The 57,671-nt window shown below is 40.4% G+C and carries 41 protein-coding genes, 4 tRNA genes and 2 rRNA genes (1 of these 47 only partly in view); 29 read left to right on the top strand and 18 right to left on the bottom strand.

Features of this window, described 5'->3' with window-relative positions; translation table 11 throughout:
• Positions 1-324 precede the first annotated feature (324 nt).
• A complete protein-coding gene (locus tag VYJ22_RS09265) occupies positions 325-2,703 on the top strand; it encodes a patatin-like phospholipase family protein (protein WP_329903718.1) in 2,379 nt (792 codons plus the stop codon).
• 237 nt (positions 2,704-2,940) lie between these two features.
• Positions 2,941-3,011, top strand: a tRNA-Gln gene (locus VYJ22_RS09260).
• Between the two features lie 294 nt (positions 3,012-3,305).
• On the opposite strand, the gene VYJ22_RS09255 is transcribed toward VYJ22_RS09260, so the two are convergent.
• From VYJ22_RS09255 to VYJ22_RS09210, 10 genes are all read right to left on the bottom strand, one after another.
• A complete protein-coding gene (locus tag VYJ22_RS09255) occupies positions 3,306-3,863 on the bottom strand; it encodes a Fe-S-containing hydro-lyase (RefSeq protein WP_329903717.1) in 558 nt (185 codons plus the stop codon).
• Between the two features lie 19 nt (positions 3,864-3,882).
• On the bottom strand, positions 3,883-4,725 hold the full coding sequence (locus tag VYJ22_RS09250; RefSeq protein ID WP_329903716.1) for a fumarate hydratase: 843 nt from the start codon (positions 4,723-4,725) through the stop codon (positions 3,883-3,885).
• A gap of 8 nt (positions 4,726-4,733) precedes the next feature.
• The gene (locus tag VYJ22_RS09245; protein WP_329905609.1) at positions 4,734-5,672 is read right to left on the bottom strand and encodes an alanine-tRNA synthetase second additional domain-containing protein; all 939 of its coding nucleotides are present in this window, start codon (positions 5,670-5,672) and stop codon (positions 4,734-4,736) included.
• 52 nt (positions 5,673-5,724) lie between these two features.
• Positions 5,725-6,042 (bottom strand): DUF4387 domain-containing protein, encoded by a 318-nt coding sequence (locus VYJ22_RS09240; RefSeq protein WP_329903715.1) that lies wholly within the window; start codon positions 6,040-6,042, stop codon positions 5,725-5,727.
• Positions 6,043-6,053: 11 nt separating this feature from the next.
• Entirely contained in the window at positions 6,054-7,412 is a 1,359-nt protein-coding gene (locus tag VYJ22_RS09235; protein WP_329905608.1) for an acyclic terpene utilization AtuA family protein, read from the bottom strand.
• A gap of 19 nt (positions 7,413-7,431) precedes the next feature.
• Positions 7,432-8,676: a methylaspartate ammonia-lyase gene (locus VYJ22_RS09230; RefSeq protein WP_329903713.1), complete on the bottom strand. Its 1,245-nt coding sequence runs from the start codon at positions 8,674-8,676 to the stop codon at positions 7,432-7,434.
• Positions 8,677-8,845: 169 nt separating this feature from the next.
• Positions 8,846-10,300, bottom strand: coding sequence for a methylaspartate mutase subunit E (locus VYJ22_RS09225; RefSeq protein ID WP_329903712.1), 1,455 nt, complete (start codon positions 10,298-10,300; stop codon positions 8,846-8,848).
• A gap of 39 nt (positions 10,301-10,339) precedes the next feature.
• Positions 10,340-11,725 carry a methylaspartate mutase accessory protein GlmL gene (glmL, locus tag VYJ22_RS09220; protein WP_329903711.1) on the bottom strand — a complete coding sequence of 462 codons (1,386 nt, stop codon included), beginning with the start codon at positions 11,723-11,725 and terminating at the stop codon, positions 10,340-10,342.
• Between the two features lie 3 nt (positions 11,726-11,728).
• Positions 11,729-12,142, bottom strand: coding sequence for a methylaspartate mutase subunit S (gene glmS, locus VYJ22_RS09215; protein ID WP_329903709.1), 414 nt, complete (start codon positions 12,140-12,142; stop codon positions 11,729-11,731).
• 1,343 nt (positions 12,143-13,485) lie between these two features.
• A complete protein-coding gene (locus tag VYJ22_RS09210) occupies positions 13,486-15,375 on the bottom strand; it encodes a glycoside hydrolase family 35 protein (protein WP_329903707.1) in 1,890 nt (629 codons plus the stop codon).
• 261 nt (positions 15,376-15,636) lie between these two features.
• On the opposite strand from VYJ22_RS09210, the gene lpdA reads away from it, so the two are divergent.
• The 8 genes from lpdA to VYJ22_RS09170 all read left to right on the top strand — a co-directional run bounded on the left by lpdA (position 15,637) and on the right by VYJ22_RS09170 (position 25,663).
• Complete coding sequence (lpdA, locus tag VYJ22_RS09205) at positions 15,637-16,998, top strand: dihydrolipoyl dehydrogenase (protein ID WP_329903705.1); 1,362 nt, start codon at positions 15,637-15,639, stop codon at positions 16,996-16,998.
• 223 nt (positions 16,999-17,221) lie between these two features.
• Entirely contained in the window at positions 17,222-18,130 is a 909-nt protein-coding gene (locus VYJ22_RS09200) for an IS982 family transposase (protein WP_329903704.1), read from the top strand.
• 194 nt (positions 18,131-18,324) lie between these two features.
• Positions 18,325-18,468: a hypothetical protein gene (locus VYJ22_RS09195; RefSeq protein ID WP_329903702.1), complete on the top strand. Its 144-nt coding sequence runs from the start codon at positions 18,325-18,327 to the stop codon at positions 18,466-18,468.
• 107 nt (positions 18,469-18,575) lie between these two features.
• Positions 18,576-19,001, top strand: coding sequence for a Holliday junction resolvase RuvX (ruvX, locus tag VYJ22_RS09190; RefSeq protein ID WP_329905607.1), 426 nt, complete (start codon positions 18,576-18,578; stop codon positions 18,999-19,001).
• A gap of 21 nt (positions 19,002-19,022) precedes the next feature.
• The gene (def, locus tag VYJ22_RS09185) at positions 19,023-19,592 is read left to right on the top strand and encodes a peptide deformylase (protein ID WP_329903701.1); all 570 of its coding nucleotides are present in this window, start codon (positions 19,023-19,025) and stop codon (positions 19,590-19,592) included.
• Between the two features lie 3 nt (positions 19,593-19,595).
• On the top strand, positions 19,596-21,677 hold the full coding sequence (locus VYJ22_RS09180) for a tetratricopeptide repeat protein (RefSeq protein WP_329903699.1): 2,082 nt from the start codon (positions 19,596-19,598) through the stop codon (positions 21,675-21,677).
• Positions 21,674-23,587, top strand: a complete 1,914-nt coding sequence (locus tag VYJ22_RS09175; RefSeq protein WP_329903698.1) for an ABC-F family ATP-binding cassette domain-containing protein — start codon at positions 21,674-21,676, stop codon at positions 23,585-23,587. The genes VYJ22_RS09180 and VYJ22_RS09175 overlap by 4 nt, the downstream gene beginning before the upstream one ends.
• Before the next feature lie 84 nt (positions 23,588-23,671).
• Positions 23,672-25,663 (top strand): glucosamine-6-phosphate deaminase, encoded by a 1,992-nt coding sequence (locus VYJ22_RS09170; protein ID WP_329903697.1) that lies wholly within the window; start codon positions 23,672-23,674, stop codon positions 25,661-25,663.
• Between the two features lie 406 nt (positions 25,664-26,069).
• Here VYJ22_RS09170 and VYJ22_RS09165 read toward each other — a convergent pair whose 3' ends face one another.
• From VYJ22_RS09165 to rpsF, 4 genes are all read right to left on the bottom strand, one after another.
• Positions 26,070-28,259 carry a TonB-dependent receptor gene (locus tag VYJ22_RS09165; protein ID WP_329903696.1) on the bottom strand — a complete coding sequence of 730 codons (2,190 nt, stop codon included), beginning with the start codon at positions 28,257-28,259 and terminating at the stop codon, positions 26,070-26,072.
• Positions 28,260-28,618: 359 nt separating this feature from the next.
• Complete coding sequence (rplI, locus tag VYJ22_RS09160) at positions 28,619-29,146, bottom strand: 50S ribosomal protein L9 (protein ID WP_329903695.1); 528 nt, start codon at positions 29,144-29,146, stop codon at positions 28,619-28,621.
• A 27-nt stretch (positions 29,147-29,173) separates the two neighbouring features.
• Positions 29,174-29,443, bottom strand: coding sequence for a 30S ribosomal protein S18 (gene rpsR / locus VYJ22_RS09155; protein WP_329903693.1), 270 nt, complete (start codon positions 29,441-29,443; stop codon positions 29,174-29,176).
• Positions 29,444-29,445: 2 nt separating this feature from the next.
• The gene (gene rpsF / locus VYJ22_RS09150) at positions 29,446-29,796 is read right to left on the bottom strand and encodes a 30S ribosomal protein S6 (RefSeq protein ID WP_329903692.1); all 351 of its coding nucleotides are present in this window, start codon (positions 29,794-29,796) and stop codon (positions 29,446-29,448) included.
• A 302-nt stretch (positions 29,797-30,098) separates the two neighbouring features.
• Between rpsF and VYJ22_RS09145 the strand changes: the two genes are divergently transcribed.
• Complete coding sequence (locus VYJ22_RS09145) at positions 30,099-31,007, top strand: IS982 family transposase (RefSeq protein WP_159036305.1); 909 nt, start codon at positions 30,099-30,101, stop codon at positions 31,005-31,007.
• 236 nt (positions 31,008-31,243) lie between these two features.
• On the opposite strand, the gene VYJ22_RS09140 is transcribed toward VYJ22_RS09145, so the two are convergent.
• Positions 31,244-31,978 (bottom strand): GLPGLI family protein, encoded by a 735-nt coding sequence (locus VYJ22_RS09140; protein ID WP_329903691.1) that lies wholly within the window; start codon positions 31,976-31,978, stop codon positions 31,244-31,246.
• A 26-nt stretch (positions 31,979-32,004) separates the two neighbouring features.
• Complete coding sequence (locus tag VYJ22_RS09135) at positions 32,005-34,503, bottom strand: hypothetical protein (protein WP_329903690.1); 2,499 nt, start codon at positions 34,501-34,503, stop codon at positions 32,005-32,007.
• A 1,838-nt stretch (positions 34,504-36,341) separates the two neighbouring features.
• Here VYJ22_RS09135 and lon point away from each other — a divergent pair.
• The 8 genes from lon to VYJ22_RS09095 all read left to right on the top strand — a co-directional run bounded on the left by lon (position 36,342) and on the right by VYJ22_RS09095 (position 44,207).
• A complete protein-coding gene (gene lon / locus VYJ22_RS09130) occupies positions 36,342-38,789 on the top strand; it encodes an endopeptidase La (protein WP_329903688.1) in 2,448 nt (815 codons plus the stop codon).
• A gap of 12 nt (positions 38,790-38,801) precedes the next feature.
• Positions 38,802-39,347: a DUF1599 domain-containing protein gene (locus VYJ22_RS09125; protein WP_329903687.1), complete on the top strand. Its 546-nt coding sequence runs from the start codon at positions 38,802-38,804 to the stop codon at positions 39,345-39,347.
• Positions 39,341-40,594: a BT_3928 family protein gene (locus VYJ22_RS09120; RefSeq protein ID WP_329903685.1), complete on the top strand. Its 1,254-nt coding sequence runs from the start codon at positions 39,341-39,343 to the stop codon at positions 40,592-40,594. Before VYJ22_RS09125 ends, VYJ22_RS09120 begins: the two co-directional genes overlap by 7 nt.
• Positions 40,595-40,624: 30 nt before the next feature.
• A complete protein-coding gene (gene tpiA, locus VYJ22_RS09115; protein ID WP_329903684.1) occupies positions 40,625-41,380 on the top strand; it encodes a triose-phosphate isomerase in 756 nt (251 codons plus the stop codon).
• A 103-nt stretch (positions 41,381-41,483) separates the two neighbouring features.
• Positions 41,484-42,023, top strand: coding sequence for an SPOR domain-containing protein (locus tag VYJ22_RS09110; RefSeq protein WP_329903683.1), 540 nt, complete (start codon positions 41,484-41,486; stop codon positions 42,021-42,023).
• Positions 42,010-42,597, top strand: a complete 588-nt coding sequence (gene folE / locus VYJ22_RS09105; protein WP_329903682.1) for a GTP cyclohydrolase I FolE — start codon at positions 42,010-42,012, stop codon at positions 42,595-42,597. The genes VYJ22_RS09110 and folE overlap by 14 nt, the downstream gene beginning before the upstream one ends.
• A gap of 241 nt (positions 42,598-42,838) precedes the next feature.
• A complete protein-coding gene (locus VYJ22_RS09100; protein ID WP_329903680.1) occupies positions 42,839-43,747 on the top strand; it encodes a transporter in 909 nt (302 codons plus the stop codon).
• Between the two features lie 13 nt (positions 43,748-43,760).
• A complete protein-coding gene (locus VYJ22_RS09095; protein ID WP_329903679.1) occupies positions 43,761-44,207 on the top strand; it encodes a DUF695 domain-containing protein in 447 nt (148 codons plus the stop codon).
• A gap of 45 nt (positions 44,208-44,252) precedes the next feature.
• Here VYJ22_RS09095 and VYJ22_RS09090 read toward each other — a convergent pair whose 3' ends face one another.
• Positions 44,253-44,888 (bottom strand): MarC family protein, encoded by a 636-nt coding sequence (locus VYJ22_RS09090; RefSeq protein WP_329903678.1) that lies wholly within the window; start codon positions 44,886-44,888, stop codon positions 44,253-44,255.
• 34 nt (positions 44,889-44,922) lie between these two features.
• A tRNA-Gly gene (locus tag VYJ22_RS09085) sits at positions 44,923-44,995 on the bottom strand.
• A 386-nt stretch (positions 44,996-45,381) separates the two neighbouring features.
• Here VYJ22_RS09085 and VYJ22_RS09080 point away from each other — a divergent pair.
• From VYJ22_RS09080 to VYJ22_RS09035, 10 genes are all read left to right on the top strand, one after another.
• Positions 45,382-46,059, top strand: coding sequence for a cell division ATP-binding protein FtsE (locus VYJ22_RS09080; RefSeq protein WP_329903676.1), 678 nt, complete (start codon positions 45,382-45,384; stop codon positions 46,057-46,059).
• 50 nt (positions 46,060-46,109) lie between these two features.
• Positions 46,110-47,429, top strand: a complete 1,320-nt coding sequence (locus VYJ22_RS09075; RefSeq protein WP_329903675.1) for an aspartate kinase — start codon at positions 46,110-46,112, stop codon at positions 47,427-47,429.
• The gene (lysA, locus tag VYJ22_RS09070) at positions 47,430-48,617 is read left to right on the top strand and encodes a diaminopimelate decarboxylase (protein ID WP_329903674.1); all 1,188 of its coding nucleotides are present in this window, start codon (positions 47,430-47,432) and stop codon (positions 48,615-48,617) included.
• Positions 48,618-48,631: 14 nt separating this feature from the next.
• Positions 48,632-49,540, top strand: coding sequence for a 1,4-dihydroxy-2-naphthoate octaprenyltransferase (gene menA, locus VYJ22_RS09065; RefSeq protein ID WP_329903673.1), 909 nt, complete (start codon positions 48,632-48,634; stop codon positions 49,538-49,540).
• A gap of 181 nt (positions 49,541-49,721) precedes the next feature.
• Entirely contained in the window at positions 49,722-52,808 is a 3,087-nt protein-coding gene (locus VYJ22_RS09060; protein ID WP_407988869.1) for a glycoside hydrolase family 2 TIM barrel-domain containing protein, read from the top strand.
• A 2,114-nt stretch (positions 52,809-54,922) separates the two neighbouring features.
• On the top strand, positions 54,923-55,123 hold the full coding sequence (locus tag VYJ22_RS09055) for a hypothetical protein (RefSeq protein ID WP_329903671.1): 201 nt from the start codon (positions 54,923-54,925) through the stop codon (positions 55,121-55,123).
• A 205-nt stretch (positions 55,124-55,328) separates the two neighbouring features.
• Positions 55,329-56,856 (top strand): 16S ribosomal RNA (locus VYJ22_RS09050).
• Positions 56,857-57,246: 390 nt separating this feature from the next.
• A tRNA-Ile gene (locus tag VYJ22_RS09045) sits at positions 57,247-57,320 on the top strand.
• Between the two features lie 37 nt (positions 57,321-57,357).
• Positions 57,358-57,431: transfer RNA gene (locus tag VYJ22_RS09040), tRNA-Ala, on the top strand.
• Between the two features lie 163 nt (positions 57,432-57,594).
• Positions 57,595-57,671, top strand: a 23S ribosomal RNA gene (locus VYJ22_RS09035); it runs 2,821 nt beyond the window's last position.
• Together the 16S and 23S rRNA genes with 2 tRNA genes alongside form the textbook arrangement of a ribosomal RNA operon.

The raw sequence follows: 57,671 nt of genomic DNA, 5'->3' as shown, positions 1-57,671 counted from the left end.
TTTCTTTCTTCTCTCCGACTACCAATTCTTTATTAGTTGCTGTATTTTCTCTATTGTTATGAGTCCTATACTTCAGGAGACATAGGGGGACCAAAATATAGTTATATTTGCAGTAAAATATAAGAACCTGTTTTGCCCCATTTTATGCAAATTTTTAGCCTTTTTTGATGGCTTTGGAACTTCTTCTGCACCGTGTTAGCGGGCTATACGGGAGAAATGAACTTTCATAGACGGGAGAAAGGTGAATAAACAGCATAAAAGATGTAAACAAATGCATCATTCCTAAAACCCAAAACAGTTTCTAAAATAAGATTCATATAGAGTATGAAAAAAATCTTTACTGTAATTTTACTCATATACATGGCATTCTCGTTCAATCTGGAAGGCCAGAAGCAGCACGATTCAGTTCCTGTTAAATACGGATTAGTCCTGAGCGGGGGGGGAGCACGTGGTTTGGCCCATATTGGGCTCTTGCGCATGATTGATTCATTACAGATTCATGTAGACTATATCACAGGCACTTCCATGGGGGCTGTAATGGGGGGATTATACTCAATTGGATATTCAGGGGATAGTATTAAGGCTATTGTAAATACTGTAGATTGGTCTCGTATTATAAGCAACACCCACCCGTACAATCTCATTCATATGATTGAGAGAGACGACTATGAAGCTTATGCTTTTGAGTTTCCCATCAAGAGAGGTTTGCCCACTTTGCCAAATTCATTGATCGAAGGTCAGTTTTTGATGGAAACACTTCAGAACTATACTTTTTCTTCAAGATGCGTCCACGATTTCAACAAGCTACCTATACCTTTAGCATTGGTTGCTTCCGATATTGTCAATGGTGGGGCTGTGGTGCTCGATCATGGATACTTGCCCTTGGCTATAAGAGCCAGCCTATCCATCCCCGGAGCTTTTTCGCCTACAATAATAGATGGCAAGACGCTCGTTGATGGGGGGCTAGATCGGAACTTCCCCGTGGAAGATGCTATGCATATGGGAGCACAATATATTATTGGGAGTTATACAGGTTCACGACTCAGGACAGCTGATGAAATAAAGAATCCCATAAGTCTGCTCAACCAAGCTTATGCCCTAAGTGCCAGAAAAGATGTGGAGAAACAGAAAGGGCATGTAAATTTAATGCTCGATTTTTCTGATAGTCTCAAGGAGTATACCAGTGCTGACTTTGATAAGCATGCTCAGATTGTAGCTATTGGAGAGCGCGAAGCTCGTAAACTATTGCCCAATCTTCTCAAAATAAAAGCTATGCAAAATGCTCAAGGTATTAAATATGAGCATAAAAAGATAGAAAAAATATCTTTGACTATTGATAGCATAAATGTTGTAGATGAGATGAATGAGCCATTGTGTACACAAGATACCCGATTTATCCAGAAGATAATAGGCAAAGATTTAAAAGACATAGATAATTCGGAAGCACTACAACGGATAACCGAAAAGATCATCGGATACAACAGCTGTGACAAAGTTTTTTATACTTATACCCAAGATTCCATATCGCAACGCAACATCCTCAATATTGTACTCAAAAAGAAACCTCAAGGGACATTTCATGCCGCTTTTCACTATGACAATCAAGAGTCGGCTGGAGTTATTCTCAATTACACATATAGAGATCTTCTTTTGAGTCAATCCAGACTTTCTGCAAAACTCAACGTGGCAGAACGAATAAAAGCCCGTTTGAATTATTACAAACTTTTGGGGCCGGGAGGTAAATTTTGGATAAAAGGGCAGGTCGGGTATAGCGTACAGAAAAGTAATGACCTTTTCCTGAAGTTTATTACACAATATTATAACAATGCTGAGATCAGTTTTCGTAATAGTAATTTCAATGCATCGATATTTACGGGTGTAAGCATCAATCATAACAATGAACTACGACTGGGAATTGACTTCACTTCCAATAAATTGTGGCAACCGGGAAGCTCCTTTTCAAGTAAACTTATTGTAGAAGATCCATTTGTAAAGTCTATTTATAGACAGAATCATATTGCAGCAAATTTGATATATGACCAAAATACGCTGGACAAAAAATATTATGCCACAAAGGGTAATAATTTTGTTTTCAGTAGCAAGCTTTATTTATACAGTCACTTTCATATGCCATCTGCTGTTTCATCATGGGGACCGGTGCAGAAAGCAATTTACCAATGGTTATCTCCTGATAGTACTCTTTATCCAATCAAGGGTAAGGTATTGCATTTGTCATTGTACGACCATTATGTGCGCTCTTTTTCCAAAAAGTTTTCTTTGCATGCCAGAGCTTTTTACGGCATTAACATCGATTTGAAAAAAAGCTTCAAGGATAATTTCCATTTTGATAGCTATGTTTACTTGAACCAAAAGTTCTATATGGGAGGTTATGCCAATTTTAACCCGGATAATCATCAGATTTTTACCGGACTTCGTTCCAATGAATACCCCGTCAATAATATTGCTTCCCTTTATCTGGGGGCTCAATATAACCCGCTAGGACGTCTCTATGTAACCCCCTCAATAAGTCTGGGTAGTGAGCTGGGCAGTTTCAATCCGTTTACCGCTAAATCTGATTTTATTTACGGCTACGGGCTTGATATAGATTATATGTCATTACTCGGACCCATAAAACTATCTTTCAATAAAAATAACCTCTTTACCAAAAGTAGATTATTCTTTAGTTTTGGATATGCATTTTAGAGCTTTCTTTATATGAAAATATAATCTATTTACGGATAACTTTAATTCATTAGTTTATAAGGTAATAGTTTTTTATCAGCTTTAGATTGCTTTTCTATTGCTTGTATTACAACCATACATATCCCCGATATATACAGCATTTATTCAATATTTTTGTCTTCAAGTATTGCATAATTCAAATAACATACCTACCTTTGCATCGCAATCAGGAAAGATGGTTTCCCGGATGCTAAGGATTGTCTCATGGTGTAATGGTAGCACAACAGATTTTGGTTCTGTTTGTCAAGGTTCGAATCCTTGTGAGACAACAATAATAAAGGATACTCTTATGAGTATCCTTTATTGCTTTATCTCTATTTTTATTCTCCTCAATTTGTGACTTGCTACTCTCTGTTTCATACTCAAGGCATAGTAGGATAATCTTTTTATATTTCTTATTTTGGGGGTATATAAAACTTCATATCGTCACATTCCGGAATTACTGTTATACTCTCATACAATAAGATATTATCTAAAAGGATGTCTATTATCGCCCCCTCTTAGAAATATAAGTACGAAAGGTTGGTAGTCCTCAGGACCAAAGGGAGTGGGTAATATCCGTTTTATAGGGTTTCATACTTTTTTCGTCCCTCTTCATACATATTGTTGCCCATACTATCTATTGCTACGATCACGGGCAGTTTGTTTACTTTGAGTTTGCGCACGGCCTCGGTCCCCAATTCGTCGAAGGCAATCACTTCAGCAGTCTCTACACACTTAGCCATGAGTGCGGCAGCACCGCCGATAGCCGCAAAGTAAACACCGCCATGCTTGATCATGGCATTGACAACCTCTTTGCTTCTGAGCCCTTTGCCTATCATTATTTTGAGTCCTTTTTCCATAAGCTTTGGAGAGTAAAGATCCATCCGATAACTTGTGGTTGGGCCTACGGAGCCTATAGGTTTGCCCGGTTTTGCAGGGCATGGACCGGCATAGTAAACGGTAGCTCCGTCAAAGTCGAAAGGCATAGGTTCACCTTTTTCCAACATTTCGCACATTTTTTTATGCGCAGCATCTCGGGCTGTATAAATAGTTCCTGAAATATATACCATGTCTCCGGCGTGAAGTTTTGACAATGCATCGTCACTGAGCGGAGTAATCAGTTCTATCCTTTGTTCCATCTTAGATATAATATTAGTGTTAGAGCTCGCCTTCGGCATGACGCGTGGCATGACATCCTATGTTTACGGATACGGGGAGTCCTGCAATATGTGTAGCTTCTGTAAGTATATTTACACTCAATGCCGTAGTACTACCACCAAACCCTGCCGGACCGATACCGAGTTTGTTGATCTTTTGCAGGAGTTCCTCTTCGATTTCTGCTAATTGAGGATTATCGTTTTCCATGCCTACAGGGCGGAGTAGCGCTTTTTTACTAAGAAAAGCACATCTTTCCATAGTCCCACCTATACCTACACCTACGATAATGGGAGGACAAGGATTTGCTCCTGCTTTGGATACCGTTTCTATTACAAAATCCTTTACTCCTTCAATTCCCTGACTGGGCTTGAGCATCACAAGGCGGCTCATATTCTCACTGCCAAACCCTTTAGGAGCAACAGTGATATGGAACCTATCTCCAGGTATAATTTCGGAATGAATCACAGCGGGAGTATTGTCTCCGGTATTTATTCTCTCGAAGGGATCTTTTACTACAGACTTTCTCAAGTAACCCTCTTGATAACCTCTGCGTACACCTTCATTAATAGCATCATAGAGATAGCCGTTGGTGATATGTACATCTTGTCCCAGGTGAACAAATACTACTGTCATACCTGTATCTTGACAGATAGGACTTGATTCGGTTTTGGCAATTTCTGCGTTTTCCAAAAGGGTATGCAGGATATTCTTGCCCAATTCAGATGCTTCACATCGCGAGCATCTTTCAAAACTTTCTTTAATATCAGGTGTGAGTATTGTATTGGCACGGATACAGAGATCCCTTACCAAGGTTGTGATATCCTGAGCTTTTATTTCTCTCATTGCTTTTTTCAATCTCTTTTAAGGAAGTAGGTGGTATTTCTGTTTTCGATGTCTGTATTGTTATTCCCTATAAGGCCTACCAGGCAGTAGCTATTACTTTTGGGATCAGGTACTAATCTGTTTATGAGTTCGAAATCCTCGATTTGCCCCGTTGAGGTCATATGTAAGCGGGGACCTGTACATTTTACTGTAATATCACCTATTCTGATATGTTTTTCATCTACATAAGAAACATCCAGATCAGCCTTGATCAATTCTTTGACCTTATTGGATACTTTTTCAAAATCAATATCAACGTTTTCATAGAATCGCAATACAAAACCATAGCGAATGTCGGAGCTGTAGAACTGGTTCAATGTTATCCCACATTCGCTGATCAGAGCCAAAGCTGTAAGTTCTTCGGCAGTATGTGACATTTTTCTATATTTCAATGACGTATGTACAATATCATAAATGCACGAAGGCGAAGGCCCGAAAACGCTGGGACGCGTGACAATGATTTCCTCTCCTATCCCTATAATAATATCAGCGTTTTCACCCAGGTAGGGATATATCAAGTTGAAATGCTCAATGACAGCCCTTCTTCCTTGATTGAGTATTTCCCTTACATAGTCAACGATTTCTGACATTTGGGTAAAAGCCATCTGAAATCTGATATCCAGGTGATAGGTATATGCATCGCCTATACCATCGGTGATGAAGTCTCTTGCCTGCATTATTTTGCGAGGATTGATTACATCATCGTCATTCGATAGTTCCAGACCGGGAAACATCCCTTTGATAAGTGATGATTTCCCGGATCCGGCATCTCCTACGATACCTATGAGTCTATCAGAATACATCAAGTGCTTCTGTGCGATCTGCTCGCCCAAGAATATCAATCTATCTTTACCCCTTGGAGCAAAGTACTGAGCCGATACCGAATACTCTTGCAGTAGATTTTGCATATTATGACACCTCATAGTAGTCATCTTTTATTGTATTTATAGTTATTCTATTCTAATATTCCACCGTCATACCCATAAGGGGAGCATGTTGTTGAGCTCCGTAAACGTCTGTTTCGCCCAACGCCCCGGAAGGTATAGGCCTTACTATGGTTATTTTTACAGCTTTGGCCGGGTCGAAATAGATCAGGTTTATTATATCTGTTTCGGGTATGCCGTAGAGGGCGCAAAAGTTTTGTTCGTTGATGGCTTTTGCCGATTTCACTTCATTGTACGTGTCAAAGTCTTTGAATATAACATCAAATGTCAATTCATAAGGCCCTGAGTTTTTACTTCTGATGACAGAAGCTATATCAATAAGCTTGTGTTCCATAACTTTCATTGTTAAATATCCATATAAGTCACAGGGAATAGTGATACGGGGTCATCCACTTTCATGAGATGATAGATGTTGAATTCATATACTTCTCCCACTTTGCAATCTGACGGAGAGAATGGGAATGCCAGATTTCCTGCAGTGGATATGCGTCCTTCATATCCGTAGTGGAGCATAGTGCTACGTGCGAAGCTACAGATTGTATTGGCTTGTTCTTGAGTGGGAGCTACCGCCTCTATGATAATCATAAGTTCATCACTATGCGACTCAGGTGTATTGGGAAACATGTGCATAACTCCTTTCTTACCGTAGATCTTAAAGTCGAGGAAGAAGTCTATGAGACCGAAATTCTCAAAATTATTGACAACTCTTTCTTTTACCTTCTCTACTATTGTATCGATATTGGCGATCATCACAGGATCCTTAGCAGCGGCGGGTGATATTGTTCTGTAACCTACTTTGCGTACGCCTTCGAGTTTTACATAGTAATCTTCTGTAGGCACGAATTTACTTCCTTTTACTTCTACCATGTTATCCGTGATTTGGGTAAAAGTGGAGTTGTGTAAGTCAATGGCTCCCCCGGGGCCGGGCAATAAGTACGGATTTGTTTTTTCATACAAAGTATGTGCTGCTACAGACAATGTTGTACACTTACGCAAGGTCGATAGAGGCTCGAGTACAAAACTGTCTTTGCGCAGATATCCAAACATACAGTCACTGCCGCTTCCCGGCATACAAGTAATGGCAGCGCATTCCAGTATCTTACCCATGTGTATAGCAAGCCCCTTGTCAAATCCCTCTCTAATAGCCAACGCCGAGAATACCGACGGGTCATAAGACCTACCTGCCAAAATAACCTGAGCACCCTCATTCAGAGCATTTATATAAGGCTCGTCACCCATTTGAGCCACTATTCTTACAGCCTGCTCTACATCTGTTTCGTCTATTTCTTTTGCCGGATGGAGTGGGGTGATATCCCCTTTTCTCAATTTTTCTTTGATATACTCCTTGTCAAATTCAGACTCTAACACAGCCATTTTGAATTTGATATTCTTCTCGGCTGCTATCTCCTTGATTATATCCACTGTGATCGCTACATGAGGGTGACCTCCGCATCCGCCCGCCGTACCTATGATTACAGGTATTTTGGCTTCCAATGCTGCCGGTATCATAATAGACAAGTCTCTCTTCACAGCATTGCGATCCGTAAAAGATATACCCGCACCCAGGTAATAAGGCCCGGGATCTGTAGATCCTGCGTCTACTGCTATCACATGCGGATTACGCTTCATTCCCTCTCTAAAAGACTCTTCAGGGAACCCATACCCCAAAATGGCGGTAGGTGACAATACTCTTATTTCATCCATCATAGTACTTTTATTTGATTTATAGTTGATCCTTGAGAGCAAGTATTCTGCTCATTTCATTGAATACAATCATGTATCCTTCATCCACTCCCATACCGGGCTTGGCAAGATATTGAATTGGAGAGGTAGCCATAGCTATGTGCGCGCATACCTCTGCAGACCTATTCGTTTCATTACAGGTTCCTCCGAGATAAGCCCCCATATCGTTTTGTTTACAATAGATCACGGCTTCGATCGAGTTGTTGATACCACCCAAATCAGGAGTTTTGATTTGTGCCATATGTCCTGCCTTGGCAGTAGTGAAATCTTGGATATCTTCCAGTGTATTGCACCATTCGTCGGCTACAATTTGTGCATCAGTACCCTGAGCATCCATAAGCCTGCGTATTTCAGCTAAGGCTTCGATTTGTTTTTGTTTCTCGCCCATATCTACCGGCCCCTCCACACGCAATTTGAAGGGACAAGCCACCTCTGCAAGTTCGCAGATATAATCCGCTATTTTTTTGAAATCATTATCGAAAACAATCCCCAGTGTACCATATACATCTATATGTAGTGTGGGATTATAGTCTTCATAAGGTTTCAGGCTTAGTATTCTGTTTCTCAGCCACTCTATGTAGTCCCTGATTTTTTCGCCTTTCCATCCTACTTTATCTTCCACGTGATTGAACAGGGCATGAGGTAATACTGCTGCTCCTTTCATGATCATTTTATCTGCGTTGAGATAACGATCGTCACCGGACTGCGTAAAGATGGGGATCATCACCTCGGAAACCTCTGTGCCGTATTCCTCAGCTACCACTTGTGCCATGAGTTTGTTTTTGCTTTTTGCTACAGCATCAAGGCAAGCCTGCGTAATACCATATCTGATAGCCGTATGGTATATTTTACCGGTGGAAGGGCTTTTCATCTTATCTACGATATCAGCCATTTCTCGGAAAGTAGTGATCTCTTTACCTTCATATATAGGAGCTATTTCTTTTTCTATGATAGGAATAAAGTTTTCTGCAAGGAACAGCGGATCACGCCCACCTGCTCCCGAGTATTGTACTGCTGCACAGTCGCCGAAAGCAATAGACCCGTTTTCAAGAATAAACATAACGGAGATTGATTCTCCCATTTGTCGCACAGCGCTAAATCCCGGTGTCATTACCTCTCCTCTGTAGAAGTTCCCATCGTTTTTTGCGCCTGCTTTGATAGATTTTTGATCGTCAAAAAAGAATCCGGTTTTTCCCGGTGAACAAATTACTTTTTTAATCTTCATGATATATGTTGTTTTGTTTGACTCTCTTACCTATAGAGATGTCTTATTGTTTTTATTATGCTTCGGGGATATCCGCTTTCGGAGCTCCGCTTTTCTCAAGATTTCATCGAAAAGGACAAAGCTCCTCGGCGGACAACACTTAATATAGAAATTAACAGGTATGCTTTTATCAGCTATTGGGACGACCTACAAGAAAACCTTTGCCTATAGCATAGACATCATCGATGACCATCTGGAAACTCACTTCTCTCTTTTCCTGTGCAGCCCTTTGCTCCAGTTTCATTCTGTGAAAATCTTTGAGTGATTTTGAAAGCGGCAGATTACCCATTTCCAAAATCCTTATTGCTCCGGAATTATCCCTTGCCGGCATCACTTTACCGGCGTTGAATCGGCTTGGAGCAAAAGGTATATCCAATACCCCCGCCTCAAATGCTGCTATGGTTCCCAAGGCAAAGTCTCCTTTGCCCAGCTCTTCCACTTTGTCCAGGATACACTTGACTTCCTCTTCGATAATCTTGCTTTCTTTGATTACTTCGGGTATCTCTCTCAAGTCCTGATCCCTGAGCATTGATATAACTTGTTTTGTGGCTCTCAGTCCTGAAGCGTTGGCTTCTTTGGTGGGAACACCCATAGCTTCATGCGGAGTCTTTACAATTACTTTAGTAGCCTTTGCCAATGCGGCGGCGGCAGCTCCCCAAGATATTACCCCGAAGGCCTTGGATTCGTCTTGCGGGAAACCACCCATCCATTGATGGAATACGGTTGTAATCCTTACATCCTTGAATCCGTATTTGGAAAGGTAGCTTTCTGTAAGAAGCTTGAGCGATCTTACTGCAGCAATATCCTGAATAAGGTTACCACATTGTCCATAGCCTACCGTAATATCTTTGACTCCTTGGGTCGCTGCTAATAAAGATTCTATGATAGCTACAGCATTGGATATGCAAGGGGGTATTAGGGTGCCGGTGAGAGGCCCGAAGGGCTCACGATTGATGGATACTCCTGCCTCCTCATACAGCCCTACCAATCTATCAGCATACTGCCAGTGGGCAATGGTTTTCTCTAAGGAGTGATTTTTGGAATAAGGAATATTGTAAGAAATACCTCCACCTTCATAAGAAGTAAAACCTCCGGCTATAGAAATCTCCGTAAGTAAGCGGGCATCGGGAGTACCATGCCTTACCTGTACAGGACTTGACAAAGCAGAGGTTACTGTTCTACAGATATCCACCCCATAGTTGACAATCGGAAAGCCATTGAGCATGGAACGTCCGGTTTCCTTGCTTTTTTCGATACCGGTTTCTGCTTCGTTGTATCTATTGAGTCGGGTATAGCTATCTACAGTCGAGGGTAAAAGATCTGCCTCTCCTTCCGTTTCAAGATATTGAAGTAATTTGATATGTTCCGTATAAAGTGCTACTCCTGCTCGAGGTTGAATGAGGGTTACTCCTTCTTGTGCCGCCTTTTCAAGTTTTGCACCGAATCGTCTGTCCGGATGGATTGATTTTTGATATGCTACTGCTTCTTCAAAATCCACACCTTTTCCCGTAGGCCATTGCTCCAGCACCTCTTTGCGTTGGGCAAAGAAGTCTGCTTCGGTAATTTTTGTGTTTTTTACCTCCATGAATTAGTCTCGTGTTTAGATTTGTTTTTTTTATGCTTTCTATTCTATTGCTGTAATCTCTGTGTTCAATATGTGTAATGCCAGGTCAGGATCCACTTTACAAAGTAGCCCCATGGATGCAAAGATGTACCTTTTGTCCAAGAAGAATCTCGGTTTTCTCGGTTTGGCACATTCCGGTGTTTGTAGGTTGTAGGTAGCTCCTTGCAATATCTCTGCCGGGTTGGGGCTATTGATCAGGACACCTCCTATGCCTATTACCCCGGGGATTTCCATCAGGTCTTTGCCTGTAAGGGTATATATCTGCCCCATGGGAGTGTACACACTTATCAGCGTCCCACAGTGCCTTTGTGTCGCTATCGATACAGCCTCGCGCGCCAGCCTTTCCTCTATTTTCTCTTCTATACTTCCCCTTTCGGCTAAAAGCTCAGGTTGTGCAGTGCAGATGTTTACTCTGGTACTTATATCATCTTCACTTACTCCCAGATCTAAAGCTATTCCGGATGTGTCTACGGCATCCAATACATGTTTGAGACTGTAACGCATACCCAGGTCACCCTCAACTGTGCGTTTGCTGTAAGGCTCGGGTATTCCCTTGATCATAGTACCTTCTATGGTAGGATTACCCCATGACATAGAATATACATCTGTGGTAGCTCCTCCTATATCTATAGCCATTACATCCCCATGCCCCGTTTGGGTTTTTGTGCCTTTGCTGTATAGTTCACAGCCATTCATTACAGCCAAAGGAGTGGGTATTATTTTGTAGGATGTCATTTCCTGTACTCTGCTCAAGCCTTTGGCATCAATGATTTTGGTGATAAACAGGTTTTTGATACATTCTTTTGCGGGATCGATGCAGAGTTTATTGAACTCAGGCATCACATTATCTGTGATAACATAATCTTTTCCCGACGCTGCAAATATCTCTTCTATCTCATCCATCGCACTTTTATTCCCTGCTATAATGGTTGAGAATGGCCTTTTTATCTCACAGAGTTTACGGGCATTGGTTATGATTACCTGTTTGTTGCCTCCGTCAGTTCCTCCGCAGAGCAAAACAAGGTCGGGATTGATCTCGTAAATCTCCTGTTGCTCAGCTTTACTTATTTCGAAGGAGTAAGTCTTCATCACCTTGGCTCCGGCACTGGCAGCAGCAGTCTTGGCTGCTTTTGCTGTAAGGTCCGGTACAAGCCCCAAAGCTACCATCTTGAGTCCCCCTGCCGCACTGCTGCAACATAGCAATTGGTCATATCGGAATATCCCGATCTGATCTTCCAACTTCTTTTGGGCACAATTGAAACCATCCATTACATCCGTATCAATGGTTGTAAAAGCCGACGCAGTACCTACAACTTCTCTTTTATCTCCGTCAATTGCCGTCAACTTGGTATAGGTACTGCCGAAATCAACAGTCAAATACCTCATAATCTATGCAATCTTAAGTATTTTTTTGAGGTCTTCTATTGTGGTCTCTATAGGAGTGCCCGGTGGATATACCTGATTAAATCCCATGGCAAGAAATCTTTTTTCTACTTCTTCAAAGTTTTGTTTGCCCACAACGAGATTACCCCCTGCCAATATGGGGATATTATTAAGGCCGGCTTCATCGCACTTTTCTCTAAGTCCGTTGCAGTCAATCTCTCCATGTCCGTAAAGTGATGAAACTAAGATGGCGTCTGCATTGGTTTCTATGGCTGCTTCTATGTATTCTTCTTGCGAAACCATTACTCCAAGGTTAACGACCTTAAATCCTACTTGCTCAAGAGCAAATGCAATTATCTTGTTACCAACAGCGTGTGCATCCGCACCTATGACGCCGGTAACCACAGTTTTCCCATTCATAAGTATTGTCAAATTGGTTAGATCCTACTCTTTTTTCTATGCTTGTGTTTATGCCTTCTATGCTTTGACAAAGGTATATTTTATAACTGATATTGAATGCCTTTTTATAAAATATTTTTGATTTTTTTCTTTAATAACAAAATGGAGGCTTCTGGATGTGGCTTATGTGGTGTGTGGTAATAAAAATTAGCCTGTGTTTTGTCTTTTGTTTTACAAAGGGCGGTCTTGTGAATAGGAGTCTATAGCCAAAGGGTATTGGGATGGGACAGGCAACTCTTATTTAATACGAAAATCTCATCAACCTCTCTTCATCGTAAACTTTAGCTCAATAAATCACAACAAGAGACCGTTGCATAGCAGGCCAATTGCTTCGTTGCTTGCGAGATTCGCGCTAGGTCATTTACCTGAAGTAAACTCCCTGTGCACTCACTCTTAGCGCCTTGCACTTTACCCTCTCAGCCCGGTCAAAGTGTCTTTTGTCGGCTTTGCCTCCAAAATCCACAAGACTGTTGACTTTTGCAACAGGCTCAATAATGGTAGTAAAAAATTTATCTACTGAGTCGTCACGAAATGATGAATCTACAGGGAGTAAAAAATATTAAAAATAAGGCTTCCCTCTTGACAAAGGGGGGTGCGATGTTGTATCTTTGTCATGAACTGTTTATACTTATTATTTATACTTCGTTTATAGAATATGAGATCAATATACAAGCAGATACTATATTTTACTACATTTAACAATGCAACTCTTTGGAATTTTTCTTCACAGAGGTGTAGGTTTATGATGTATACTTCGTATTATAGAATAAGTAGTAACTATCATTTTGTCAAAACTACAATATCAAGTTGAGATATCAAATTGTCAGAATGTAAGAAATACCTCAAAATATTGATAATATATCCGTGAATGGAATCCGTAGATCCATTTACGGATTTTTTTTTTCAAGTTATTAATCTCTATTTTTTCTTAACTACGTTCCTCTAAATTTCTAACTGGATTGCGGTATTTTTCTAACTAAGAAAATGATATTGCTTAGTTAAGAAAATATTGAATGGTAACTAAGAAAATATCATGACATAACTAAAAGAGAAATCTACAGTCTATGTATACTACGAGGGGCTGTATTATGCAAATTAGCTGTATCAAAAGGGTAGTATATCTTCTGTTTTTTTGTAATTTCTGCTTAGCTTAATTCTATTTTTATCTCTTTTTGACAGATTGTATTTTGTTTTTTTTGTAAACTCAAATTTAGTTTTTTTGTATTTCTTAAGGCTATAATAAAGGAGGGCTGACAATAGTTGTCAGCCCTCAAGTAAAGTGTTGTTCAGTGCAAAAGATTGTTTTAGAGCGACAAATCTTTTAATATGGGTGTTTTTACCGTATGGAGATTTGTATGTACTTTTTCATTGAGTTGCTCGAAGATAACAATCTTGTTTTCTCCTTTCTTGAGCCATACACCCGGAAGGTATAAGGTCTGTTGAGGACCTACTTTCCAGTAACGGCCAAGGTTCTTTCCATTGACAAATATGATACCTTTGCCCCAGTTTTTCATATCGACGAATGTATCACCGGTTTCTTTCAGATTGAAAGTTCCTTCGTACACAGTGGGCATATCTTTTAGTTTGGTAGCGTTTTTGACGTTGTCGGGTTTTACTGATTTATACAGTGATGCATAAGGAGCCTCTTCCATAGGTAAGCGGTACATCTTCCAATCGCCGGATATTTCCATAGCATTGATTTTTACGGGGGAGATGATACCCTTATTATTATGGATAATCTCAGGACCATAATTGATGCGACCGAAGTTTTCCACCAAAATTTGCAGTGTGGAGTTGAAAGGAATTTCTATATCCATACTGTAATTATTGAAAACCCTGTTGAGTTCTCCTACTTTTTCTCCGTTTACATAAACCACAGCATAGTCTCTGAGACCTTTGATTTCCAATTTACCGCTTATAGGCTGGTTAAATTTACGTGTATAAAGCACATAGCCATAGCCCTGATTGAGCTCTTCGAAGCTCATGGGCTTGTCATTGCTTACTGGTTGGAGTGTTGCTGCCATGTCCAGCACATTATATGCTTTCTGAAGTCTGATTTCAGGGATTTCTATAACAGGGATGGGCTTGGGTGCTTCTGGAACTTTGTACGAAACATGTTTCTTGATCACATTACGTATAGAGTCATATTTGGGAGTTACCCAGCCTGCTTCAGAGATGGGTGCATCGTAGTCATAACTTGTTAGATCAGGCTGGAGATCATGCTTTTTATCGTAGTTAGCGCCTGAAGTGAATCCAAAGTTAGTACCTCCATGCACCATATAAAAATTGAAAGATATATTGTTTTTCAAGTATTTTTCAGTTTGTTTGGCAATTTCTGACGCACTTACTTCGGGGAAAGGCTCTGCCCAGTGGCTCAACCAACCGGGATAAAACTCAGCAACCATATAGGGCCCTTTTCCATCATGATATTCATTGACAACCTTTTTGAGATTTTCGATATTACTCTCACCGTTTGCTGTAGGTAGAGCTCCAGGTGTAGCTCCACCCTTGAAGAGCCAGCTACCGTCTGATGTAAATGTTGGGACATCGAATCCTGCTTCGATAAGTTGCTTTTTGATAGCTGCATTATATGCGCGGTGCTCTTCGAGAGGAATGTCGGGACGTTGTGCTACGTAGGATCCGAATTCGTTTTCTACTTGTACCATCACGATAGGTCCTCCATGAGTAATTTGTAGATTTTTAGTCTCTTGAGCCAGTCTGTTTATGTATTTTTGAGTACGTTTGAGAAACTCGGGGTTGTCTCGTCTGATTTCGAGTCCTTTGATATTCTGAAGCCACCAAGGGTAGCCTCCGAACTCCCATTCGGCACAGGTGTAAGGCCCGGGACGAAGTATTACCATGAGGCCTTCTTCTCCCGCTGTTTTGATAAATTGTGCCAAATCCCTGTCACCTTTGAAGTCCCATTGATCAGGTGCTATCTCATGATTGTTCCAAAAAACGTAAGTCGCTACTGCATTTAATCCCAATCCTTTGATCATTTGCATTCTGTGTCTCCAGTACTGATGAGGGATACGAGCATAGTGCATTTCTCCTGAATGGATTTGTGTAGGTTTACCGTCGTACAGAAAATTTCCGTTTTTGATTTCGAAAGTGTGCTTTTTCTGCACTTGAGAAAATAAGGGTGAAATGGTCAAAAGTATTGATGCTAACAAAACACCGAGCTTTCTATTCATACCTGTTTGTTTTTATTATAAGTTTTAATAATGCGCTGGTTACAAAACTAATTATTATTCTTTAATAAATTGGCATCATATGTTTTTTTATGAATATTCTTTTCGGATGACCTTATTTGTTGATGTTGGGTGGTTATATAAGCCGATATTCCTGTAAAAAATATTGCTGATGATAAAATATGCGTTATATTAGCATGGCTTTTGGGTAGGTATGCCCAAAAGGGAAATAGAATTTGTTAATATAACACTAATACATATCCCATGATTTACGATTTAGCAATTATAGGAGCCGGTCCCGGGGGCTCTAATGCCGCGGAATATGCAAGTCTCAATGGACTATCGGTTGTGATTTTTGAAAAAAAAGCTGTGGGCGGAGTATGCCTTAATGAAGGTTGTGTACCCACAAAAACACTTCTTCATTCGGCACATATTTATTCCAAGATGCTTGATGGTCGCAAATACGCTATATCTGCTACTGACCCTGCCTTGGATCTGCCCAAGCTGATGGCTCGAAAGAATAAGATACTAAAAAAATTCGGAGCGGGCATCAAACAAGGATTTGTGGAAAAAGGTGTGAAGTTGGTAGAAGGTAGCGCTTACATCAAGGGCAAAGACAGTGATGGACACTATGAGGTGGAGTTGGATGGAGAGGTTTATAAATCTTCGAAACTTATTATTGCTACCGGTAGTGAAACTTTTATTCCACCCATCAAAGGCCTTGACGGCATAGACTATTGGACTTCGAAAGAAGCTCTCGAAAACAAAGAAGTCCCGGCATCACTCACCGTTATAGGTGGGGGAGTTATAGGTATGGAATTTGTCTCTTTCTTTTCTACCTTGGGTACTAAGGTCACTGTAGTGGAGATGTTGCCTAAGATATTAGGGCCGATGGACGAAGAACTCTCAGAGGAGTTACAGTCTACATTTGCCAAGAAAGGAGTGAAGTTTTACCTCAACACCAAAGTCACAGCAGTAGAAGCCGGTAAGGTCTTTGCTGAAAATGAAGAAGGTAAGTTGGAGATAGAATCGGAAAGAATAATGGTGAGTGTGGGACGTAGACCTATACTCGCAGGATTCGGACTCGAAAATTTGGGCTTGGAAGTCATAAAAGGAGGAGTCAAAGTCAATGAACATATGCAGACATCGGATCCCAATGTTTATGCATGCGGTGATATTACGGGTTTCTCTTTGCTGGCGCACACTGCAAGTCGTGAGGGGCAAGTGGCTGTAAATCATCTTTTGGGAAGAAAGGATCATATGCATTATGATGCTATACCAGCTGTGGTATATACTGATCCGGAAGTCTCCAGTGTGGGTAAAACAGAGCGGGAGCTCAAAGAAGCCGGCATAAAATACGAAGTACGCAAAATCCCGATGACTTACTCGGGAAGATTCGTTATCGAAAATGAGATGGTGCAAGGTATTTGCAAATTAATTCTTGACGAGAATGAAATTATTATTGGTGGTCATCTTCTAGGTAATACCACTTCAGAGATCCTCACTAATATCACTATAGCCATAGAGCAAAAGATGGATGCCGAAACATTTAGTCGCATCGTATTCCCTCACCCGACTATCAGTGAAATAATACATCACAATACTTTCCCGCACAAAATGCGATAACTTATTGTTTGTTACATTTTTTGAAAATAAGAGCAGCTTGCAAAGGCTGCTCTTGTTGTTTGGTATTAACGTGAGTTCGATATAAGGGATAATAGGAATAATAGAGTTTAGAAAGTGTTGTAAATCAGTGTAATTTCTTATGTATTTCATTGCAAAAGTGGTGAATTATTTGTATCTTAGTAGTTGATAATCAATAAGATATAAACAAACAAAACACCACTTTATGAAAACAAATATAGTTGAAATTTTCTGTCTTACCGATGATTTTTCCAAACTTTTCGATACCTTGATTCAGCAAAGAACCCTTTGCGAAGGAAACAAAAAGCGAAGAAATCGCAAGTTTAGGATGTCCGATGCTGAAATCATGACTATTCTGATTCTTTTCCATCATTCGAGGTATCGCGATTTTAAGTCCTTTTATCTTCAATATATTACGCAACAATGTCATTCGGATTTTCCTTCGTTGGTCTCTTACAATCGTTTTGTGGAATTACAAAGCAAGGTGGCATTCAAACTAATTTCATTTCTCAATATGTGTTGTCTGGGCGAATGCACCGGTATCTCATTCATTGATTCCACACCTTTACGCACCTGCCATATCAAGCGGGCACACGGGCATAAGACCATGAAAGGATGGGCCCAAAAGGGCAAATGCAGTATGGGATGGTTCTATGGTTTCAAACTACATATTGTGATTAACGACCGGGGTGAAATCATTCAATATCAAATCACACCGGGGAATACGGATGACCGTGCTCCACTTAAAGGCGGAACCTTCACGAAGAAACTATTCGGCAAACTTGTTGCCGACAGAGGATACATCTCACAAAGTCTTTTCGATAAGCTCTTCATTGACGACATACACATGATTACGAAGATAAAGAAAAACATGAAAAACACTCTGATGAGCCTGTATGATAGGATATTACTCAGAAAAAGAGCACTTGTGGAAACCGTTAATGACCTACTCAAAAACGTTTGTCAAATAGAGCATACACGACATAGAAGCGTCAATAATTTCGCCATTAATTTGATTGCCGGCATAATTGCCTACAATCTGCTACCCAAAAAGCCGGAATTAAACCTAGAAATCATACACAATCCATCAACCCTCTTAGTACACCACGCTTAGACCGAACTCACGTGGTATTATTGGGCGCATCGGAGTGTAAGATATCCTTGCCGAAAGACTTTTTTGAGACTGTTGCAAAAGTCAACAGTCTTGTGGATTTTGGAGGCAAAGCCGACAAAAAACACTTTGACCGGGCAGAGAGGGTAAAGTGCAAGGCGCTAAGAGTGAGTGCACAGGGAGTTTACTTCAGGTAAATGACCAAGCGCGAATCTCGCAAGCAACGAATCAATTTGCCTGCTATGCAACGGTCTCTTTTTATGATCGCGAGGCAAGTAGGCTACATAGCCCGGAAGCGAACATTCTCCAAAGCATGCGGATGTTTTGGACTGTATTGGTAAGTGAGGTATTGCAGGCTCGGGGTATAGAGTTTTTCAATGAGTATATAGTTGATTACCTTATGGTGCTACATAATTTTCTTCTAAATTATGGTTACCTTTGCAATACTATGGGAAGAATACTTTCGATTGATTATGGCAGAAAGAGATGTGGTATTGCTGTGACCGATGTGTTACAGATAGTACCCGGCGGATTGGCTACGGTAAGTACCCATACCCTGCCGGATTTTCTAAGAGAATATTTTGCCAAAGAGCCCGTTGATAAAGTAGTGCTGGGACATCCTAAACAAATGAATTTTGAAGATTCTGAATCGATGAAGTACATAAAGCCTTTTGTAAACTGGTTTGAGAAGACATTCCCCACAATACCCATCATCATGCTTGACGAGCGTTTTACATCGAAAATAGCACAACGAGCTATTATCGATGCGGGTATCAAGAAAGAGAGAAGACAAAAAGACAAAGGCTTGGTGGATGAAGTAAGTGCTGTGATACTTTTGCAGAGCTATATGGAATCCACCGGGTTTCTCAAATGATAAATTACACTATAAATTAAAATGAATCTACCTATATATTTATACGGACACCCCGTACTCAGGGAAGTATCTGAAGATATTGATAAAGACTATCCTGAACTTGAGGAGCTTATCAAGAACATGAAAGAAACGATGTATCACTCTGATGGAATTGGTCTGGCTGCACCTCAGATTGGACGGGATATCCGCCTTATAGTTATAGATGCTTCGCCTATGGCTGAGGATTTTCCTGAATGTAAAGATTTCAAAAGAGTACTGATCAATGCCAAAATCACTGATTATTCCGATAATGATGTGGTGGAGTATGAAGGATGTTTGAGTGTTCCGGGGATACATGAAAAGGTATCTCGTCCTGACGGTATAACTTTGGAATATGATGATGAAAACTTTGTGCATCACCGTGAAGAGCTTAGCGGATTTGCGGCTCGCGTAGTGCAACATGAGTATGACCACATAGAGGGTAAGATTTTTATAGATCATATATCACCTATCAGAAAGCAACTCATCAAGGCAAAAGTTTTAAATATCATGAAGGGTAAAGTGAATCCTGGTTATAGAGTAGTATCGGCTCCTCAAAATAAAAAGAAATAGTTTATGAGAAGACTGCGTAATTTTTTAATGATGTTAAGTGCCGTTTTGTATGGATCTTTTTCATTATCGGCTCAGATCGACGTAAACAGAGTAATGTCTATAGGACGCAATGCTTTGTATTTTGAAGATTACGTAGTCTCAATAGGGTATTTCAATCAAGTTATTGCTACTCGTCCATGGATGGCAGAGCCGTATTTTTATCGCTCTGTGGCAAAGATTAGCTTGGATGATTTCAGTGGGGCTGACCAAGATGCTTCACAAGCTATTGAGCGCAATGCTTTTATTTCGAAATCTTATCTCGTAAGGGGAATAGCCCGGCAGAACCAAAAACGGTATGAAGAGGCAAAAGCTGATTATATCAAGGGCCTTTCGCTTACGCCTGATAACTTGGGCATGAATTATAACTTGGCTGTAGTGTACATGGCGTTGAAAAAATATAAAGAAGCCCATAAGCAGATAGATGAACTGCGTAGGTTCTCCAAAAAGAATACGCAAGTCCTACTCTTGAAATCTCAATTGTATTTAGAAGAAAAAGATACGACCAATTCTAAAAAGTTATTGGACACTTTGATCTCACAGGATGCTTTTGATGATGCTCCGTATGCTATGAGGTCCCAGATCAATTATACCAAAAACAAATACAAAGAGGCTCTTAAGGATATCGATAAGGCCATCGAACTCAATGGTGATGAGCTTTCTTACCATACCAATAAAGGTATTATGCTCTATCAATTGAATGACCTCAAAGGCTCTATGACTGAGTACTCTTATGTTTTGTCCAAAAATCCTGTGGATAAAATAGCTTTGTTCAACAGAGCTCTTTTGAGGGCTTATGTGGGTGAACTCAATGGGGCTGTTGAAGATCTTGATAATCTCATTAAACTGACCCCTGACAATTACATTGCTATATATAACAGAGGGTTACTGCTCGCACAAATAGGAAGTCATAAAAAAGCCATTGCAGACTTTAACACCGTGATAGGGAAGTATCCCCATTTTTATCAAGGGTTTATTGCACGGTCTCAGTCGAAACGAATGATTAAAGACCTTGCGGGTGCAGATAGAGACTATTGGCATGCTTACGACATGCAAGCTGATTTGAAGAAAAAGTCACCGCAGAGACAAAAAGAAAATGCATTGGAAGCTGCGGGTAAGAAAGAGAAAGAAACCCGTACAGAAGATGATAATACGATAGACAAGTTTAATCTTTTGGTTGTATCAGAACCTTCTGCTACTCCCAAGGTAACTTATAAAAATCAGTTGCGTGGGCGTATTCAGGATCGGGATGTGATGATACAGTCCCGAGGAATGTTTGCTCTTACTTATTACGATAAGTCGGAAACGGATCTTACTCCTGTAAGTTATTATGCCAAAGAATTGGACGATATCAACAAGAAGAACATATTGCCGAAGCGATTGATCTTGTCCAATAAGGAGGCCTCACTTACGGGCGAGCAGATGGCTTTCCACCAGCAAGACATTCAGCAAATATCAGACAAAGTCGAGAATAATGAGATATTATTGATTCGCAGAGGTATTGATTACTTGTTGATGCAAAATCATGATCAGGCCATAGAAGATTTGAGCAATGCTCTCAAAATCAATCCGTCCAATGTGGTTGCTTTATTTGAGCGTGCCGTAGCTACAGTGAAAAAGCAAGAGGCGGAGCACAGCCGTATCAATATAGAAGAGAACGCTGTAAAAGAGAAGTTTGTAGTTACTAATAAGAATAGCATGGGGGTAACTTTGCCACAAGATGCCAAGAAATTTGACAGCCAGTTGTCGCTGGTATTGTATAACCCAATGAAAGATATTGACGAAGTAATCAGGCTGGCCCCTGACTTTGCATACGCTTATTACAATAGGGCTTACATCTTTGCTCAAAACAAAGACGTGGAGCATGCTATTGCAGATTACACCAAAGCTATTAGCCTCAACCCTAAATTTGGAGAGGCATATTTCAATCGTGGATTGCTATATCTCTCAAAAGGAGAGGCTACAAAAGGTAAAAAAGACTTGAGTACGGCAGGCGAATACGGTGTGTATGAGTCGTACAATATTATTAAAAGGATGAATAGCAAATGATTTCCATCAATAACGTAACAGTTGATTTTGGTTCGAAAGTATTATTTGATGATGTAAGTTTTGTAATCTCTCCCAAAGATCGCATTGCCTTGGTAGGTAAGAACGGTGCAGGCAAATCTACTTTGCTCAAACTTATCATGGGGATCAATGAACCCACCTCCGGCAATATAGCTTGTGTCAAAGGAATAACTTTGGGCTATCTGCCACAGGTGATGACTTTCAGAGAGAACAATACCGTATATGAGGAGTGCGAGACGGCTTTTGGGCACATTAAACAGCTCGAGGACGAAGTCGACTCTCTTACTGAAGAGATGTCTTCTCGCACAGACTATGAGTCTGAGTCTTATCAAGATCTTATACAACATTTCTCTAACGTTACGGATAAGCTATCTATATTCCAAACCGGTAATTACCATGCCCTAATAGAAAAAACTTTGATGGGATTGGGTTTTGATAGGACCGATTTTCATAGACCTACCTCAGAATTTAGTGGCGGGTGGCGTATGCGTATTGAATTAGCCAAGATATTACTACAAAAACCGGATGTGCTATTGCTCGACGAACCTACCAATCACTTGGATATAGAATCCATCCAATGGTTGGAAAAGTTTATTGCAGGTAGTTCATCAGCTTTGTTGCTTATCTCGCATGACAGAGCTTTTATTGATGCTACTACTAACAGGACTATCGAGATAGAAATGGGGCGGATATATGACTACAAAACCAATTACAGCCACTATGTAAAGCTTCGTGAAGAACGTCTTGAGCAACAAAGGCGTGCTTATGAGAACCAGCAAAAGGTTATCCAGGATACGGAAGACTTTATTGAACGTTTCAGATACAAGGCTACAAAATCGGTACAAGTGCAAAGCCGTATCAAGCAATTGGAAAAAATAGAGCGTATAGAGTTGGATGAGATTGATCGGCAGGCTATGCATTTCAAATTTATTCCTGCAGTACGTTCTGGAAGTTACCCGGTTATTTGTGAAGATCTCAGAAAGTCTTACGACGATAAGATTGTTTTTGAGCATGCTAATATTACTATCAAACGTGGCGATAAAGTCGCTTTTGTGGGCAAAAACGGATCGGGCAAGTCCACTATGGTTAAATGTATCATGGGACTTATCCATGATTATCAAGGAGAATTAAAAATAGGCCATAATGTAGAGATCGGATACTTCTCCCAAACTCAAAATGCTGAGCTTGACAATAATCTGAGCATCTATGAGACTATCGACCGTGAAGCTGTAGGCGATATCCGTTTACGTATTAACGATCTTCTCGGAGCCTTTATGTTTGGTGGTGAAACAGCGGAAAAAAAGGTGAAAGTGCTGAGTGGAGGAGAGCGTGGAAGACTCTCTATTATCAAACTTTTGCTCAAACCTGCCAATCTCCTTATATTGGACGAACCTACCAATCACTTGGACATGCGCTCAAAAGATGTGCTCAAGGAAGCCATTTCTAATTTTGATGGAACAGTGATTGTCGTTTCACACGACCGTGAATTCCTTGATGGCTTGGTCTCAAGAGTATATGAATTTGCTTGTCACACAGTCATAGAACATTTGGGAGGTATATATGATTGGATTAATAGTAAGGCTGCTTTAGAAGCTGATAGTGGTCAAACTTCTTCTAAAAATGTAACACAGAGCTCTGATATGAGTTGTTCTCAGATCGATTATCGCAAACAAAAAGAGGAAGCAAGAGCCAAAAAGAGTTTGGAAAAAGAGCTCAAGCAGATCGAAAGTGATATCGAGCGATTGGATGATGCGATAAAGGATATTGAATTGAAATTACAAGATCCCAAAAACCTTACTGATGGGGTAATGTATAAACAATATGACGCTTTGAAAAAGGAACAAAATTTACTTTTGACCAAATGGGAACAAATTTCCTTAAGTTTGGGTTAATTTATAATTAATTATTTACTTGATTATTGTATAATAATAAAGTAAATTTGTAAGAGAAAAAATAAACCATAAATATTTTTAGATATGAGAACTAATCTTAGCTCATTGATTTCTCTCACTGATATTCCCGAACAATACTATAGACCCAAAAATGCTTTTGAGCAGACAGTGCTATGTCGCTATGAAAATATCCCAACAGATATTTATCATACCGACATCGAAGCCGCAGCTACACTGGCAAGACATATCGGTAAAGAAATACAAGAGGCTCAAAAAAGCAATAAGCCATATGTATTAGGCTTATCAGGCGGATTATCTCCTGTTATTGTATATAGGCAACTCGTTCGGTTACATGAGGTCGAAAGTCTTAGTTTTGCCAATGTGATTGCTGTGATTTGTTATGAATACTATCCTTTGCCCGAAAATTCTCCTGTAGGCTGCTATGCCAAAATCAAAGAAGAGTTATTGGACAAAGTGGATATCAAGCCTGAGAATATATACTGCCCCAACTCCTCATGTGAGAAAGATATGTTGAGCGAGGTTTGTGACGATTTTGAATCTCACATAGATTCTCTTGGAGGTATAGATCATCTTATTTTAGGTATCGGAGCTTCTACCAATATCGGATTCAATGCTCCCGGTACGCATCCCAATACATATACAAGGCTAGTACTCCTTGATCAGACATCGAAGAAAGAAGCTACTTCTATGTTTTCTTCTATTGAAGCTGTACCTGCGTGTGCTATCAGCTTGGGGATAGCCTCTATTGTGAAGTCCAAAGAGATATCTTTGGTGGCATGGGGAGATAATAAGGCTCGTCAGATAGCCAAAGCAGTAGAGGGTAAAATCACTGACGCTGTACCCGCTTCCATCTTGCAGCAGCATAGTAATGCTAAGGTTTATTTGGATTTAGGGGCAGCATCTCTGCTTACAAGGATAAACCAGCCTTGGCTTGTAACCAATTGCGAATGGAATAATAAGCTTATCCGCCGTGCTATTGTATGGCTTTGTGAAATCACAGGTAAGCCTATTCTCAAACTTACCAATAAGGACTACGCTGATAACGGATTGGGTGAACTTCTGGCTACTTACGGATCTGCTTACAATGTAAACATTAAGATCTTCAATGATATTCAGCACACCATCACTGGTTGGCCGGGAGGTAAACCTAATGCCGACGACAGCAACCGCCCGGAAAGAGCTACTCCTTTCCCCAAGAAAGTGATTATTTTTAGCCCGCACCCCGATGACGATGTAATTTCTATGGGTGGTACTTTTCATAAGCTAGTTCAGCAAGGTCATGATGTGCATGTCGCTTATCAGACTTCGGGTAATATTGCTGTAGGTGATGAGGAAGTTGTACGCTATGTCTCTTATCTGAGAAATGTGTGCCATCATTATGGTAACGACGATAGTCCTATTCTGAAAAGAGCAGAAGAGATCAGGGAGTTTCTCCTTCATGACAAAGTAGAAGGGGAACCTGAGCGTCCTGATGTACGCTTTATGAAAGGTACTATTCGCCGTGAAGAAGCACGTACTGCTTGTAGATATGTAGGAGTAAAAGAGGATCATGTACACTTCTTGGACTTGCCTTTCTATGAAACAGGTACTGTAAAGAAGAATGATCTAGGAGAAGAGGATGTTATGATCGTCAAAGATTTTATTGAAACCATTCAACCTGACCAAATTTTTGTAGCAGGCGATTTGGCTGATCCTCATGGCACACACAAGGTATGCCTGGATGCTATCTTAGCCGCTGTGGATATTTTCAAGGACGACCAATGGTTCAAAAACAACTGTAGAATCTGGATGTATAGAGGCGCATGGGCAGAGTGGGAGATAGAACACATTGAGATGGCTGTACCTATGAGTCCCGAGGAACTTCGTTTCAAGAGAAACAGCATCCTGAAACATCAGTCTCAGATGGAGTCTGCGCCTTTCTTGGGTGACGACGAGCGTTTGTTTTGGCAAAGGGCTGAAGATCGTAACAGAGAGACAGCTAAGTTGTACAGCGATCTTGGGTTGGCTTCATATGAGGCTATCGAGGCTTTTGTACAGTACCATCCCCTTCCTTAATCAAAAAGGATAGTCATTGTAGTAAAGCTTCCTTGGGAGCTTGATTTATTTGACTTATAAGTATAGCTCAAATATAGCAGGGTTTATTTCCTGTCTATGTTTGAGCTATAGTTTTAGAAATACATGTTCTGTACTTATTCCCCTTGATCATTTAGAATGAAGGGATCTGCTTTGTGCTAGTATCCCAAAAAATGTGTAAGCGAATGCTTATCTGTGATTTTGTTGAGGATTCATTTAATTTACATGAAATATGGGAATAGGATGCCAATATTAATAATGTTTTTTCATGCAAATATTTACATGAATTTGTTTTGATGCAACTCTTATAAATTAAATAGCCCCTATTTACTTCAATTGCTGTATTGAAAGGTAAAGGGAGGCTATGTTATAGTTGAAATATTATTCTCTAAAACTTGTATGTAACAGTCATCCTGGCATTGGCTCCTTCGCCCGCAGCCGTATGATTCTTGATGAAAGCCATCCACTGCGATTTGAGTGGCAAATAGTATTTATTAAAGAGGTTATTGACAGCTAGAGACACCGTGAGACTATTAGTAATGTCGTAACTACTTTGTAGTTTCACCGTTGTATAGCCTTTGAGAGGTATTTGTTGATGTTTATAATACCATTCTTGCTTCTGCTCATCAAATATAGGGGCAAACCTTTTTCTATTTCCAACGTGTAAAATATTGAGATCTGCGGACCATTTGGGGGTTATCTGATAACGTACATAACCTGTAGCTTTGGGAGACATGATGGAATTGCTTCCGATATATGTGAGTGTGTGCGGATCATCTACCGCATGTGTCAATCCCTCAACATATGAATATGTAGCACCGAAGCAAAGTTTGCTATCAAAGAAATTAAAATCAACAGAGGCATCTACTCCATAAATAAATTGAGGAGAGCGTGACTCTACGAATCTATTGGTGGATTTCTCAAAAACGACCTCTGTACCCAATTTTGATGTGCTATAATATGCCACTGCTTCGAACCTTACATGGGGGAAATTAGAAATGAAACCAAACTCATAGTTGTTTGTCACAATAGGTTTTATATTAATGTCTTTTAGGTCATTCACTTTAGCATTACGCAGAGTCACCCCTACGTCAGGCAGTGAGAATCCTTGTGAATAGCTCAAATAAGGAATAAATTCGGGATGCTTGATGTAGCGAATACCTACATTAAATGAAGCATTGTTGAATTTGATCGATCCCCCTTTTACTGCTATCGGCTTACTAAATATACCATCAGATTTTACTGAGTAGGGGAGTGTGTTATAGTCTCTTACACTCAAGGACATTACATCATATCTAATACCCGCCTTTACGACCCACTCTTCCTTGTATTTGTAGCTTGATTGGAAATATGGAGCCATATTCTTTAGGGTGAGTGCAGGCATCCAGATTCTTCCGTCAGTCAACGGTTGAGACGTTTTATCTTTTAGCAAGTCCACACCATATGTCAATGATAATTCGTTTCCATTGATATCCAGTCGTGTGTTGAAGTTAGGTCTTATTCCCGCTTTCTGCGAATTGATTTGTGATTGTCCGCCACCCTCAAAGGTAAGTGCATAGAAGAATGTATTTTTTACATCTTGATAATAAAAATCGGTAATAAGCTGGGTTGTATTGTTGAATATCTTGTCTAGCTTATAAGTCAACTGAGTATTAAATGATTCACTACCGGGATCTGTTCCGGGTATAGTGCCGGGGACACCGTATCCAGGTATAAGTTCGTAATCACCTTCTTTGTTAAAGACTTTGAAGATTCTGTCTACCGGAGCAAACTTACTATGTTGTCTGGATTTATAATAAGACATACGCAGATTCAGTGATTGCTGATTGTTAATGTCATAGACAAGTTTGCCCATACTACTTATTGTTTTGGTATTGGCAAGACTATATGTTGGAAACAGGGGAGTGGCTTTTGCATCGTAGATATTGCCTGTATGCTCATAACTACCACTCAAATAATAGCTCCATTTACCTATACCTCCATATAGAGATTGATATATACCCGGGCCTAAGCTATTCTTTAATTTTGTCAGGTTACTTGTTCCCCATATTTGTGTTGTTCCTCCGATAGGTTTGTCTTTGTATGCCGACCGTGTGATATAATTCACAAAACCACCACTGCCGCCTACACCGTATATCGAAGTTGCCCCTTTGATTACTTCTACAGCTTTTAGATCGTTAGGGTTGATTGTTTTCATATCCAAACCTCCGTCTCGCAAAGGTGTTGATTGAGGCACTCCATCGATCATGATGAGCATATTTCGACCGCGAAGAGTTTGTCCGTAGTTGGAATAGGTTCCGGTTGAAGGTGATATGCCAGGAACAGTATATTCAAGTATCTGGCTGATATTGCTCGTATTTAGAGCGAAACTGCGTAACTGTACCGGTGAAACTACAGTGATAGAAGCCGGAATCCTGGATAATTTTTCTGATTGGCGCGTTGATGTTACTACTACTTCTCCCAGTTGTTGTACTTTCAGTGTATCAACATTTTTCTTTTGAGAGGTTTCTTGTGCCTGCACGGAGGAGTATAAAGCACACAGAAGAGATAATGGCAAGATTAGTTTTTTTATTTTCACTTGTAAGTAGATAAAATAATTATAGTATTTTGGGTTTAAAGAGCAACAAAAATAAATAAAAAACAAAACTTATCTGTTGTATTATTGTGGTTTTTGTTCATAATATTTCTGATGTTGTTCAATTGTTTATTGTTTTATGCTTATTTAACATTGAGTCTGTTTAACCAATCATAACCCTTGCTTCTTGTTCGGTTTAGTCTTTCGAAATTGTGATTTAAGGTGTGTTTCTGGGGTAATGAACATAAAAAAGGGATTGTTACTTTTGTGAGTAACAATCCCTTTCGGTTTGTATAATGCAAATAGCCTAAGCTATTACATGTTCATTACAATAATCTTCAAGTCTAAGACTATGATAAAGATTATTCTGCTGATTCTTCTTCTTGTACAGGAGCAGCAGGAGCTTCTTCTTTGTTTTCAGTTTCTTTTGCGACGTTTACGCTTTCGTTTTCTGATTTCACTTCAAAAGGAATATCTACCGATACTTCTTTATGAAGACGTACTTGAGCGTTGTAGTAACCGATTTCTTTCACTGAGCCTTTGATGAAGATAGTCTTGCGATCGATATCAAAACCTTTCTTAGCAAGTTCCTCTGCAACCTGAATGTTAGTAACAGATCCGAAGATAGTACCTGTAGAGCTGGTTTTAGCTGTGATAACAAGGTTTGTTCCTTCCAGTTTGGCTGCTTTTTCTTCAGCTTGCTTTTTGATCTCAGCGATCTTATGAGCACGTTGTTTCAGATTTTCAGCCAATACTTTCTTAGCAGATTCTGTGGCCAGAATTGCTTTACCTTGGGGGATTAGAAAGTTTCTTCCGTAACCGTCTTTTACAGTTACCACATCATCTTTGTAACCAAGATTGATTACGTCTTCTTTCAAAATAACTTCCATTGTATTCTGTCTCCTCTGGTTTTATTATTATTTCATCATGTCTGTTACGTAAGGAAGCAAAGCCAAGTGACGAGCACGCTTTACTGCCTTAGCTATACGACGCTGAAACTTGAGCGAAGTACCTGTGATACGACGAGGAAGTATTTTTCCTTGTTCGTTGAGGAACTTTTTCAAGAACTCAGGGTCTTTGTAGTCGATATACTTGATACCGCTTTTCTTGAAACGGCAATATTTTTTCTTTTTGGTGTCTACTGACAGCGGAGTCAGGTAGCGGATTTCTGAGTTGTTGGATGCCATGATTAGTTCTCCTGTTTGTTAGTAGATGATTTCAAGCTTCTTCTCTTAGCTGCATATTCGGCAGCAAATTTGTCTTGACGGAAAGTCAAGAAACGGATCACACGCTCATCGCGACGGAAGTTTGTTTCCAATAGAGCGATAGTTTCAGGGTTTGCGTTGAATTCAACAAACTGATAAAATCCGGTAGATTTCTTCTGGATTGGGTAAGCCAGTTTCTTCAGGCCCCAATTCTCTTCGTTTACGATCTCAGCACCTTGCTCGCGCAGAAGATTCGTGAATTTTTCTACCGCTTCCTTCATCTGAGCTTCAGACAAAACGGGTGTTAAAATGAAAACGGTTTCGTAATTGTTCATACTCTGTGAGTTATAATTTTGTAAAAAATTTATCGCCTGCAAAGATACGTAAAATATTTATAACCCGAAATATTACAGGTTAATATCATTGCTTTTATAATGCATAGGAGACAATGATATTTCTTGTCTATGCACTTATTTTGTTTAACGTGAGTTCGATATAAGGGATAATAGGAATAATAGAGTTTAGAAAGTGTTGTAAATCAGTGTAATTTCTTATGTATTTCATTGCAAAAGTGGTGAATTATTTGTATCTTAGTAGTTGATAATCAATAAGATATAAACAAACAAAACACCACTTTATGAAAACAAATATAGTTGAAATTTTCTGTCTTACCGATGATTTTTCCAAACTTTTCGATACCTTGATTCAGCAAAGAACCCTTTGCGAAGGAAACAAAAAGCGAAGAAATCGCAAGTTTAGGATGTCCGATGCTGAAATCATGACTATTCTGATTCTTTTCCATCATTCGAGGTATCGCGATTTTAAGTCCTTTTATCTTCAATATATTACGCAACAATGTCATTCGGATTTTCCTTCGTTGGTCTCTTACAATCGTTTTGTGGAATTACAAAGCAAGGTGGCATTCAAACTAATTTCATTTCTCAATATGTGTTGTTTGGGCGAATGCACCGGTATCTCATTCATTGATTCCACACCTTTACGCACCTGCCATATCAAGCGGGCACACGGGCATAAGACCATGAAAGGATGGGCCCAAAAGGGCAAATGCAGTATGGGATGGTTCTATGGTTTCAAACTGCATATTGTGATTAACGACCGGGGTGAAATCATTCAATATCAAATCACACCGGGGAATACGGATGACCGTGCTCCACTTAAAGGCGGAACCTTCACGAAGAAACTATTCGGCAAACTTGTTGGCGACAGAGGATACATCTCACAAAGTCTTTTCGATAAGCTCTTCATTGACGACATACACATGATTACGAAGATAAAGAAAAACATGAAAAACACACTGATGAGCCTGTATGATAGGATATTACTCAGAAAAAGAGCCCTTGTGGAAACCGTTAATGACCTACTCAAAAACGTTTGTCAAATAGAGCATACACGACATAGAAGCGTCAATAATTTCGCCATTAATTTGATTGCCGGCATAATTGCCTACAATCTGCTACCCAAAAAGCCGGAATTAAACCTAGAAATCATACACAATCCATCAACCCTCTTAGTACACCACGCTTAGACCGAACTCACGTTTGTTTAAATAGTGGAGGTCAAACTTATTTATGATAGCTTCTCCTTCAGGCCTCCATCTTTGGCATCCCGATAAGAATAAGAAGGACAACAATATTATGCTATATCTTTTAAATGAAAATATTTCATAAGGCTAAATACTTATTCTACATATCAATTCCCTTCATCGAAATATCTCAATGATTACTCGATGAAGGAAATATCATACAATTTTAAGAAAAAAATTCAGAAGGGGTCATTATTACCCATCTTCAACATGTCTGTTCTTTTCTTTACCATCTCCTCAAACTCTTTCTTGGTCATTACTTTGCCATCAGAGGGAGGTAAGATCTTGTGATCTACTCCATCACTTACCTTGGTAGCGAGGTAGATATATTCCTTCATCGTTGCTTCCAGAATCAATCCCTTTACATTAGCATCAATGGGGCCTGCCTTTATAGGTATATATTCGGTAAACCATATCGTATTAGCTCCGTCTTTTGATACCGCTTTTTGGCATTCATATCCCAGTATTTCTTTCTTTTCTCCTTTGACTACTTCCATGGATTCTATCTGTATGGTATCTTTGATGAGAAAGGTTTTGCCAAAGAAGACCGTCTTATTGAGAAGAGTATTTGTTTTATAATTCTTATACGTGACGTTTTTTAGTTGTTCCGCCATCATGGTATTAAGATCAATTTTCTGCCCCATGAAATTGATCTCCTGCTTCTTATCCGAGGGTAGTTGTCTAAATTCACTTTCACCGTTACTATAGCACATGTTGTAAGTCAATTCTACATTACTGTAGGCATTGACCAGTGACTGTCGCATCTGGTCGGGCAATCCCGCCTCTTTAAAAAGATCGGGTGAATTGGTGTTGAGCTTTGCTGAATACGTTACAGTAAGTTCTTGTGCTTTGAGTCCAGTGACGGTTATCAGAGCCAAGATGAGCCATGTCGAAAATTTACATTGTTTCATCATGTTGATTCGTTTTTGATTAGGTTGAATTAGTATTTTATCACAAAACCGGCTCTTATGCTTCCGGGCATGTAGTCGATTGTTCGGTAATTGGTAAAATAGCTGTTTAGCACAGCCTCGGTCTGTGTCCTACTTGATAGATGTAGTACATCGTTCCCTACTATTTGTAGCGTCATTTTCTCTGTAATCTTGTATCTGCATGTAATGTCATAGTAGGTATTGTGGGTCGTATTTCCGTTAAACCGATAAGTCCTATATCTCATATCCATGGCAGCATATAACTTCTTTGCTGTAAATGACAATTCTGCCAGCCAATCCGTACTATGAAGCGTATTTTTGCCCAAAGAGCTATTGTAACTGCTCATCATGTAATCTATCACGAGCTTACCGTTTAGTCCTTTTTTGTAGTGCGTAGTGATGAGGCTTTGTGTATTCAATACATTGTTTTTAGCTTTGAGCAACTCTTCTTTGTTGTAAAATGGAGTATAGATATGAGTATACATCAGGTTTATTTTGATGTCCAAAGGCATAACCATGAATTTCTGATCAGCAGACGTCATCCAGGTAAACGCTTTTTCTCCGGATACAACTCTTTGGGTAGTTTGATTTATTATGAAGTTCATGGCATAGTCATTGGTGATGTTGTTTTTCTTGTATTCGAAGTTCGCCATGTTTATTAGTGTGAATCCGTTCAATAGATCCATAAATATGTGAGATAGTTCGGCTTTATGCACATATCCATAAAGTTTATTTACATCGCTGTTAGTAATCCTGTTATAGGAGTCTATGTAATAACCATCTATCATGTCCTTGATACTATGAGTCACAAAGGCTTCATTATAGTTGAGGTTTATAAAATTGGTATTCGAAAACTTATATGTCATACGGAGCATGGGTGTTAATAGTATTTTAGGAGTATTCTTGAAATCCCGGTTGATGTTATTCTCAAGTTTTACTGCTTTTAAAGCTGCACCCGTCGTAAATGTTAGTTTGCCGATGTCTTTACTCAATTTCAGGCTAATGTTATTGTCTAGGCATTTTACATAATTGTCGTTGTCGAAATCTGCCACATGGCTATTGGGGGTGAGATTGGTGATCAGATTGTCTTTCTCATACAAACTTTGTGCTCCTATCCTGAGATAATATTGATCGCTCAATCGCAACAGATAAAAAAGCTGTGCGGATAACTTTTGATCCTGATGTTTACTTTTATATTTGTACCGGTCATCCAAGCCTAAGAATTTATTATAAAATATACTGTCCGAAGTAAAATAATACTTGACATCCTGATCGGTTAAGTTCAGGTCAAGGGAAAGGTTTATAGAATTCTTACCTATTTTTTTAATGGCTAAAATATTGTTTTCTGTCGTAATCAGGCTGTTTTTGTTGATACCCAATAAGTTGTTGTTGAATATTTTATTGTCAATATCCTGATTCAAGTAATTCGTAAATAACTTCCCGGTATAGAAAACATTGAATGACCGTGATGGCATAAAAGATAACTTCATATTGGTCAGGAGGTGGGTCTTTTTCTGCAATTCATGGGTCATGTTGTCATAACTAATATGGTTACCGGTGTATTCATAGTGGTCATTACTCCTCAAGTGATAACGATCGAAACCTATCATACCATTCCACAGCACTTTTATTTTCTCTGACGGCATGATTACCGTATTGAGCGAAACAATACCGTTGTCCCTTTTATAGACATTCTTTCTATTGTCAATAAAAGAAGAATAGGTGGATAGTGTTTTTATCATGGCAGCTTGCGGATCTTCATTGGAGAGTAACTCGCTGTAACCACCACTCATTCCGATAATATCTTTTGATCTTAAAACACTTTCTCCTGAGTTATTGGCCGACGCTATACCTGAGATCATCGCATGCTTACCTATGAGTAGCGAAGAGTTTTTTATGAAATATTTACTTTTTACACCTCCTTGAATATCGCCTTGCCCACTCAACCGTCCTTTCATTTTGCCGTTTACATTCAGGTTGATAACTGTTTGGTTCGAGGTCTTGAACCCATCTAAGATGTTGTATTCTGAGTAATTGTCTATAACATTGACGCTGTTTATGCCCTCTGCTCCCAGGTTCTCCATTGGAGTGGAAGTATTGCCTTGAAACAGATCTTGCTTCTCTACCAATATTTTACTTACAGACTTTCCGTTGGCAGTGATTGCATTTGTGTTGCGGTCTATGTTTATGCCCGGCAATTTTTCAAGAATATCGCGAACGTTCTTTTCTTGCCCTGTTTTGTAATAATTGGTAAAATAAGTGGTAGTATCCCCCTGTTTCTTGATCCCGCTAGACTTTACAGTAACCTCATGAAGCTCAATGATCTTCTCATTCATTGTCAAATCAACTTTCATCTCGGTATTATTGAAGAGCATAAGCCTTTTTTTGAGAGGTTGAAGTCCTACTGCTGTGGCTTCGATGAAATAAGTATTAGGTTTCAAAGTTGCAAAGACATAGCTGCCGTCTTTTTTACTTATTGAGGTTGCTATTGGCGAATTGTCTTTATCCAAAATAAGTTTCAGCGATATGTTGCCTAACGGCTTGCCGTCTCCGTCGTATACATGCCGCTGATGCTACTTTGGCTATAAGCAGTGATGACATGGGAGAGAAGAATGAGTGTATAGAGAAGTCGAGTGAATTTCATCTTTATTTAGCTTCATGGGTACATGTTTTGATCCGAGCCGCAACGATCTCAAATTTAGATTTTTTTTTCGGATTTCGGATCATATAAAATATTTTATTTCCACTATATATCTGCTTTATTATCTAACCTAAAGTATCATGGTTTTATTGAGATTGGTATTATCATTAGTCACACTCTTCAAGTTTTCATCATGGGATGTCGGGGCATCCTTGTTTTGGTCGTATCTATTTAGGTTGTGGATTAGCATTTTTCAGGCGCTCCAGGCTTATTTTGACAAAATGTCAAAAATACATCTCCCGGATTAAGGTATAGGTCCTTTTGTAAGTCTCTGGGAGTTCCGTAACTAAATAAGAGTAAAATATGCGGATAATAATTAGTTGTAGTTGTATCTTATGAAAAAAACAGGTCTTATTTAGACAAAATTCAAATAAGAATACGCTTTTGTTATCCTCGAATGAAGTAAGAGTGGAGGCTAAATAAACAAAACTTGCTATTTCGCCCATAAAATAAAGATCTGAAATAATCCTTTCCCCATTATAATTTTTATTTTGTAATACTTTGCAAATAAGAAGTTTTGTGTAATGCAGCCAGATTTCATTATGATAAGTCTGTTGTCCGTATACATAGGACCATCGTCCGTGTATACACGGACGATTATCCTTATATACAAAGACGATTGACCTTATACGATGTCTCAGTGCTTCGTGTACGATGAATTTAAACGGATGGTATGGTAAATTGTCAGAAGTGAAAAGATAAATTTTACCACCGTAGCTGAGCGGATTGCATTTCAACAGGAATGTCTCTGTGCCTTTGATCCGGATGAAAGCATGTAATTCACTCCCGGAAAAGTGGAGGGTAAGATTTAAAGTGTGTTTTTGGATGTGATTAATTTAGACCAATGAGTAAAGCCCGCTCACTCTCTATATTCGCTGGATAAGGAGAGGTACAGCTGGAGTGATCTCACGATTATGAGGGAAAACAAGGGAATATGCAAGGATTATACATGAATGCAGCAGTAGTCTTTTATTCTGAACGATAGCATAAAATTGCCATGCCTTACTTGATGAAGACTGAGCGCCATACATGTCGGTTATGGTGTACTGACCCCGTAGAGTGCTGTATACTTTATTTGTATTGCTATTCTTAGTATAGAGAGTCATATAAGACGAAATAAATAAGAGTATAAATAGTATAAATTACGTTTAACAAAGATACAACATCGTACCTCCCTTTGTCAAGACCTCGAAATTCGAGAGTAATGTGTGGGAAGGGTAAAATGTGCAACACAGCCAGTTTCTCTGACAAAATGTAAGTTTTTTATCTATTACGATACTTTACGATTATTTTCTTTTTCATCTTGTAGTCTTATTATAAGGATTGGTAAGGGGGCAGTTCCATGACTTCAAAGATAAATTTATAGTAATTAATGATTGTATTTGAGTTGATATCATAAATAAACATCTTATTGGATTGATAGTGGCATAATATTTGCTGTGTAGATGTGTGCGAGGTGGGAACGTGCATCCCTTCAATGCTGGATATTTAAGGTTGTAAGCTTTGTTTTGCACGATTCTTGACGGTTTTAGCAAACATTTTCCGGGCTATGCCGGCTCTCAAAGGTTAAGTGAAGGATTTATTGTATTTTTGTAAACAATTAGCGCCGTTGCAATGAGGGCGCAAGAGTACGAGGAGATAAAATTGATGATTAATAAAAATAAACAGATACGTTTTTTTGACGAAGTAGACGATGATACTTGTCCCACCGTCTTTCCTATCCTTTCGATGTGCGAAGAAGATGAGGACTTTAAAATAGACATGGCAGACTTGCCGGAGGAATTACCCATCTTGGCGTTGAGGAATATGATTTTATTCCCTGGTGTGGCTATGCCCATACTGGTGGGACGGGAAAAATCGCTCAAGCTCATCAAGATGGCGGAGAAGAAAAGCCTATATTTCGGAGCAATATCCCAAAAAGACATTAATGTAGAGGATCCTGCAAAAGATGATCTGTACAATGTAGGTGTTATCGCTGAGGTGCTACGTGTAATAGAGATGCCGGATGGATCTACCACGGCTATCATTCAGGGACGGCAGCGTTTCAGACTCAATGAGATCACAGCTACAGAGCCTTACCTCAAGGGACGTGTGACTTTACTACCCGACCTCATGCCCAAGAACAAGGACAAAGAGTTCGATGTGCTTGTGTCGACCATTCAGGAGCTCAGTCTCAAGATGATGAGCACCATGAACGAACAAATACCTCGTGAGGTGATCGTAGCACTGCGCAATAATAAAAACCCTCTGTACCAAATCAATTTTGCTTCTGCCAATGTCACAAACTCAATAGAAGAGAAGCAACATTTGCTGGAGATGAACGACTTGAAGGAACGCGGTTTCAGGTTGCTTTATCTGCAACATCAGGAGTTGCAGTTGCTTGAACTCAAAGCAAGCATCCAGAATCGTACCCGTGAGGAGATGGACAAGCAGCAGAAGGAGTATTACCTGCAACAACAGATCAAGGCTATCCAAGAAGAACTTGGTGGCAATATGAATGATATAGAGGCCGCCGAGCTACGCAAAAAAGCACGTAGTAAGAAGTGGAGCGATGAGGTGGGAGAGATCTTCGAGCGTGAGGTGAAGAAGCTGGAGCGTTTGCATCAGCAAAGCCCCGACTACTCTATCCAACTGCAATACTTACAGACGATAGTGGATCTGCCTTGGAATCAGTTCAGCAAGGACAATTTCAATCTTGACAGGGCACAACAGATCCTGGATCGTGAGCATTTCGGTCTGGAAAAGGTGAAGGAGCGTATCATAGAACATCTCGCCGTGCTCAAACTCAAAGGCGATATGAAATCGCCTATTATCTGTCTGTATGGCCCTCCCGGAGTAGGAAAGACTTCACTGGGACGCAGCATAGCAGAAAGTCTTGGACGTAAGTATGTACGTATCTCTTTGGGTGGTGTGCATGACGAGGCTGAGATCAGAGGCCATCGTCGCACCTATATCGGAGCTATGAGCGGGCGTATCATCCAGAGCTTGCAAAAGGCCGGAACATCCAACCCTGTATTTGTATTGGATGAGATAGATAAGATCGACAACGACTTCAAAGGTGATCCCGCATCTGCTTTGTTGGAAGTGTTGGATCCGGAGCAAAATAAAGCTTTTCATGACAACTATCTGGATATCGATTATGACCTGAGCAACGTGCTTTTTATTGCTACAGCCAATAACCTCTCTACAATATCCCAGCCGCTAAGAGATCGTATGGAACTTATAGAGGTAACAGGATATATTGCTGAAGAAAAAGTACAGATCGCTTCCAAACACTTGGTGCCTAAGGTGCTTGCCGAGCATGGCTTCAAGAAGGGTGAGATCAAGTTTTCCAAGAAAGCTCTTGAGTCTATCATCGAGGACTATACTCGTGAAAGCGGTGTGAGAGGGCTGGAGAAACAGCTTGCCAAGGTGGCGAGAAAGATAGCTCGTGTCAAAGCTTCCGGAGGAGATGTATTGTATAAGGTGGAGCCCAAGGATTTGAAAGAATTGCTGGGTGCACCCCGATTTATGCGTGATAAATATCAGGGCAACGGGTATGCCGGTGTAGTTACCGGGCTTGCATGGACCAGTGTAGGAGGTGAAATACTCTATGTTGAAAGTAGCTTGCATACGGGACAGCAGTCCAAACTCACTCTTACGGGAAATTTGGGGGATGTGATGAAAGAATCAGCCATTTTGGCGCTGGACTATGTGAGGGCTCATGCCTCGGAACTGGGTATTACACCGGATATGTTCAAAGACAAGGAAGTACACATACACGTCCCTGAAGGTGCTATACCTAAGGATGGTCCCAGTGCCGGTATCACTATGGTGACATCACTGGTATCAGCCATTACGAAGCGTAAGGTGAAGTCCAATTTGGCTATGACCGGTGAAATTACGCTGAGAGGAAAAGTCCTGCCGGTAGGAGGCATCAAAGAAAAGATACTTGCGGCCAAACGCTCAGGGATTACGGAGATAATCCTGTGCTCAGAAAACAAGAAGGATATTGACGAAATCAATGATATGTACCTCAAAGGTCTTGTGTTTCATTATGTCCAAGATATCAATGAAGTGCTCAAAGAGGCTTTGCTTGATGAAACAGCAGAATAAAAAGAATAATACATGAATCAGCCGGATACGAAACAGCAGGTGGCACAGGTAATAGCCAGATGTAGGAGTCTCTTTGAGAAGAAGCTTCATGATTATGGTGCTGCGTGGCGTATTATGCGTCCGCAGTCATTGACTGACCAACTTTATATCAAAACCAACCGTATCCGGAGCATTCAGCTCAAGGGTGAGTCGCTGGTAGGCGAAGGTATAATCCCCGAATTTATAGGCATAGTCAACTATGGCATAATAGCCCTGATACAGCTTAATCGCCCTCTGGTAGACGAGCCGGACATCAATGAGGAGGAAGCTCTCAAGCTCTACGATGTGTATGCAGCTATGACTACTGATCTCTTGGATAAGAAAAATCATGACTATGGTGAGGCATGGCGTCAAATGCGTGTTTCGTCCTATGTAGATCTTATCTTGTCAAAGATATACCGTACCAAACAGATTGAGGATCTCAATGGTAAAACACTGGTGAGTGAAGGAATCGATGCGAATTATATGGACATGATCAATTATGCCATATTCGCACTAATTCAATTGGGCGAATGTTGAGAAAGGTTTTGGTAGAGGTATGCCGTGTATTACTTGGTGTAGTATTCATCTTTTCAGGCTTAGTCAAATCTATTGACCCTGTAGGCGGTGCCATAAAAATAGGGGAGTATCTGGATTCCTTCCATCTCCCCCATACGGCTACTACTGATTTATATTTATCCATGGGATTGAGTGGCTTTGAGTTTATACTCGGGGCATTTATTCTGATGGGCATTTACCGGCGAATAAGTTCTAAGCTTATATTCGCCGTTATGTGTTTTATGACATTGCTGACGCTATATTTGGCTCTTTTCAATCCGGTATCAGACTGCGGATGTTTCGGAGATGCCGTGAAGCTCACCAATTGGGAGACATTTGCTAAAAATCTTATTCTGCTGCCCGCCTCCTATTATTATATGAAATATCCGAGGCTATGTGCACATCTTTTTTCGTCTCGCGGCAGATGGTTGCCCGGGATCATAGCGGTATGTGGTATTGTCTATTTCATGGTAGGCAATTATATGCACCTTCCTATCAAAGATTTCAGACCTTACAAAGTAGGAGCCGATCTCAGAGCTCTTACACATATCCCTCCCGGTGCTCCTACAGACGAATATGAGCATACCTTTGTCTACAAAAAGGAGGGAGAGCAAAAGGAGTTTGATATGAATGATCTGCCTGATAGTAGCTGGAGTTTTGTGGAACGTCGCGACAAGCTGATTAAAAAGGGCTATACACCGCCTATCAATGACTTTGCTCTTTTTGATGATGAGGGAGAAAACATTGCAGATACTATACTGGCAGATAGTAAGGGAGTGATTATGCTCATGGCTCCCCACTGGTCGGGGGCTGATCAGTCAAAAATAGCTCAGATATCAGAAGTATATAACTATGCAGAGGCTCACGGGTATAGGTTTTATGGTGTATCGGGATCTTCGGATAGAGATATGAGCCAATGGAAATATCAGACAGGGGCTGACTACCCGATGCTCTTTATGGATGCTACCACAGTGAAAACGGTGGTGCGTGGCAATCCTGGTTTGGTATTGCTCAAAGACGGCAAGATTATAGACAAAATCAACTTCTATGATTTTCCCGCTGTAAATGACGTGCCCACATTTTTCAAACAGGAATTTGAGGAGATGAATCCCCATGATCGCCACAAAAGCTCTGCAATATTGTTATACATATGGAGTGGACTGGTATTGATAGGATTGATAAGAAGAATAATCCGAGAAAATAGAATAGCTTTCAAAAAAAATAAATGACTTTTTTAATTTGGTAAAGTAGAAACAGAAATGAGAAAAAACATTGTAGCCGGGAACTGGAAAATGAACAAGACTCTTCAGGAAGGTCTTGCATTGGCACAGGAACTGAATGATGCCCTGAAAGGTAAAAGCGTTAATTGCGACGTGGTTATCGGAACTCCGTTTATTCATCTTGCAAGCGTGGCACAAGCCATCGATACCGACAAGATCGGTGTAGCCGCAGAAAACTGTGCAGACAAGGCCGAAGGAGCGTATACAGGTGAAGTATCTGCCAAGATGGTTGCATCTACCGGTGCTAAGTATGTGATATTGGGTCACTCTGAGCGTCGTGCATATTACGGTGAGACTTCGGAGATTCTTACAGACAAAGTAAATTTGGCTCTTGAAAACGGACTTACTCCTATTTTTTGTATAGGAGAGGTAAAGGAAGAGCGTGAAGCCGGTAAGCATTTTGAAGTTGTAGAGGAGCAAATCAAGAGTGCTTTGTTCGGCCTTTCGTCAGAAGACTTTGCTAAATTGGTATTGGCTTATGAGCCTGTTTGGGCTATTGGTACAGGGCTTACTGCAACCTCGGATCAGGCAGAAGAGATTCATGCTCACATACGTGGTTTTATAGCAGGTAAATATGGTGAGGAAATAGCCGAAAATTGTACTATCCTTTACGGAGGAAGCTGTAATGCCGGTAATGCTAAGGACCTTTTCAGCCGTCCGAATGTCGATGGTGGTCTGATCGGTGGAGCTTCTCTTGCAGTAGATAAATTCATGCCTATTATCGAAGCATTCTAAGTTTATTATACGAGGGGGAAAGGGCTAGGACTATCGGATCAGATAAATTCTTTAACTTTGCCCCTCGATAACAAAAATGATATACATTAAACCATGATCCATTATGAGACGATTATTAAATAGCTTATTGCTTTGTTGCAGTCTTATGTTTATTTTTACTTCTGCAATGTCGGCTCAGCAGCCCCTGACAGGGACCAATCATAATTCCGCAGGTAACATATTCGACGCATTGTCTGCTTCTAACCCCCGAGAGGGTGTTGTGACCATAGAACAATCTGAAAGTATCAGATCCCGTGTGGGAAAAGTGTCTTTGAGAGGAAATGCTGTATTGGGTCAGGATGGTAATGTGACTATTGTATCGGGTTTCAGGATACAGGCATACAATGGTAATATGAGGAATTCTAAGGAAGAGGTATATGCGCGTATGAATAAAATACGCCAGATATTGCCGGAGTACAACTGTTATATACAATACAAAGCTCCCTTTTGGAGATTACTTGTAGGTGACTTCCTCACAAGTCAGGAAGCAGTGGAAGTGAGTAGCAGACTCAAGACTGCTCTACCTCATGTATCCAAGGAAGTGTATATTGTAAAAGATCGTGTCAATATCAAGAATTATTCAGATATCAATGAACAGCTTTAAATCTAACGAAGACAATCAGGCTATCCTGCAATTGGAAGACCTGTATGCACAGGTGCTACCCCTTATAGGAGAAGATCCGGAACGAGAAGGACTTGTAAAAACACCTCATCGTGTAGCTAAAGCCTTGAAATTCCTTACCCAAGGCTATAAGCAGGATCCTAGGCAAATACTTACCTCTGCGATGTTCAAAGAGGACTATAAACAGATGGTAATTGTAAAGGATATTGATTTCTTCTCCATGTGTGAGCATCATATGTTGCCATTCTTCGGTAAAGCGCACATTGGATATATTCCTAATGGCTATATAACGGGACTGAGTAAACTACCTCGGGTAGTAGATGTATTTGCTCGTCGATTGCAAGTGCAGGAAAGACTTACCACTCAGATCAAAGAGTGTATACAACAGACATTGAACCCTCTGGGCGTTATTGTAGTGATAGAAGCTCAGCATATGTGTATGCAGATGCGTGGTGTGGAAAAACAAAACTCTACGACTACTACCAGTGACTTTACAGGAGCATTCAAAGAGGCAAAGACAAGGGAAGAATTCTTGCAACTTATTCATAGGAAGTGAGCTCTCTGTGCGGTCTTATACCGCGGTTTATTGAGAAAATCGTTCCTGATTTAGACTTATTTATATGCCGATCAGAGCAAGTGGAGTCACTCCATTTACTCTAATCGGCAAATTTTTGTCTCTTGTGGTTTCATCGTGTTGAGAGAAGAATATTTTATGGGTATCTTCTGCTCACAAGGAAAAGAGAATATAAAGTAGTAGCTTTGCGCTATAATGTAATGTATAACAAATGAGTTGTTCTATGAATCTTGTACGAGGGCTGAAAAAGTATAGTTTGGTCATAGCTATGCTGGCGGGTATTTTCTTGTGGCAGCCGTTATCGTATCTCTCTTTTCTTATTCCTTTTATGATCTTTGGGATGTTATTCTTTACTTTTGTAAAGATATCCCCGGCTTCTATCAGACTTGCACCCACGCATATGCTTATTATGGTGTTGCAGGTAATACTTGCAATTCTGTTTTACATTATTTTTAATCCCTTAAATGCTATTTTGGCGCAGGGCTTTCTGATTTGCTTTTTAGCTCCGGCGGCCACTGCCTCTTCGGTGGTGATAGGGATTCTCAATGGAGATATAGGTTATGGTACTGCTTACGTTTTGCTGTCGCACATCCTCATTGCTTTTATAGGACCGGTTATTTTCTCCTATATTGATTATGTGAATTTGCCTTTTTGGCAATCGGTTTATCATATTTTCTCAGGTATAATCCCCCTTATTATAGTCCCGCTTCTTTTAGCTTGGATAATAAAAGGAGTAATGCCTAAGATCAGTAATAGATTGTTTGCAAATAGTAAGCTTCCCTATTGGTTTTGGATTACATCATTATCTCTGATATTGGCAAAAACAGTAAAGTATATTGCCAATCAGCCGGATAAAGATGTTGCTTTACTTATACTCTTGTGCATTGTAGGGCTTGTGTCAGCTGTGATACAGTTCTATTTGGGAAACAAGATAGGAACCTTCAGAGTAAATAAGGATACTGTAACAACTCGGCAGAGTTTTGGACAGAAAAATACGTCTTTGGCAATATGGATGGCATTGAGCTATTTGAATCCGCTGTGTTCCATCGCTCCTGCTAGCTATGTGATCTGGCAAAACTTATTTAATTCATACCAGATCTATCAATTTGAAAAGAAAAATAATAAATTATGATAATACAATCCCTATGAAGTTAAGCGATAATTGGTTTACCGCCATAAGTCAAACAGACGATGGGCAACAGCTGGTCTTTGTGACTGGTCGAAAGGATCTTGATGAGTTTCGTAAATCCGGGAAGCTACCTTTTAAAATAGAAATTAAATGGCTTTATGAAAGCGATAAGGAGGGTATGCCTACTGAGAATGATGCTGAACTTATCAATGAGGTGGAGATGGTATTGCGCAAGATGATGGAAAAAGACAAGTTGGCGATACTTACAGGAAACTATACCGGTGGAGGTGCTAAGTTTTGGATATTTTACGCTCGTAACCTCAATGTGTTCGGAGAAAGACTTAATTCAGCCCTGATGCCCTATGATCTATTGCCATTGGAAATACAATGTGAAGAAGATCATGAGTGGGATGAGTACTTGGATATGATCAGCATGTCTGAAAATGCGATAGAAGAAGACTAGTCAGCCCAGAAATATGAGGATAATAATGTATGTTGCTGCCTGTCTTTATTGATTGGCAGCATGCATGATATCTATAACTCTAAGGATATTACCCGTTATAAACTTTACAGAGATAGCAAGTAGGATAACTCCAAAGAACTTGCGCAATACATAAATCCCCCCTTTGCCGAAGAAGCGTTCTACCGGGTTTACAAATTTGAGGACAAGGAACACTACAGACATGTTGAAAATAACGCAAAGAACCAGATTGATCATCGCATAGCCGTCTGCGCGTAAAGTTAGTAGTGTTGTAAAGGACGCGGCACCTGCAAAGAGTGGAAATACAAGAGGTACAAAAGTGGCACTGGCACTAGGCCCATCATCTTTGAATACTTGAATGCCGAATATCATTTCTACGGCCAATACAAATAGTACGATACCACCGGCCACTGCGAAAGAAGAAATATCTACTCCGAAAAAACCCAACATAGGCTCTCCTATAAATAGAAATGCCAGAAGCATGATGCAAGAGTAGAATGAGACTTGAAAGGAATTGTAATTTTGCCCCTTATCTTTGAGTGATAGGATAATGGGTATAGCTCCGATGATATCCACTGCTACAAATAAGATCATAAATGATCCTAAGATTTCGCGGAAATCAAATAAAGACAGTTCATGCAAAATATTATTCCAAAATTCCATAAGGTAACAAATGTTTATTTGAGACATAAACAAGAGCGGTAGGCGAGGTTCGAACTCGTGACCCTCAGCTTGGGAAGCTGATGCTCTACCAACTGAGCTACTACCGCAATAATGTTTGACAGAACAAATGTAGAAAATTAGCAAAGAATATCCACTATAGTTAACCTTTTTTAAAGATGAGCGCTGTTTTATGACCGAAAGACTGTAAAAAACTAAAATATTTCACTATATTGCAAATTATAGGATCTGTATTCTACATTTAAATAGATCGAATTTTACTAATTTTGTATAGTGAGTATTAAAGATCGAGGTGATGTTTAAGTCTTACTTGTATAGAGCTTTTTATCGTTGTAATACAAAGTATCACCTCCCGGTATATAGTCTTTATTGAGGCTCTGTATACACAAAGGGAATCCTAATAATAAAATTCGATCTGTAGTCTGACTATCACTTATGCGGTATGCAGACTCAGTCAAAGCAAATTCCATTCATTATGAACGAAGACAACGTTGTAATAAGTCTGAAAAACGTAAACATCTCTCGAGCGGAAAATATTATCTTTCAGGATTTCAATCTTGAAGTAAAAGAAGGTGATTTCATATATTTGGTAGGACCTGTAGGTGCCGGCAAAAGTTCGTTGATGAAAGTGTTATATGCCGAAACTCATATTGAGCAAGGGGAAGCCTATGTATTGGGCTATGATATGCGAAAGCTAAGAAAAAGGAAATTGCCTTACTTGAGACGTCAAATGGGTATAGTATTTCAGGACTTCCAACTTTTGCATAACAAAACTGCAATAGAAAACTTGGATTTTGTGTTGAGAGCTATGGGACTCAAAAATAAGAATGCACGTAATGAGCGCATTCAAGAAGTTCTCAAAGCTGTAGGGATGGATCTCAAAGGCTATAAGTATCCACATGAGTTGTCTGGTGGTGAGCAGCAACGAGTAGCTATAGCCCGCGCTTTATTGGGAAGACCCAAGCTTATATTGGCTGATGAGCCTACCGGTAATCTTGATGCTCAGACGGGTTTGGCTATCACACGCATATTGCAGGATATCGCAGCCAAAGACGGTACTGCAGTGTTGATGGCTACACATAATGAAAGAATCTTGCGTGAGCTTCCGGCTACCGAGCTTCACATCAACGACTCAGGTGAAAATATCCTCTAAAGTTTTAATTTTTTTTGAAATAATCTTTCCAAAAACATTTCGTCGTTAAATTGAAAGTAATGAAATTTGGAGGTACATCCGTTGCCTCTGCAGATCACATCAGACACGTAGCCAGACTTATTACAGCTACGGAGGAAAAGAAAGTAGTAGTACTCTCTGCTATGGCAGGTACAACTAACCAATTGGTGGCAATATCAGATCAGCTTGTCAAAAGACATCGCTATGAGGGTATAGTGCTTTTGGACAAACTGAAAAAGAAGTACGAACGAGAGACTAAGTTGCTGTTTCAGAATCCTACAAGTTATGATAGGGCATGGACTATGATCAACCGTACTTTTTGGTTGCTTGAGCAATTGTGCTATCTGGAGAACTTTACTCTTTTCGACGAAAAAAAGATATTGGCTCAAGGTGAGCTTATGAGTACAGCCATGATGTTGCTGCATCTCGAAGATATGGGGAAGAAAGCGGTGATAATACCGGCATTAGACTATATGCGTACCGATAAAAACGCAGAGCCTGATAAAGCTCATATTAAAGAGCATCTTACAACTCTCATAGATAAGCAACCCGATGATACATTACTTTATATCACCGAAGGATATATCTGTCGCAATGCTTTTGGCGATGTAGATAATCTGCAGCGCGGAGGTAGCGACTATACTGCGTCCTTAGTCGGTGCTGCCCTCAATGTGCATGAAATACAAATTTGGACAGATATCGATGGTATGCACAACAATGACCCCAGAGTAGTAGACGCTACTTCTCCTGTGAGGAAGCTTCATTTTGAAGAAGCAGCTGAGCTTGCTTATTTCGGGGCTAAGATATTGCACCCAACTTGTATACAGCCGGCTAAAGACAAGAATATCCCGGTACGTCTCCTCAATACATTGGAGCCCGATGCTCCCGGCACATTGATTTCTCTTGAGACAAACAAGGATGAGATCAAAGCGGTTGCCGCTAAAGATGGAATTACGATGATAAAGATTAAGAGCAGTCATATGTTGATGTCTTGGAACTTTATGCGACGTATTTTCCACGTTTTCGAGCATTATCAGGTACCGGTTGATATGGTTACTACTTCGGAGGTAGCCGTATCACTGACCGTCGACAATAACAGCCAGCTCAATAACATCAAAAAAGAGTTGGAAAAACTGGGTGAAGTTGTTATAGAGCCCAACATGACTATTATATGCGTGGTAGGGGATATGGAACCAGAAAATGTCGGTTACGAAAGCAAAATCGTAAAAGCATTTGAAGATATTCCTGTGCGCATGATTTCTTACGGCGGAAGCGAATATAATATTTCTTTTTTGGTTAAAGAGACTGATAAAAAACGAGCATTAATTTCGCTGAGCAAAAATCTTTTTTAAATGAATTTCCAAACACCTTACTATTGGTATGACTTGACTTTACTGGACAAAACATTAAATGTTTTGAGTAAAACAGCTGAGTCATACGGTTATAAAATACATTATGCTGTCAAGGCTAATAATAATGAGAGGATATTAAGGCGCATAGCCCATGAGGGTTATGGAGCCGACTGTGTGAGTGGCAATGAAGTACTTCTGGCGATGAAGTGCGGATTCCATGCTTCAAAGATATTCTTTGCCGGTGTCGGTAAAACTGATGATGAAATAATCACAGCTCTACAGCACGGCATAGGAGCTTTGGTCGTAGAGTCTATAGAAGAGCTTGAGGTCATTTCGGAGTTGACACAGCAATTACAACGCCAAGCCAATATTATCCTAAGGATCAATCCTGAAGTTGATGCACATACCCATGGCAATATTACTACAGGATTGAAGGAGAATAAGTTCGGAATATCAGAGTCTCGTATTTTCGATGCTTTATCCATTATGCGACAAAGTTCCGAGAGATTATTGTTTCGAGGCATCCATTTCCACATTGGATCACAGATGATGGATTTTGATCCCGTTCGTGAATTATGTATCAAAGTGAATGCCATTCGTGATGCTATTGTTTCGGAAGGTTTTTATCCCCGGATAATAGATCTTGGAGGAGGACTTGGTATTGATTACGATTATCCGGAGGGGCAGCCTATCCCTGATTTTGTCAATTGGTGTCAGGCTATATACGATACATTGAGATTAGAGAGTGGTGAGGAGGTGCATTTAGAGCCTGGCCGTTCAATTGTCGGTCAATGTGGTATGCTTATATCCAAAGTTCTCTATGTCAAGCAAGGCGAAGAAAAGAAGTTTGTCATCTTGGATGCGGGTATGACGGAGCTTATCAGACCTGCCCTTTACGGAGCAAAGCATGCTGTCCGTAAAATAAAACGGATGGGAGAGAATAATAGACCCGTATTTGAATCTGCGAGCATCTCGGATAATTCGGAGCTATATGATGTCGTTGGTCCTATATGTGAGTCTAGCGATACTTTTGCCAAAAATCTACCTCTCCCACCGATGAGAAGAAACGATCTTGTGGCCATTCTCTCCGCAGGAGCTTATGGAGAGGTTATGTCAAGCGAATATAATGGTCATACAAAGCCTCGGGTATTTTACTCGGATATGAAATTAAGTGATGAAGAACATTAGAATATTGTTAGTTTATGGAAGAGTGTTCTAAGGAGCCAATAGTCTCCATCCCTTCAAAACGCAAACTATGGTTGGGACTAACACGCCCCCGCACGTTATTTTCATCGCTGAGTTCTGTAATTATCGCCTTAAGCTATGCTGCTTATTGCGGTTCTTTCAATTGGATCAATGCTATTCTGTGTATCATCATTGCTATTACTGCTCAGATATCGAGCAATATAGCAAATGATTGGCTGGATTTTAAAAAGGGTAGTGATACTCCTGAGCGCTTAGGCCCTGATCGCCCCATCTCTTTGGGGTGGCTTACGGAGAAGGAAGTTGTACTAGCTTTAGTTGTTTCGCTCCTCATCATGGCTGTGGCAGGTATTTGGCTTGTAATCAATACTACATGGCTACTTCTGTTCGTCGGTTTAGCTGTAGGGCTAGGTATTTTCGCTTACTCGGGAGGCCCTTATCCATTGTCATATCATGGCTTGGGGGATCTTGCTGTATTAGTATTCTTCGGACTTGTGCCCACTATATTTAGTTTTTACGTCATCACAGGTATTACTCCGGATACAACTATATGGCATCTGGCTTTTGCTGTAGGGTTTAGTAGTACCAACATTCTTATTGTAAACAATTATAGGGATTATCATGAGGATTTGAAGTCTGGCAAGAAGACATCTATTGTACGATTTGGTATCGACTTTGCTCCTCGCTTTTATATGACATGTGGTTTACTATCCATCATGCTTCTTTATCCTATATTCTCATCCTGGGGATTTATTTTTGTGATATTTTACCTTCTGTTATTCTTGCATACTTATCGTGAGCTCAATGCGTTTGAGGGAAAGATGCTCAATAAAACTCTCGGACATACAGCTCGTAATGTGTTTTTCCTATCGTTATTGGTGATCATATTACTTATCCTCAAAAAATAATTGTCGTTTGAAGTGGCGTTATCTATCGCACTTCAAACGCTTTTTTATTTGAAGCATAATAAGTATTTTTGTTTATGTTAGAATAAATTGTAAAATAGGCACTGTTTCTTACTCAATTTTCATCTGTGAAATACATTAAACTAGCCTTTTCTGAAATTATTTATAATATTATTAATACTAAATGAAATACTCAATTGCTTTTTCTCTTATGTTGGGAGCGCAGATTTTCTTAGGTCAGTCGCATCAAGCCCAGGGGCAAACTAAAAAGGATTATTGGTTGAACCCTGAGGTCAATCAAGTAAACCGAGAGCCCATGTCGTCCTCTTTTTTTGTTTTCGGTGAGAATGAGAACGCTCAGGACAAGTCTATGTCTGCCAACTTCCTTTCATTGCATGGCCAGTGGACGTTTTTAGGCGTAAAGAATGCTGATAGCCGTCCGCTGAATTTTTATGAAAAGGATTATGATGATAAGAGCTGGGGTAAGATGCCCGTTCCCGGTATTTGGGAGATGAATGGTTTTGGTGTTCCTCTATATTCCAATGCTATATATCCATGGCACAATCAGTTCAAAGACAATCCTCCTCTTGTCCCCTTGCAGAATAATCATGTGGGCTCTTATCGTAAGTGGATCGATGTGCCGGCTGAGTGGTCCGGCAAGGATATCCGTATACATTTTGGATCTGTTACTTCTAATATTTATTTATGGATCAATGGCTCATTTGTGGGATATAGTGAGGATAGTAAACTCGCTACAGAGTTTAATGTTTCTAAATATTTACACCCCGGTAAGAAAAATCTCATAGCTTTCCAGATCTTCAGGTGGTGCGATGGTACTTATTTGGAGTGTCAGGACTTCTGGCGTCTGAGCGGTATTGCGAGAGAGTCATATCTCTTTGCCCGGAACAAGAAGTCATTCAAGAATGTACAAGTCCTTGCTTCTTTGAAAAATGACTACAAGGATGGTGAGCTCAAGGTTAAGATAGAGAGAACTCAAGCTTTCCCCATTACCCTCAAACTCAAAGATCGTGATGGCAATGTCGTTTCTGAAAAACAAATGTCTTCTACAGACAATGAAGCTGTATTAAATATCTCCGGAGCGCACGCATGGTCTGCGGAATCTCCATATCTGTATCAGCTAACTTTATCATCAGGGAAAGAAATGGTGCCACTAAAGGTGGGCTTCAGGAATATTGATTTGAAAGGGGCACAAGTCTTAGTCAATGGCAAACCTGTCCTTTTCAAAGGTGCCAATAGACATGAAATAGATCCTGACGGAGGATATCTTGTAAGTCGTGAGCGTATGAAACAGGACGTTTTGCGTATGAAGCAGCTTAATATTAATGCTGTGCGTACCTGTCACTATCCTAATGATCCATATTGGTATGAGCTTTGTGATCAATACGGGATTTATGTTGTGGCAGAAGCTAATTTAGAGACTCATGGTATGGGCTATGAGAAGACCTCTTTGGCTTCTAGAGCTGATTTTCTCAAAGCACATTTGGAAAGAAATCAACGCAATATTCAAGCCAATTATAATCATCCTTCTATTATTTTCTGGTCTCTTGGTAATGAATCAGGCTACGGATCCAATTTTGAGAAAGCGTATGAAATGTGCAAAAAGCTCGATGCATCCCGTCCGGTGCAGTATGAGATGGCACGTCTGAAGAAAAGCGATATATATTGCCCCATGTACATGCGCCCCAACAAAGCCGAAGAGTATCTCAAGGCCAATCCTACCAAGCCTCTTATCCTTTGTGAGTATGCCCATGCTATGGGAAATTCTGAAGGTGGTTTTGATGAGTATTGGGATCTAATACGCAAGTATCCTGCTTTCCAAGGCGGTTTTATTTGGGATTTTGTAGATCAAAGTGTTCGTTGGCATACCGTGGAAGGGAAAGAGTTCTATGCTTATGGCGGTGATTTTAATAAGTATGATTATTCGGACAATAATTTCCTTAACAATGGGCTCATCAATCCGGATAGAGTTCCCAATCCGCATGCTTATGAGGTGTCCTATTTGCAGCAAAGTATAAGACCACGCATGCTTGATGCCGATAAAAAGACCGTTGAGATTTACAATGAGAACTTTTTTATCGATCTATCTCGTTATCAAATGAAATGGGAGATTTCTATTGATGGCGATGTTTCTCAGTCAGGGGATATGGATCTTCCTGCGATACAGCCACAAACAGCCCAAAGCATTGTATTGCCTTATGATCTTCCCAAGGATGCTGGTCGTGAAGTGACTTTACAGACGTATTTCTTTTTGAAGAATACCGACGGCATATTGCCAGCCGGTACACAAGTTGCTCATGAGCAGTTTGTCCTTTCCAAAGCCGAGGCAAATAAAATGGTTGTTTCGGACAACAAAACATTGGGAGCTATTCAGTTGACCGATAATGATAGGAACTATATTATAATTAATGGTGATAATTTCAGAATTGATATTGATCGCCATAATGGATTTATATCCCGCTATGATGTTGGTGGGGCTTCTATGCTCTATGATGATAGTATGATGAAACCCAACTTCTGGCGAGCTATGACTGATAATGATGCAGGTGCAGGTTTACAGAAAAAGTTTGAAGCATGGAGAACTCCTGAATTTAAGCTCAAAAATATCAAATACAATATGCGTAAGGATGGGGTGTTGGAGATCAATGTGGCATACGACTTACTTCCAATGAATGCTCAATTCTCCATTGATTATTTGATAAATAATGAAGGTAAAATCCTTTACACCCAAACGATGAAACCTCTTTCTACTAAAGATGTCTCACCAATGTTCCGTTTTGGTCTTAGAATTCAAATGCCTCAAAGCTTTGATTATGTCGATTATTATGGTAGAGGTCCTGTGGAAAATTATGTCGATCGTAAGATGTCTCAGATGTTAGGTCATTATACCCAAACCGTAGAGGAGCAGTTTTACTCCTACATCCGCCCACAAGAAACAGGTACAAAGTCTGATTTGAGATATTGGCGCGTGGTCAATAGAGGAGGCAAAGGCCTTGAGTTTAGATCTGGATTCCCATTCTCTGCTTCCTCCCTCAATAGGAGTATGGAGTCGCTTGACGGCTATCCGCAAAAGACTCAAAAGCACAGTGAGCTTGTAGACAAGGCTCCGTTTACTGATGTTATGGTCGATTTTGCTCAGATGGGCTTAGGTTGTTATGATAGTTGGGGTGCATGGCCTCGTGACGAATTTATCCTTCATTACAAGAACTATAGTTTCACCGTCCTTATCTCTCCTATTTCTTTAATGAAATAGACTTTCTATAATCATAGATTCAATTCAATATTAAAGTCAGTCACTCAACCATTGCAAGTAATGGTAGGTGACTGATTTTTCTTTTTATCATAATAAATTGAGACCGTTGCATAGCAGGCCAATTGCTTCGTTACTTGCGAGATTCGCGCTTGGTCATTTACCTGAAGTAAACTCCCTGTGCACTCACTCTTAGCGCCTTGCACTTTACCCTCTCTGCCCGGTCAAAGTGTTTTTTGTCGGCTTTGCCTCCAAAATCCACAAAACTGTTGACTTTTGCAACAGTCTCAAATTATGTATTCTTGCTCCATATTGTGATATTGCATCAAAATGTAGATTCTCTATCATTTTGTCAGTTTAAGGGGGGGGGATTGTGATTGTTGGTTTTGTGATGGTTTGTGAGGGATTAGTGGGTCTTGACAAAGGGTCGTTTTGTGTTGTATCTTTGTTGTTGTGTGGGGGCTGTTTTTTTTGCGAATTGCTTTATGGGAAGGGGATGCGAATTACAAATGGGCTAATGATGAACAATGAACCGATTATGTTTACAAGCAAATTACGACTGATTTTTATATAAGCATGGGAATATATGGCGTATGATTGGGTAATATATTGCAGAGAAATCGGATAAATTCAGACCTATAAGTCTATATACTCATGAATTTCGTGGGTGTATCCTCTCTCTCTCTCTCTCTCTCTCTGATAGTTCAGCATTTATCCCCTTCAGATATTCTGATGTAAGTGCCTTAAGTACATTGCGTGAGCCATGCATGATTATCAGACTGAGCCGTTATATTATACTGTAGTTGGAATTCCATCGCTCATTGGAGTAGGCTCCGATAGTATCTATTATACATTATATTATACTGTAGTTGAATTCGGTTTCATCCCATATCCCTTCTCCATTATCCCTTTCAAAAGGCTTATTTCACTTATCCTCCAACTTCCGCATTTCACATTTCACTTTTTTCTTTCCTGTCTTTTAGCCTTCAAAATTCATCGTATACGGATAGCCGACCTATGCTATACGGACAATTGACTTATCGTACACGGACGGCAGACTTATGTACACGGACGGCGGACTTATCCTATACGGATGGCAGACCTCTCCTCATCGAATTTGATCTATCTGCATTCTTTTGTTTTGTTTTTGCACCCGGTTAAATAAATTGACGATAGAGGTAGGGTATTTTATGATTGTGCAATAAATGCACATTTTACCGCTTCTTGATTTATTAAGGTCTTTCTTCACCCCGAAAAAAGGCGTTGGAAAGATGATTCTTATTTAGACTTTGTATAAATAAGCTTAGTTTTTTAACTAAAAACACTGCGATTTGAGGGAATCCTATAGCCAACGCAAAAACTTTAGTTATGGGAATTCCGGCATTTTACTCTCTGACGGTAGTCTGTGCCGCACTGCCCCAATTCTGTCATTCTGTCAAAATGGAGCTCACATGCACATTCATCATACACCATATATACCCGCCATCTATATATATGTATTGATTGATTTCCCTCCTTAGCCCGTGTCGACATAGGGAAATACGAATCCTTCCACCCTAGTAAACTCCTATAAAAACAGCTAATCCCTTTTAGCCGATTGGTGAGCTATGCCTATTTGTGCTGTCCCAATCTCCTACAAAAACAGCTGAACGAGCTCAACTGGACTCTCCACTCCTCGCCAATTCACCCTCACTCCCCGTCGCTTCGCCCCATTGTCACGCCACTTGCCGGGGATTGTGGCCACCTATTCCCGTTGACTTCGTTGTTTTTGGATATTTCACTGTTTCTCCATAAGTCTGTGGAGTAGTGGTTTGACATATTTTAACAGAATAAACACTCAAGAAAGTTTGGATTGTAATAAAAAAGGGTCTACATTTGCACTCACAATTCGAGCGGGATTGTATGAATCGACTTCTGATGGATGTATGCTTCCGAATAATTCTTTAGGGCTTTGAGCACTATCGGATAGAGAGGGGGGTGTCACTGAAGTAGGCAGGTTTTTAAGGACCTGTTTTTTTGTCCTTGGCTGTACGGGATTTCGTGCGGGAGGTTAGGGTTGCTCTTATATATGTATGAGGCGATCCTGAGGAAAAGGGGAAAGAAGAGAGAGGCGTTTCATGAGTACAATTAAGAAAAGGGATGAAGATGATTTTGATTCCGTAAGGGTGGTTGTTTTAGACTGCTCTACACCGCATCAAAAAAAACTTTCGAAAAAATTTGGAAGTAATAAAACATTTTCTTTACCTTTGCATCCGCAAACAAACGGAAGCGGTTTTCGCCAAGAGACACCGCGGGAAAGAAAGAGAAGTTTGTTTTGAATAAAAAGAGAAAAAAGAGCGATCTTTGAGATATTTCATATTGAAACGAAAAGTGTAGTACAAGTAAAAAAGAAACGTTGGTTTATCAACAAAATATCCAACCGTCAAAAACAATAACTTTATACAGGCTACAACTTAATAAATCGAGAACTGATAAAGCAAGATTCTTTAGAGCGAAAAACAGAAACAAACAAAAACAAATATAACATTGAAGAGTTTGATCCTGGCTCAGGATGAACGCTAGCGACAGGCTTAACACATGCAAGTCGAGGGGCATCGGGGAGTAGCAATACTCTGCCGGCGACCGGCGCACGGGTGCGTAACGCGTATGCAACTTACCTTACAGAGGGGGATAACCCGTTGAAAGACGGACTAACACCGCATATTCTTATATTATCGCATGATAGAGTAAGGAAATATTTATAGCTGTAAGATAGGCATGCGTCCCATTAGCTAGTTGGTAGGGGTAACGGCTCACCAAGGCAACGATGGGTAGGGGAACTGAGAGGTTTATCCCCCACACTGGTACTGAGACACGGACCAGACTCCTACGGGAGGCAGCAGTGAGGAATATTGGTCAATGGGCGAGAGCCTGAACCAGCCAAGTCGCGTGAAGGATGAAGGTCTTATGGATTGTAAACTTCTTTTGCGGGAGAATAACGGGCGCTACGAGTAGTGTTATGAATGTATCCCAGCGAATAAGCATCGGCTAACTCCGTGCCAGCAGCCGCGGTAATACGGAGGATGCGAGCGTTATCCGGATTTATTGGGTTTAAAGGGTGCGTAGGCGGCTTTTTAAGTCAGCGGTGAAAGGTTCGGGCTCAACCCGGACATTGCCGTTGAAACTGGGGAGCTTGAGTATGGATGAGGTAGGCGGAATGCGTGGTGTAGCGGTGAAATGCATAGATATCACGCAGAACTCCGATTGCGAAGGCAGCTTACTAAGGCATTACTGACGCTGAAGCACGAAAGCGTGGGTATCAAACAGGATTAGATACCCTGGTAGTCCACGCAGTAAACGATGATTACTGGGCGTATGCGATACAATGTATGCTCCTGAGCGAAAGCGTTAAGTAATCCACCTGGGGAGTACGCCGGCAACGGTGAAACTCAAAGGAATTGACGGGGGCCCGCACAAGCGGAGGAACATGTGGTTTAATTCGATGATACGCGAGGAACCTTACCCGGGATTGAAATGTAGACGATAGGGGATGAAAGTCCTTTTCCCTTCGGGGCGTCTATGTAGGTGCTGCATGGTTGTCGTCAGCTCGTGCCGTGAGGTGTCGGCTTAAGTGCCATAACGAGCGCAACCCACATTGGTAGTTACTAACAGGTAAAGCTGAGGACTCTACCGAGACTGCCGGCGTAAGCCGTGAGGAAGGTGTGGATGACGTCAAATCAGCACGGCCCTTACATCCGGGGCGACACACGTGTTACAATGGTGGGGACAAAGGGCAGCTACCTGGCGACAGGATGCGAATCTCCAAACCCCATCCCAGTTCGGATCGGAGTCTGCAACTCGACTCCGTGAAGCTGGATTCGCTAGTAATCGCGCATCAGCCATGGCGCGGTGAATACGTTCCCGGGCCTTGTACACACCGCCCGTCAAGCCATGGGAGTCTGGAGTACCTAAAGTCCGTAACCGCAAGGGTCGGCCTAGGGTAATACAGGTGACTGGGGCTAAGTCGTAACAAGGTAGCCGTACCGGAAGGTGCGGCTGGAACACCTCCTTTCTGGAGACTCTTAAAGAAAATAATGCTTAAGGTCACGCTGCTTTGAATAATATTAAAGTAGTAAAGTGCTTGATAAGCTAAAATAGATTGTATGCTGGTAAGCTATAAAGGTATTGCAAAAGAGAGACAAGTGTTGGGTATTACAACTAAAAGGGGATAGGCCGGATGTAACTGATTTACGGTCTACATTTTTCGGGACGATATGATATCATGCGAGAAACCATCTCGAATGAGAAACCGGGGATAATAAATAATAAGGAAGCCGAGCAGAAAGAGAGAAAAGGATCATTGCTTTTAAGTGACAAATAAGCAGTGTTTTCTAATTAATCCAAGCATTCCGTATATATTTAAGGATACACGCCCCAGCAAAGAGATTGAACAGCATAACGCAGTCCTATAGCTCAGTTGGTTAGAGCGCTACACTGATAATGTAGAGGTCGGCAGTTCAACTCTGCCTGGGACTACACCTTAGGGAGCTTTATAGGAATAAAGCATATATACGGGGGATTAGCTCAGCTGGCTAGAGCACCTGCCTTGCACGCAGGGGGTCATCGGTTCGAATCCGATATTCTCCACGTATGTTATCTGATGTTCTCACTGAGATAAGGGGGAAATTAAGATAAAAGCGATCATTGACATAGTTAAAAAGAAGACATTAAAAAAACAACAAAACATAGAGCAAATAAAAAAGCTAAAGTATACTAAATCCGTTTAATTTCGTAAGAGATTATACGGACGGCGCAAAATTAGTTAAGGGCAGACGGTGGATGCCTAGGCTCTCGGAGGCGACGAAGGACGTGATAAGCTGCGAAAAG

The organism is Porphyromonas pogonae, from assembly GCF_036320655.1.
Lineage (GTDB): Bacteria > Bacteroidota > Bacteroidia > Bacteroidales > Porphyromonadaceae > Porphyromonas > Porphyromonas pogonae.
Note: the sequence above shows the minus strand (reverse complement) of the source record. Positions and strands in the feature narration are given on the sequence as shown.

What these genes read in the sequence shown, in the direction of transcription:
- VYJ22_RS09055 (WP_329903671.1), top strand. Translation starts at nt 54,923, where the DNA reads ATGAGTACAATTAAGAAAAGGGATGAAGATGATTTTGATTCCGTAAGG.
- menA (WP_329903673.1), top strand. Translation starts at nt 48,632, where the DNA reads ATGGAAGAGTGTTCTAAGGAGCCAATAGTCTCCATCCCTTCAAAACGC.
- VYJ22_RS09170 (WP_329903697.1), top strand. Translation starts at nt 23,672, where the DNA reads ATGAGAACTAATCTTAGCTCATTGATTTCTCTCACTGATATTCCCGAA.
- VYJ22_RS09095 (WP_329903679.1), top strand. Translation starts at nt 43,761, where the DNA reads ATGAAGTTAAGCGATAATTGGTTTACCGCCATAAGTCAAACAGACGAT.
- lon (WP_329903688.1), top strand. Translation starts at nt 36,342, where the DNA reads ATGATTAATAAAAATAAACAGATACGTTTTTTTGACGAAGTAGACGAT.
- VYJ22_RS09180 (WP_329903699.1), top strand. Translation starts at nt 19,596, where the DNA reads ATGAGAAGACTGCGTAATTTTTTAATGATGTTAAGTGCCGTTTTGTAT.
- VYJ22_RS09100 (WP_329903680.1), top strand. Translation starts at nt 42,839, where the DNA reads ATGAATCTTGTACGAGGGCTGAAAAAGTATAGTTTGGTCATAGCTATG.
- VYJ22_RS09110 (WP_329903683.1), top strand. Translation starts at nt 41,484, where the DNA reads ATGAGACGATTATTAAATAGCTTATTGCTTTGTTGCAGTCTTATGTTT.
- VYJ22_RS09235 (WP_329905608.1), bottom strand. Translation starts at nt 7,412, where the DNA reads ATGGATGAAATAAGAGTATTGTCACCTACCGCCATTTTGGGGTATGGG.
- def (WP_329903701.1), top strand. Translation starts at nt 19,023, where the DNA reads ATGAATCTACCTATATATTTATACGGACACCCCGTACTCAGGGAAGTA.
- lysA (WP_329903674.1), top strand. Translation starts at nt 47,430, where the DNA reads ATGAATTTCCAAACACCTTACTATTGGTATGACTTGACTTTACTGGAC.
- ruvX (WP_329905607.1), top strand. Translation starts at nt 18,576, where the DNA reads ATGGGAAGAATACTTTCGATTGATTATGGCAGAAAGAGATGTGGTATT.
- VYJ22_RS09225 (WP_329903712.1), bottom strand. Translation starts at nt 10,300, where the DNA reads ATGGAGGTAAAAAACACAAAAATTACCGAAGCAGACTTCTTTGCCCAA.
- VYJ22_RS09265 (WP_329903718.1), top strand. Translation starts at nt 325, where the DNA reads ATGAAAAAAATCTTTACTGTAATTTTACTCATATACATGGCATTCTCG.
- tpiA (WP_329903684.1), top strand. Translation starts at nt 40,625, where the DNA reads ATGAGAAAAAACATTGTAGCCGGGAACTGGAAAATGAACAAGACTCTT.
- VYJ22_RS09240 (WP_329903715.1), bottom strand. Translation starts at nt 6,042, where the DNA reads ATGGAACACAAGCTTATTGATATAGCTTCTGTCATCAGAAGTAAAAAC.
- VYJ22_RS09230 (WP_329903713.1), bottom strand. Translation starts at nt 8,676, where the DNA reads ATGAAGATTAAAAAAGTAATTTGTTCACCGGGAAAAACCGGATTCTTT.
- VYJ22_RS09210 (WP_329903707.1), bottom strand. Translation starts at nt 15,375, where the DNA reads ATGAATAGAAAGCTCGGTGTTTTGTTAGCATCAATACTTTTGACCATT.
- glmL (WP_329903711.1), bottom strand. Translation starts at nt 11,725, where the DNA reads ATGAGGTATTTGACTGTTGATTTCGGCAGTACCTATACCAAGTTGACG.
- VYJ22_RS09145 (WP_159036305.1), top strand. Translation starts at nt 30,099, where the DNA reads ATGAAAACAAATATAGTTGAAATTTTCTGTCTTACCGATGATTTTTCC.
- VYJ22_RS09175 (WP_329903698.1), top strand. Translation starts at nt 21,674, where the DNA reads ATGATTTCCATCAATAACGTAACAGTTGATTTTGGTTCGAAAGTATTA.
- VYJ22_RS09245 (WP_329905609.1), bottom strand. Translation starts at nt 5,672, where the DNA reads ATGCAAAATCTACTGCAAGAGTATTCGGTATCGGCTCAGTACTTTGCT.
- VYJ22_RS09090 (WP_329903678.1), bottom strand. Translation starts at nt 44,888, where the DNA reads ATGGAATTTTGGAATAATATTTTGCATGAACTGTCTTTATTTGATTTC.
- VYJ22_RS09125 (WP_329903687.1), top strand. Translation starts at nt 38,802, where the DNA reads ATGAATCAGCCGGATACGAAACAGCAGGTGGCACAGGTAATAGCCAGA.
- rpsF (WP_329903692.1), bottom strand. Translation starts at nt 29,796, where the DNA reads ATGAACAATTACGAAACCGTTTTCATTTTAACACCCGTTTTGTCTGAA.
- VYJ22_RS09250 (WP_329903716.1), bottom strand. Translation starts at nt 4,725, where the DNA reads ATGAGAGAAATAAAAGCTCAGGATATCACAACCTTGGTAAGGGATCTC.
- lpdA (WP_329903705.1), top strand. Translation starts at nt 15,637, where the DNA reads ATGATTTACGATTTAGCAATTATAGGAGCCGGTCCCGGGGGCTCTAAT.
- VYJ22_RS09080 (WP_329903676.1), top strand. Translation starts at nt 45,382, where the DNA reads ATGAACGAAGACAACGTTGTAATAAGTCTGAAAAACGTAAACATCTCT.
- VYJ22_RS09195 (WP_329903702.1), top strand. Translation starts at nt 18,325, where the DNA reads ATGACCAAGCGCGAATCTCGCAAGCAACGAATCAATTTGCCTGCTATG.
- folE (WP_329903682.1), top strand. Translation starts at nt 42,010, where the DNA reads ATGAACAGCTTTAAATCTAACGAAGACAATCAGGCTATCCTGCAATTG.
- VYJ22_RS09060 (WP_407988869.1), top strand. Translation starts at nt 49,722, where the DNA reads ATGAAATACTCAATTGCTTTTTCTCTTATGTTGGGAGCGCAGATTTTC.
- VYJ22_RS09120 (WP_329903685.1), top strand. Translation starts at nt 39,341, where the DNA reads ATGTTGAGAAAGGTTTTGGTAGAGGTATGCCGTGTATTACTTGGTGTA.
- VYJ22_RS09255 (WP_329903717.1), bottom strand. Translation starts at nt 3,863, where the DNA reads ATGGAACAAAGGATAGAACTGATTACTCCGCTCAGTGACGATGCATTG.
- rpsR (WP_329903693.1), bottom strand. Translation starts at nt 29,443, where the DNA reads ATGGCATCCAACAACTCAGAAATCCGCTACCTGACTCCGCTGTCAGTA.
- VYJ22_RS09140 (WP_329903691.1), bottom strand. Translation starts at nt 31,978, where the DNA reads ATGATGAAACAATGTAAATTTTCGACATGGCTCATCTTGGCTCTGATA.
- glmS (WP_329903709.1), bottom strand. Translation starts at nt 12,142, where the DNA reads ATGAATGGGAAAACTGTGGTTACCGGCGTCATAGGTGCGGATGCACAC.
- VYJ22_RS09200 (WP_329903704.1), top strand. Translation starts at nt 17,222, where the DNA reads ATGAAAACAAATATAGTTGAAATTTTCTGTCTTACCGATGATTTTTCC.
- rplI (WP_329903695.1), bottom strand. Translation starts at nt 29,146, where the DNA reads ATGGAAGTTATTTTGAAAGAAGACGTAATCAATCTTGGTTACAAAGAT.